Origin of the sequence: Streptomyces sp. NPDC051243 (assembly GCF_044455405.1) — a bacterium.
Lineage (GTDB): Bacteria > Actinomycetota > Actinomycetes > Streptomycetales > Streptomycetaceae > Streptomyces.
The window spans coordinates 113,239-169,681 of sequence record NZ_JBITES010000012.1; the positions used below are offsets into that span (position 1 = coordinate 113,239).

At 70.4% G+C, this 56,443-nt stretch carries 51 protein-coding genes, 5 tRNA genes and 1 pseudogene (2 of these 57 running past the window's edge); 36 read left to right on the forward strand and 21 right to left on the reverse strand.

Translation table 11 applies throughout. The features are described 5' to 3' along the window. The 3 genes from ACIBAG_RS29525 to ACIBAG_RS29535 form a co-directional block, all read left to right on the forward strand. On the forward strand, positions 1-1,668 hold the 3' portion of the coding sequence (locus ACIBAG_RS29525; protein ID WP_399109114.1) for a polysaccharide lyase 8 family protein. The gene continues 576 nt to the left of window position 1, outside the view; 1,668 of the gene's 2,244 nt are visible here — the last part of the coding sequence; its start codon lies off the left edge, out of view; the stop codon is at positions 1,666-1,668. A 157-nt stretch (positions 1,669-1,825) separates the two neighbouring features. Continuing rightward, positions 1,826-3,409 (forward strand): acyl-CoA carboxylase subunit beta, encoded by a 1,584-nt coding sequence (locus ACIBAG_RS29530; protein ID WP_399109115.1) that lies wholly within the window; start codon positions 1,826-1,828, stop codon positions 3,407-3,409. Positions 3,410-3,455: 46 nt separating this feature from the next. After that, positions 3,456-3,647: an acyl-CoA carboxylase subunit epsilon gene (locus ACIBAG_RS29535; RefSeq protein ID WP_399109117.1), complete on the forward strand. Its 192-nt coding sequence runs from the start codon at positions 3,456-3,458 to the stop codon at positions 3,645-3,647. 257 nt (positions 3,648-3,904) lie between these two features. Here ACIBAG_RS29535 and ACIBAG_RS29540 read toward each other — a convergent pair whose 3' ends face one another. The 8 genes from ACIBAG_RS29540 to ACIBAG_RS29575 form a co-directional block, all read right to left on the reverse strand. Continuing rightward, complete coding sequence (locus ACIBAG_RS29540) at positions 3,905-4,486, reverse strand: ATP/GTP-binding protein (protein WP_026248371.1); 582 nt, start codon at positions 4,484-4,486, stop codon at positions 3,905-3,907. Continuing rightward, on the reverse strand, positions 4,467-5,039 hold the full coding sequence (locus ACIBAG_RS29545) for a DUF742 domain-containing protein (protein ID WP_399109119.1): 573 nt from the start codon (positions 5,037-5,039) through the stop codon (positions 4,467-4,469). Before ACIBAG_RS29545 ends, ACIBAG_RS29540 begins: the two co-directional genes overlap by 20 nt. 95 nt (positions 5,040-5,134) lie before the next feature. Next, positions 5,135-5,548 carry a roadblock/LC7 domain-containing protein gene (locus ACIBAG_RS29550; protein WP_004983065.1) on the reverse strand — a complete coding sequence of 138 codons (414 nt, stop codon included), beginning with the start codon at positions 5,546-5,548 and terminating at the stop codon, positions 5,135-5,137. 10 nt (positions 5,549-5,558) lie between these two features. Then, positions 5,559-8,825 (reverse strand): nitrate- and nitrite sensing domain-containing protein, encoded by a 3,267-nt coding sequence (locus ACIBAG_RS29555; RefSeq protein ID WP_399109121.1) that lies wholly within the window; start codon positions 8,823-8,825, stop codon positions 5,559-5,561. 387 nt (positions 8,826-9,212) lie between these two features. Next, entirely contained in the window at positions 9,213-9,788 is a 576-nt protein-coding gene (locus tag ACIBAG_RS29560) for an ATP/GTP-binding protein (protein ID WP_388801008.1), read from the reverse strand. Continuing rightward, positions 9,769-10,167 (reverse strand): DUF742 domain-containing protein, encoded by a 399-nt coding sequence (locus ACIBAG_RS29565; RefSeq protein WP_003997626.1) that lies wholly within the window; start codon positions 10,165-10,167, stop codon positions 9,769-9,771. Before ACIBAG_RS29565 ends, ACIBAG_RS29560 begins: the two co-directional genes overlap by 20 nt. Before the next feature lie 114 nt (positions 10,168-10,281). Beyond that, positions 10,282-10,695 (reverse strand): roadblock/LC7 domain-containing protein, encoded by a 414-nt coding sequence (locus tag ACIBAG_RS29570; RefSeq protein WP_003973453.1) that lies wholly within the window; start codon positions 10,693-10,695, stop codon positions 10,282-10,284. A 9-nt stretch (positions 10,696-10,704) separates the two neighbouring features. Continuing rightward, positions 10,705-14,469, reverse strand: a complete 3,765-nt coding sequence (locus ACIBAG_RS29575) for a nitrate- and nitrite sensing domain-containing protein (protein WP_399109123.1) — start codon at positions 14,467-14,469, stop codon at positions 10,705-10,707. A 605-nt stretch (positions 14,470-15,074) separates the two neighbouring features. Here ACIBAG_RS29575 and ACIBAG_RS29580 point away from each other — a divergent pair. The 3 genes from ACIBAG_RS29580 (at position 15,075) to gltX (ending at position 17,731) form a co-directional block, all read left to right on the forward strand. Continuing rightward, entirely contained in the window at positions 15,075-15,260 is a 186-nt protein-coding gene (locus ACIBAG_RS29580; protein ID WP_399109125.1) for a hypothetical protein, read from the forward strand. Positions 15,261-15,468: 208 nt separating this feature from the next. Next, positions 15,469-16,254, forward strand: a complete 786-nt coding sequence (locus ACIBAG_RS29585) for a fumarylacetoacetate hydrolase family protein (protein ID WP_399109126.1) — start codon at positions 15,469-15,471, stop codon at positions 16,252-16,254. Beyond that, entirely contained in the window at positions 16,247-17,731 is a 1,485-nt protein-coding gene (gene gltX / locus ACIBAG_RS29590) for a glutamate--tRNA ligase (RefSeq protein ID WP_399109128.1), read from the forward strand. Before ACIBAG_RS29585 ends, gltX begins: the two co-directional genes overlap by 8 nt. Positions 17,732-17,791: 60 nt before the next feature. Here the strand turns inward: gltX and ACIBAG_RS29595 are convergent, their stop codons facing one another. Then, entirely contained in the window at positions 17,792-18,076 is a 285-nt protein-coding gene (locus ACIBAG_RS29595; protein WP_399109129.1) for a type II toxin-antitoxin system RelE/ParE family toxin, read from the reverse strand. A gap of 131 nt (positions 18,077-18,207) precedes the next feature. On the opposite strand from ACIBAG_RS29595, the gene ACIBAG_RS29600 reads away from it, so the two are divergent. From ACIBAG_RS29600 to ACIBAG_RS29630, 7 genes are all read left to right on the forward strand, one after another. Beyond that, complete coding sequence (locus ACIBAG_RS29600; protein WP_399109131.1) at positions 18,208-18,900, forward strand: DUF4241 domain-containing protein; 693 nt, start codon at positions 18,208-18,210, stop codon at positions 18,898-18,900. A gap of 50 nt (positions 18,901-18,950) precedes the next feature. Then, positions 18,951-19,682: an HAD family hydrolase gene (locus ACIBAG_RS29605; RefSeq protein WP_399109133.1), complete on the forward strand. Its 732-nt coding sequence runs from the start codon at positions 18,951-18,953 to the stop codon at positions 19,680-19,682. A 93-nt stretch (positions 19,683-19,775) separates the two neighbouring features. Then, a tRNA-Gln gene (locus tag ACIBAG_RS29610) sits at positions 19,776-19,847 on the forward strand. A 21-nt stretch (positions 19,848-19,868) separates the two neighbouring features. Then, positions 19,869-19,941: transfer RNA gene (locus tag ACIBAG_RS29615), tRNA-Glu, on the forward strand. A 19-nt stretch (positions 19,942-19,960) separates the two neighbouring features. Further along, a tRNA-Glu gene (locus ACIBAG_RS29620) sits at positions 19,961-20,033 on the forward strand. Between the two features lie 20 nt (positions 20,034-20,053). After that, positions 20,054-20,125 (forward strand) — tRNA-Gln (locus tag ACIBAG_RS29625). Positions 20,126-20,153: 28 nt separating this feature from the next. Further along, positions 20,154-20,226, forward strand: a tRNA-Glu gene (locus ACIBAG_RS29630). A 53-nt stretch (positions 20,227-20,279) separates the two neighbouring features. Here ACIBAG_RS29630 and ACIBAG_RS29635 read toward each other — a convergent pair. Further along, a complete protein-coding gene (locus ACIBAG_RS29635; RefSeq protein ID WP_399109134.1) occupies positions 20,280-20,924 on the reverse strand; it encodes a MerR family transcriptional regulator in 645 nt (214 codons plus the stop codon). 414 nt (positions 20,925-21,338) lie between these two features. Beyond that, positions 21,339-22,055: an IclR family transcriptional regulator NdgR gene (gene ndgR / locus ACIBAG_RS29640; RefSeq protein WP_031485194.1), complete on the reverse strand. Its 717-nt coding sequence runs from the start codon at positions 22,053-22,055 to the stop codon at positions 21,339-21,341. A gap of 203 nt (positions 22,056-22,258) precedes the next feature. On the opposite strand from ndgR, the gene leuC reads away from it, so the two are divergent. The 4 genes from leuC to ACIBAG_RS29660 all read left to right on the forward strand — a co-directional run bounded on the left by leuC (position 22,259) and on the right by ACIBAG_RS29660 (position 25,569). Next, on the forward strand, positions 22,259-23,689 hold the full coding sequence (leuC, locus tag ACIBAG_RS29645) for a 3-isopropylmalate dehydratase large subunit (RefSeq protein ID WP_399109136.1): 1,431 nt from the start codon (positions 22,259-22,261) through the stop codon (positions 23,687-23,689). A 6-nt stretch (positions 23,690-23,695) separates the two neighbouring features. Beyond that, complete coding sequence (gene leuD, locus ACIBAG_RS29650; protein WP_399109138.1) at positions 23,696-24,289, forward strand: 3-isopropylmalate dehydratase small subunit; 594 nt, start codon at positions 23,696-23,698, stop codon at positions 24,287-24,289. A gap of 265 nt (positions 24,290-24,554) precedes the next feature. Then, the gene (locus ACIBAG_RS29655; RefSeq protein WP_003997611.1) at positions 24,555-24,785 is read left to right on the forward strand and encodes a hypothetical protein; all 231 of its coding nucleotides are present in this window, start codon (positions 24,555-24,557) and stop codon (positions 24,783-24,785) included. 139 nt (positions 24,786-24,924) lie between these two features. After that, on the forward strand, positions 24,925-25,569 hold the full coding sequence (locus ACIBAG_RS29660; RefSeq protein WP_399109140.1) for an HU family DNA-binding protein: 645 nt from the start codon (positions 24,925-24,927) through the stop codon (positions 25,567-25,569). Positions 25,570-25,646: 77 nt separating this feature from the next. Here the strand turns inward: ACIBAG_RS29660 and ACIBAG_RS29665 are convergent, their stop codons facing one another. Together ACIBAG_RS29665 and cofC are read right to left on the reverse strand one after the other, a co-directional pair. Further along, positions 25,647-25,850, reverse strand: a complete 204-nt coding sequence (locus ACIBAG_RS29665) for a hypothetical protein (protein WP_369172600.1) — start codon at positions 25,848-25,850, stop codon at positions 25,647-25,649. Positions 25,851-25,860: 10 nt separating this feature from the next. Continuing rightward, positions 25,861-26,532 carry a 2-phospho-L-lactate guanylyltransferase gene (gene cofC, locus ACIBAG_RS29670; RefSeq protein WP_399109142.1) on the reverse strand — a complete coding sequence of 224 codons (672 nt, stop codon included), beginning with the start codon at positions 26,530-26,532 and terminating at the stop codon, positions 25,861-25,863. A 222-nt stretch (positions 26,533-26,754) separates the two neighbouring features. Between cofC and ACIBAG_RS29675 the strand changes: the two genes are divergently transcribed. From ACIBAG_RS29675 to ACIBAG_RS29690, 4 genes and pseudogenes are all read left to right on the forward strand, one after another. Then, complete coding sequence (locus ACIBAG_RS29675) at positions 26,755-27,543, forward strand: lysophospholipid acyltransferase family protein (RefSeq protein ID WP_399109143.1); 789 nt, start codon at positions 26,755-26,757, stop codon at positions 27,541-27,543. Beyond that, positions 27,540-28,550 (forward strand): NAD(P)H-dependent glycerol-3-phosphate dehydrogenase, encoded by a 1,011-nt coding sequence (locus ACIBAG_RS29680; protein ID WP_399109145.1) that lies wholly within the window; start codon positions 27,540-27,542, stop codon positions 28,548-28,550. Before ACIBAG_RS29675 ends, ACIBAG_RS29680 begins: the two co-directional genes overlap by 4 nt. A gap of 27 nt (positions 28,551-28,577) precedes the next feature. Next, positions 28,578-28,885 (forward strand): annotated as a pseudogene (locus ACIBAG_RS29685) (hypothetical protein); the annotation flags it as partial. Between the two features lie 94 nt (positions 28,886-28,979). After that, the gene (locus ACIBAG_RS29690) at positions 28,980-30,137 is read left to right on the forward strand and encodes a D-alanine--D-alanine ligase family protein (RefSeq protein ID WP_399109147.1); all 1,158 of its coding nucleotides are present in this window, start codon (positions 28,980-28,982) and stop codon (positions 30,135-30,137) included. A gap of 12 nt (positions 30,138-30,149) precedes the next feature. Here the strand turns inward: ACIBAG_RS29690 and ACIBAG_RS29695 are convergent, their stop codons facing one another. Then, positions 30,150-30,659, reverse strand: a complete 510-nt coding sequence (locus tag ACIBAG_RS29695) for a DUF3515 domain-containing protein (protein ID WP_399109149.1) — start codon at positions 30,657-30,659, stop codon at positions 30,150-30,152. 20 nt (positions 30,660-30,679) lie between these two features. Beyond that, complete coding sequence (locus ACIBAG_RS29700) at positions 30,680-30,913, reverse strand: Lrp/AsnC family transcriptional regulator (RefSeq protein WP_003997603.1); 234 nt, start codon at positions 30,911-30,913, stop codon at positions 30,680-30,682. Positions 30,914-31,119: 206 nt separating this feature from the next. On the opposite strand from ACIBAG_RS29700, the gene ACIBAG_RS29705 reads away from it, so the two are divergent. Together ACIBAG_RS29705 and thiD are read left to right on the forward strand one after the other, a co-directional pair. After that, positions 31,120-32,088: a thiamine-phosphate kinase gene (locus tag ACIBAG_RS29705; RefSeq protein ID WP_093910064.1), complete on the forward strand. Its 969-nt coding sequence runs from the start codon at positions 31,120-31,122 to the stop codon at positions 32,086-32,088. Continuing rightward, positions 32,085-32,873, forward strand: coding sequence for a bifunctional hydroxymethylpyrimidine kinase/phosphomethylpyrimidine kinase (gene thiD, locus ACIBAG_RS29710; RefSeq protein WP_399109151.1), 789 nt, complete (start codon positions 32,085-32,087; stop codon positions 32,871-32,873). The genes ACIBAG_RS29705 and thiD overlap by 4 nt, the downstream gene beginning before the upstream one ends. 135 nt (positions 32,874-33,008) lie before the next feature. On the opposite strand, the gene rpmB is transcribed toward thiD, so the two are convergent. After that, positions 33,009-33,194, reverse strand: a complete 186-nt coding sequence (gene rpmB / locus ACIBAG_RS29715) for a 50S ribosomal protein L28 (protein ID WP_003993230.1) — start codon at positions 33,192-33,194, stop codon at positions 33,009-33,011. A gap of 256 nt (positions 33,195-33,450) precedes the next feature. Between rpmB and ACIBAG_RS29720 the strand changes: the two genes are divergently transcribed. Beyond that, positions 33,451-35,136 (forward strand): DAK2 domain-containing protein, encoded by a 1,686-nt coding sequence (locus ACIBAG_RS29720; protein WP_399109152.1) that lies wholly within the window; start codon positions 33,451-33,453, stop codon positions 35,134-35,136. 100 nt (positions 35,137-35,236) lie between these two features. Here ACIBAG_RS29720 and ACIBAG_RS29725 read toward each other — a convergent pair whose 3' ends face one another. Further along, positions 35,237-38,179 carry a tetratricopeptide repeat protein gene (locus tag ACIBAG_RS29725; protein WP_399109153.1) on the reverse strand — a complete coding sequence of 981 codons (2,943 nt, stop codon included), beginning with the start codon at positions 38,177-38,179 and terminating at the stop codon, positions 35,237-35,239. Further along, complete coding sequence (locus ACIBAG_RS29730; protein WP_399109155.1) at positions 38,179-40,014, reverse strand: HSP90 family protein; 1,836 nt, start codon at positions 40,012-40,014, stop codon at positions 38,179-38,181. The genes ACIBAG_RS29725 and ACIBAG_RS29730 overlap by 1 nt, the downstream gene beginning before the upstream one ends. A 190-nt stretch (positions 40,015-40,204) precedes the next feature. Between ACIBAG_RS29730 and recG the strand changes: the two genes are divergently transcribed. The 8 genes from recG (at position 40,205) to mutM (ending at position 47,553) form a co-directional block, all read left to right on the forward strand. Then, the gene (gene recG / locus ACIBAG_RS29735; RefSeq protein WP_399109156.1) at positions 40,205-42,412 is read left to right on the forward strand and encodes an ATP-dependent DNA helicase RecG; all 2,208 of its coding nucleotides are present in this window, start codon (positions 40,205-40,207) and stop codon (positions 42,410-42,412) included. Positions 42,413-42,534: 122 nt separating this feature from the next. After that, a complete protein-coding gene (gene rsmD / locus ACIBAG_RS29740; RefSeq protein ID WP_399109157.1) occupies positions 42,535-43,122 on the forward strand; it encodes a 16S rRNA (guanine(966)-N(2))-methyltransferase RsmD in 588 nt (195 codons plus the stop codon). A gap of 26 nt (positions 43,123-43,148) precedes the next feature. Beyond that, positions 43,149-43,628, forward strand: a complete 480-nt coding sequence (gene coaD / locus ACIBAG_RS29745; RefSeq protein WP_217215171.1) for a pantetheine-phosphate adenylyltransferase — start codon at positions 43,149-43,151, stop codon at positions 43,626-43,628. Positions 43,629-43,685: 57 nt separating this feature from the next. Continuing rightward, positions 43,686-44,768: an ATP synthase F0 subunit B gene (locus ACIBAG_RS29750; protein WP_399109159.1), complete on the forward strand. Its 1,083-nt coding sequence runs from the start codon at positions 43,686-43,688 to the stop codon at positions 44,766-44,768. Positions 44,769-44,930: 162 nt separating this feature from the next. Continuing rightward, positions 44,931-45,575 carry a YceD family protein gene (locus ACIBAG_RS29755; protein ID WP_399109161.1) on the forward strand — a complete coding sequence of 215 codons (645 nt, stop codon included), beginning with the start codon at positions 44,931-44,933 and terminating at the stop codon, positions 45,573-45,575. 2 nt (positions 45,576-45,577) lie between these two features. After that, complete coding sequence (gene rpmF / locus ACIBAG_RS29760) at positions 45,578-45,751, forward strand: 50S ribosomal protein L32 (RefSeq protein ID WP_003951102.1); 174 nt, start codon at positions 45,578-45,580, stop codon at positions 45,749-45,751. 7 nt (positions 45,752-45,758) lie between these two features. Next, the gene (gene rnc, locus ACIBAG_RS29765; RefSeq protein ID WP_399109163.1) at positions 45,759-46,565 is read left to right on the forward strand and encodes a ribonuclease III; all 807 of its coding nucleotides are present in this window, start codon (positions 45,759-45,761) and stop codon (positions 46,563-46,565) included. Positions 46,566-46,692: 127 nt separating this feature from the next. Then, positions 46,693-47,553, forward strand: coding sequence for a bifunctional DNA-formamidopyrimidine glycosylase/DNA-(apurinic or apyrimidinic site) lyase (gene mutM / locus ACIBAG_RS29770; protein WP_399109165.1), 861 nt, complete (start codon positions 46,693-46,695; stop codon positions 47,551-47,553). Here the strand turns inward: mutM and ACIBAG_RS29775 are convergent. Continuing rightward, entirely contained in the window at positions 47,526-47,927 is a 402-nt protein-coding gene (locus tag ACIBAG_RS29775) for a winged helix-turn-helix transcriptional regulator (RefSeq protein WP_399109167.1), read from the reverse strand. The two genes, mutM and ACIBAG_RS29775, sit on opposite strands and share 28 nt — an antisense overlap. Positions 47,928-48,020: 93 nt before the next feature. Continuing rightward, positions 48,021-49,172, reverse strand: coding sequence for a CAP domain-containing protein (locus ACIBAG_RS29780; protein WP_399109169.1), 1,152 nt, complete (start codon positions 49,170-49,172; stop codon positions 48,021-48,023). 152 nt (positions 49,173-49,324) lie between these two features. On the opposite strand from ACIBAG_RS29780, the gene ACIBAG_RS29785 reads away from it, so the two are divergent. The 4 genes from ACIBAG_RS29785 (at position 49,325) to ACIBAG_RS29800 (ending at position 55,612) form a co-directional block, all read left to right on the forward strand. Continuing rightward, positions 49,325-49,606, forward strand: coding sequence for an acylphosphatase (locus tag ACIBAG_RS29785; RefSeq protein ID WP_399109171.1), 282 nt, complete (start codon positions 49,325-49,327; stop codon positions 49,604-49,606). A gap of 383 nt (positions 49,607-49,989) precedes the next feature. Continuing rightward, positions 49,990-50,193 (forward strand): hypothetical protein, encoded by a 204-nt coding sequence (locus tag ACIBAG_RS29790; RefSeq protein WP_058922942.1) that lies wholly within the window; start codon positions 49,990-49,992, stop codon positions 50,191-50,193. Positions 50,194-50,455: 262 nt separating this feature from the next. Continuing rightward, positions 50,456-54,046: a chromosome segregation protein SMC gene (smc, locus tag ACIBAG_RS29795; protein ID WP_399109174.1), complete on the forward strand. Its 3,591-nt coding sequence runs from the start codon at positions 50,456-50,458 to the stop codon at positions 54,044-54,046. 153 nt (positions 54,047-54,199) lie between these two features. Next, positions 54,200-55,612, forward strand: coding sequence for a sugar porter family MFS transporter (locus ACIBAG_RS29800; protein ID WP_399109177.1), 1,413 nt, complete (start codon positions 54,200-54,202; stop codon positions 55,610-55,612). Between the two features lie 180 nt (positions 55,613-55,792). Here ACIBAG_RS29800 and ACIBAG_RS29805 read toward each other — a convergent pair whose 3' ends face one another. Beyond that, on the reverse strand, positions 55,793-56,443 hold the 3' portion of the coding sequence (locus tag ACIBAG_RS29805) for an LLM class flavin-dependent oxidoreductase (RefSeq protein WP_399109179.1). It continues 321 nt past the right edge of the window; 651 of the gene's 972 nt are visible here — the last part of the coding sequence; the start codon falls outside the window, past its right edge — the gene reads right to left on this strand; it ends in the stop codon at positions 55,793-55,795.

Genomic DNA, 56,443 nt, shown 5'->3' on the forward strand with positions numbered 1-56,443 from the left:
GGCACCTCCACCGGCGCCAACCGCGTCGACCTCTGCCGAAGCGTCGCCCTGCGCGGCATCCTCGGCCGGTCCCCGGCGAAGATCGCCCTCGCCCGTGACGCGCTCTCCCCGGTCTTCCCGTACGTCACGAAGGGCGACGGCCTCCACGCCGACGGCTCCTTCGTCCAGCACACCTGGGTCGCCTACTCCGGCACCTACGGCCAGGTCCTCCTCGACGGCCTCGGCCGGCTCTTCGCCCTGCTCGCCGGATCCGAGTGGGAGGTGACCGACCCGAACAAGCGGATCGTCCTCGACAGCGTCGAGCGTGCCTACGCGCCCCTCATCCACGACGGATTGGTGATGGACAGCGTCAACGGCCGTGCCATCAGCAGGGGTTACCTCAAGAGCGACGACCGGCAGGTCATGCGTGGCGACCACTACCACGGGCAGGCGATCATCGCCGCGATCGCCCTCCTCGCGGTCGGCGCGGGCGCGGCGGAACGCGAGCGCTGGTACGGCCGTATCAAGGGATGGATCGAACGGGACACGGTCACCCCGATCCTGACCTCCCGCCAGTTCGACGTCGCCGACCTCGCCCGCCTGCACGCCGTCGCCGCATCACCGGCCACCGCCGCTCCCGAACCCACCGGCCACCACCTCTTCGCCGCCATGGACCGCGCCGTCCACCGCCGCCCGCGATTCGTCGCGAACATCGCCATGGCCAGTGACCGCATCGCCCACTACGAGTGCGGCAACGGCGAGAACCCGCGCGGCTGGCACACCGGCGCCGGGATGGTCTCGTGGTGGGCGGAGGGGCTCGGCGACCAGTACACCGACTGGTACTGGCCGACCGTGGACTGGTACCGGCTCCCGGGCACGACGGTCTCGTCCCTCCGGCTCCCCGACCGGGCCGGGGGCGAGTGGGGCGCCCCCAAGCCGGACGTGCGGTGGGTCGGCGGTGCGACCGACGGCGAGTACGCGGCTGTCGGGCAGCACCTGAAGGGGCTGGGATCGACGCTCGAAGCGCGTAAGTCGTGGTTCTGTGTCGCGGACGCCGTGATCTGCCTCGGGGCCGGGATCAGCTGCGCCGACGGGGTCCCCGTCGAGACCGTCGTCGACAACCGCAACCTCGGGGAGGGCGGCGACCAGGCCTTCGCACGCGGCCGGGGCTGGGCGCACCTGGAGGGCCACGGCGGCTGGGTGGTGCCGTACGGCGATCTGCGCACCCTGCGCGAGGACCGCACCGGCGCCTGGTCCGACATCAACACGGGCGGTACGACGACCTACGTCTACCTGCTCCTGCCCGGCGCCCGCCGCGACGAGGTGGCCGCCCGTGCCGCCGACCCGGGGTGGCTGTCGGTCCTCGCCAACGACACCGCATGCCAGGCCGTCCGCGTGCCCTGCCTGGGCACGACCGCGGCCAACTTCTGGCAGCCGGCCACGGCGGGTCCGCTCACCGCCTCCGCCGCGGCGAGTGTGCTGCTCCGGCGAGTGGGCCGTACCGCTACCCTCTGTGTGAGCGAGCCGCCGCGCACGGGCGAGCCGCTGGAGATCATCTGGGACCGCCCCGTACGAGGCGTCGTACGCGCCGACGACTCGGTCGAGGTTCTGTCCACGGACCGCCGACTGCACCTCCGTGTCACTCCGGGGGTGGTATGCGAAAGCCACCGTTGTGAGGTGGCTCTCTGAGGACGACTTTGTGCGACCCCCACAACGCGCAGGCCCTCTGAGCAGTCGGAAGGGCTGCACGCCGCCATGGTTCTGTTCAGGGGTACCAGGAAATCGGTCGGAGGACTGTACGGAGTCAACGGCTCGCTTTCCGCGGTGTCCTTCGTAAGGTCGCTACATGACCGTTTTGGATGAGGCACCGGGTGAGCCGATCGACGCCCGCGGGCGGACCGCCGAGCTGCACGAGATCCGTGCGCAGGCGCTGGCCGGCCCGAGCGAGAAGGCGACCGCGGCGCAGCACGCCAAGGGCAAGCTGACCGCCCGGGAGCGGATCGAGCTGCTGCTGGACCCGGGTTCCTTCCGGGAGGTCGAGCAGCTGCGCCGGCACCGCGCGGTCGGGTTCGGCCTGGAGGCCAAGAAGCCGTACACCGACGGTGTCATCACCGGCTGGGGCACGGTGGAGGGCCGTACGGTCTTCGTGTACGCCCATGACTTCCGTATCTTCGGCGGCGCGCTGGGCGAGGCCCACGCCACCAAGATCCACAAGATCATGGACATGGCCATCGCGGCGGGCGCGCCGCTGGTCTCCCTGAACGACGGCGCGGGCGCCCGTATCCAGGAGGGCGTCTCCGCCCTCGCCGGCTACGGCGGCATCTTCCAGCGCAACACCAAGGCGTCGGGCGTCATCCCGCAGATCAGCGTCATGCTGGGCCCGTGCGCGGGCGGCGCGGCGTACAGCCCCGCCCTGACGGACTTCGTCTTCATGGTCCGTGAGACCTCGCAGATGTTCATCACCGGCCCGGACGTGGTCAAGGCGGTGACCGGCGAGGAGATCACCCAGAACGGACTCGGCGGCGCGGACGTGCACGCGGAGACCTCCGGCGTGTGCCACTTCGCGTACGACGACGAGGAGACCTGCATCGCCGAGGTGCGCTACCTCCTGTCCCTGCTCCCGCAGAACAACCGCGAGAACCCGCCCCGCGTGGAGTCCACGGACGCGCCGGACCGCCGCAGCGAGGTGCTGCTGGACCTGGTACCGGCGGACGGCAACCGGCCGTACGACATGGCGAAGGTCATCGAGGAGATCGTCGACGACGGCGAGTACCTCGAGGTCCACGAGCGCTGGGCGCGGAACATCATCTGCGCGCTGGCCCGCCTGGACGGCCAGGTGGTCGGCATCATCGCCAACCAACCGCAGGTGCTGGCCGGTGTGCTGGACATCGAGGCGTCGGAAAAAGCTGCGCGCTTTGTCCAGATGTGTGACGCTTTTAACATCCCGATCGTCACCTTCCTGGACGTCCCCGGCTTCCTCCCGGGTGTCGACCAGGAGCACGGCGGAATCATCCGGCACGGCGCGAAGCTCCTCTACGCCTACTGCAACGCGACCGTGCCGAGGATCTCGCTGATCCTGCGCAAGGCGTACGGAGGTGCCTACATCGTGATGGACAGCCAGTCCATCGGCGCGGACCTCACCTATGCCTGGCCGACGAACGAGATCGCCGTGATGGGCGCGGAGGGTGCGGCCAACGTCATCTTCCGCCGGCAGATCGCCGAGGCCGAGGACCCCGAGGCCATGCGGGCCCGCATGGTCAAGGAGTACAAGTCCGAGCTCATGCACCCCTACTACGCGGCCGAGCGTGGCCTGGTCGACGACGTCATCGACCCCGCGGAGACCCGCGAGGTCCTCGTCCGCTCCCTGGCGATGCTCCAGACCAAGCACGCCGACCTGCCGTCCCGCAAGCACGGCAACCCCCCGCAGTAACCCACCGGTACCGCTGCGGAAACCTCTCTCACGGAGACTGACACCCATGAACCTCCCTGATATTCGCGTCGAGAAGGGCCACGCCGAGCCCGAGGAAGTCGCGGCCATCACCGCGATCCTCCTGGCCCGTGCCGCCGCCCAGCCCGCCACGACCCCGACCCACCGCGGCCGCGCGAAGGCGGGCTGGCGCCGCCTGGAGCGCGAGCCGGGCTTCCGGGCCCCGCACAGCTGGCGCTGATGCCCGCGGCGCTCGTACGGCCCCGTTCTCCCCGTGGGAGGGCGGGGCCGTCGGTTTTTGCGCCCGAGAGCTCGGGGGGGGGCGGTCTCGGGGGCGGCTGCGGGTAGTCGGGGGCCGTTCGCACAGTTCCCCGCGCCCCTGAGGTGGGACCAGTGGTCCGGCCTTCAGGGGCGCGGGGAACTGCGCGAACGGCCACTGGGCTGCCGCGGACGGCAGACAACCGTCCGTGGCAGCCCAGTGGCCGCACCAGCGACTACCTACCGCAGTCGGGCCATCAGCGCGTGCTCGACCAGCGTGATCAGCGCCGACTTCGCGTCCGCGCGGTGGCGGGCGTCGGTCGTGATGATCGGGGTGTCGGGGCCGATCTGGAGGGCCTCACGGACCTCGTCCGGGTTGTACGGCTGGTTGCCGTCGAAGCCGTTGAGGGCGATGACGAAGGGCAGGCCGCTGTTCTCGAAGTAGTCGACCGCGGGGAAGCAGTCGGCGAGGCGGCGGGTGTCCACCAGGACGATCGCGCCGATGGCGCCGCGCACCAGGTCGTCCCACATGAACCAGAAGCGGTCCTGGCCCGGCGTACCGAAGAGGTACAGGATCAGGTCCTGGTCCAGGGTGATACGGCCGAAGTCCATGGCCACCGTGGTGGTGGTCTTGTCCCCGGTGTGGGTGAGGTCGTCGATGCCCGCCGAAGCAGACGTCATGACGGCCTCTGTGCGCAGCGGGTTGATCTCCGAGACGGCGCCGACGAACGTGGTCTTGCCCACGCCGAAGCCGCCCGCCACCACGATCTTCGCGGAGGTGGTGGAGCGGGAAGGACCGCCGCTAGAGCTTGCGAAGTCCACTGAGCACCCTTTCGAGCAGTGTCACGTCTGGCTGGCCGCCGGCGTTCTCGTCGCCGCCGGGCTGATGGATGGCGACCAGTCCCGCCTCCGCCAAGTCGGCGACGAGGATCCTGGCCACGCCGAGAGGGATCGTGAGGAGAGCGGAGACTTCCGCCACCGACTTGATCTCCCGGCAGAGGTTGCAGATCCGCTGATGCTCGGGCAACTGGCCCTGCATCTGGTGCGGCTGCGCGGTGGTGTGCACCAGCGCCTCGATGGCGAGCTGGTAGCGCGGGCGCGTCCGGCCGCCGGTCATGGCGTACGGGCGCACCAGGGGGTTGTTCGACGCCCCGGCGGGCGCCGGCTCAGGGGCGCGTCGCTGCGGCTGCACCGGCTGGATGCGCGGCGCCGACGGCTGGTCGTACGGGGAGGGCCCGGGGCCCTGAGGGGCGTACGGCTGCCGCTGGCTGGGCTGGGAGGGGAAGTTGTACCGGTTCTGGGAACCGTCGCCGTGCCCCTGGGCAGGGCCGTACGACCAGTTGCCCGATGACGAACCGTCTGGGGGTGTTGCCACTTTCTCTCCTCCTCCGACTGTGCCTGGCACCCATCATGTGGAGCCGCGTCCCGAAACCTTACGGCCCCGGGACGCCAAAACGCACCGACTGTCTGTTAGTTGAGCAGGCTGCCTTGGAGCTCCGCACGAAGATCCGGCGTCAGGACCGTACCGGCACGGTCGACGAGAAGCGCCATCTCGTACCCGATGAGGCCGATGTCCGCCTCCGGGTGAGCGAGGACCGCGAGTGACGAACCGTCGGAGATGGACATGATGAAGAGGAATCCCCGCTCCATCTCCACAACCGTCTGGTTCACGCTGCCGCCCTCGAAGATGCGGGAGGCGCCTGCCGTCAGAGACGTCAGACCGGAGGCGACGGCCGCGAGCTGGTCGGCGCGGTCGCGGGGAAAGCCTTCGGACATCGCCAGAAGGAGTCCGTCGGCGGAGACCACCACCGTGTGCGACACCCCGGGGGTGTTGTCCACGAAATTGGTGATCAACCAGTTCAGGTTCTGTGCCGCCTGGCTCATCGGGCTCACACTAACGCTCCTGGTTGTAGGTGCTGTCAGGACCGAAGCCCTGGCCGTTCGTTTCACTTCCCGCACTGCGACCCCGCTGGACACCCCGGCGCAGGTTGCTCAGCCTGCCCCTGACGTCCTCGGGAGCGCGGGAGACCTGTGGGCCGCCCTGTGGGGTGGCTGCGGCGGCTCCCTCGACCAGGTTGGCCTTGGGTACCCGCCGCGGCAGACCGGAGGAGGTGACCCCGCCTGCCTTGGGCTTCCGGAGCTGCGCGGCCTGCTGCCAGCGGTCGTCGTTCTGCGAACGCCAGCTGCTGTCGCCGTTGCTCTCCGGGGTGGGGGCCGGCGCTTCCTGCCGCGCGGGCCGCGCGCCGTTGGTGCCGTTCGCGACGGACCCGCGGCGCGGAAGCCCGGCGTCGGTCAGCGCGTGGCCGGCGGCGGGAGCCGGTCCCGGACGGTCGAAGCCTACGCGGTCACGCTCGTTCGCGTCATCGGCCTGAGCGGATTCCGTTTCCGGAGCGTAACTGTCCGGATAACCGTTGCGGTAGCCGTTCGACTGCGGCCAGTCGTCCTGCTGACGCCGCTGTTCGAAGGCCGGGAAGCTCTCCGGCGCGGAGGCACTCGCGGCCGCCGGCTCCTCGCGGGCAGGCTCCGGATACGCGGGCTCGGGGTAGCCACCGCCGGACGAGAAGGTGTCGTTCCGCGGCAGGCCGCCGTTCGGCGCGAAGTACTGGTCGTCGTACGACTGCTGCTGCGGCTCGTCGTATGCGGCCCGCTGAGGCTCCTCGTACGCCGCCTGCTGCTCCTCGTACGACGTCTGCCGCTGCTCCTCGTACGCCGGCTGCTGGGCGTACCCGCCGGGCTGCTCGGGGAAGCCGTTCTGGCCGTCGTAGCCGGGCTGACCGGTGAACTCGTCGTACCCGGGCCTCTCCGGGGCCTCCTGGCCGGGCTGCTGGCCGTGCGCCTGGGCCTCCAGGGCCGCACGGCGCTCCTCGCGCATCAGGGAGCGGCCGACGGGGTCCAGCTCGCGGATGTCGTCCGGGACCTCGGTGTAGCGGCTGTCGTCGAAGCCGAGCTCCGCGGCCGTACGCATCGGCTGCTGGTTGAAGTTCTCACCCTGGAAGTTCTGCTCCGGGATGATCTGGGAGACGGTGAACTCGTCCTGGGCCGGCTGCTGCTCGCCGCCACCGCCGTGCGTGATCGCGTCCGGCAGCATGACCAGCGAGGTGGTGCCGGCCTGCTCGCCGGAGGGGCGGAGCTGGACGCGGATGCCGTGCCGGTCGGACAGCCGGCCGACCACGAACAGGCCCATGCGCTGCGAGATCGCGGCGTCCACCGTCGGCGGGTTGGCCAGCTTGTGGTTGATGTCGGCGAAGTCCTCGGCGGTGAGGCCGATGCCCTTGTCGTGGATCTCGATCATGACCCGACCGTCGGGGAGACGGGTGGCGGTCACACGAACCTTGGTCTGCGGGGAGGAGAACGTCGTCGCGTTCTCAAGGAGCTCGGCGAGCAGGTGCACGAGGTCGGTCACGGCGCGGCCGTGGATCTCGGCCTCCGGGACGCCGGAGAGCTCGATGCGCTCGTACTGCTCCACCTCGGAGGAGGCGGCGCGCAGGACGTCGACCAGCGGGACCGGCTGGTCCCAGCGACGGCCGGGCTCCTCGCCGGCGAGGACCAGGAGGTTCTCGCCGTTGCGGCGCATACGAGTCGCGAGGTGGTCCAGCCGGAAGAGGTTCTCCAGCTGGTCCGGGTCGGCCTCGTTGTTCTCCAGGTCGGTGATCAGGGTCAGCTGGCCCTCGATCAGCGACTGGTTGCGGCGCGACAGGTTGGTGAAGATCGCGTTGATGTTGCCCCGCAGCAGGGCCTGCTCGGCGGCGAGCCGGACGGCCTCGCGGTGGACCTGGTCGAAGGCGCGGGCGACCTCGCCGATCTCGTCCCGGGTGTTGATCGGGATGGGCGCGACCCGGGTGTCCACGCGGCCGGGGTCGGTGCGCGAGAGCTGGTCGACCAGCATCGGCAGGCGCTGCTCGGCGATGCCGAAGGCGGCGTTGCGCAGCTGGCGCATCGAGCGGGACATCTGGCGGGCCACCATGCCGGCCAGGATGAACGCGGCGAGCAGGGCGACCACGACGGCGGCACCGGTGATGAGGGCGTCGCGCTTGGCGTCGTCGGCGATGTCGGAGGCCTCGTTCACCGCCGTGTCGGCCAGGTCGGACTCGATCTGGCGGTAGGCGTTGAACTTGAGGGTGTTGACCGCCCACCAGTTCTCGGCGGTGACGCCCTTCTGGGCGAGCGCGGCACGCTCGGCGGCGTCCGTGGACTGCAGGCCCGCGATGAGCTTGATCATGTCGGCCGTCTTGGCCGGCGGCGGCACATAGTCCGGGTTCTTGGCCTTGGCCTCCTTGGCCAGGGCCGCGCCCTCGGTCCTGATCTGGGCCTCGGCGTCCTTGAGCTTCTGCTCGTCGGCCTCGGTGCCACCGCCGATGTACTCCTGGACGGCGATGCCTTCCAGATACGCGTACGAGGTGAGGGCGACCCGCTGGCTGGCGAAACTCTCCGCGGTCGGGCCGGGCTTGACCAGCAGGTGCATGCCGATGGAGCGCTGCAGCGACAGGGCCGCCTTGGTGAGCTCGATGGCGTAGACCGTGCGGCCGTAGGAGGTGATGTTGCCGGTGCCCAGACCGAGCTCGTTGGCGAACTCCGTCAGGGGGTGCGCGACCTTGACGTAGCCCTCTTCGGTCTGCACGCCGGTCAGCTGTTTGCCGTACGCCTGGGAGCGCAGGCCGGTGAGCTCGGGCTCGACTTCCCGGAACTCGCTCAGGCGGCGTTCCAGACCAGCCTTCTGCGGCATGTTCTGCGTGGCCGCGTCGAACTCGTCGGCGGCCTTGTCCGTGAGGTCACGGGCTTCCTTGACCGTCGTGTCGTCCTCGCCCTTGCCCTGCAGCAGCGGGGCGGCGGTGATGTCACGCTCGTTGTAGAGGGCGTCGGCGTAGTTCAGGGAGGCCCGCACCAGACGCGCGGTGTTCTCCGCGTCCTCGGCCTCCTGCCAGGTGTCGATCGAGCTCTTCACCTGGAAGCCGCCCATGACGAGGCCGACGATCACGGGTATGAGCAGGATCGCGTTCAGCCGGGTCGGCACGCGCCAGTTGCGCGGGGAGAGGCGGCCGCCGCTGGGCGCCGGTGTGGCCGCTGGTTCCGATCCGGGCACAGGGACAGGCGCCGCTCCGCGCGGCGGCGGGGTGAAGTTGCCCCGGGCCGACGGCTCGGGACTGTTCTTGCTTCGCCTCACTCGACCAACAACCTTCCGGCGGGGTCGGCACCTACGTTGTGCCGCAGTGTCTCAGAGCCCGGTTCGCCTAGGAGTACGCAGTACTGCTGAGTACGTCTTTGACTATTGGGCAGTTCAGGCATTCCAGCACGTCGGCCTGCGCTCTTCCAAACAGTGGAAGCGGCGGATTCGGAGTGATGTAAGCCCCAGATAAAACGGTCATAAAGAGCGAGCCCCGTCAAAAGACGGGGCATTTGTGCGCGTAGCGAGACCGCTTGACCGCGACGAGTGGCCGTACCACCCGATTCCTCTGCCGAAACGTTATGAACAAGGGAGCCGGCCGTGTCAAAGGCCACAGCCGGCTCCGCCACATCTACGACAACTGCCGTACGACGCTGCTTACTTGATCTACCGCAGTCGGGCCATCAGCGCGTGCTCGACCAGCGTGATCAGCGCACTCTTGGCATCGGAGCGGTGCCGGGCGTCCGTCGTGATGATCGGGGTGTCCGGACCGATCTGCAGCGCTTCCCGCACTTCCTCGGGCTGGTAGGGCTGATGCCCGTCGAAGCCGTTGAGGGCCACGACGAACGGCAGCCCGCTGTTCTCGAAGTAGTCGACCGCCGGGAAGCAATCCGCCAGGCGCCGGGTGTCCACGAGCACCACCGCGCCGATGGCGCCGCGTACGAGGTCGTCCCACATGAACCAGAAGCGGTCCTGGCCAGGCGTACCGAAGAGGTACAGGATCAGGTCCTGGTCCAGGGTGATACGGCCGAAGTCCATGGCCACCGTGGTGGTGGTCTTGTCCCCGGTGTGCGTGAGGTCGTCGATGCCCGCGCTCGCGGACGTCATGACGGCCTCGGTGCGCAGCGGGTTGATCTCCGAGACGGCGCCGACGAACGTGGTCTTGCCCACGCCGAAGCCACCCGCCACCACGATCTTGGCGGAGGTGGTCGCCCGGCCCGGTTCAGAGCTTGCGAAGTCCACTGAGCACCCTTTCGAGCAGCGTCACGTCCGGAGCGCCGCCGTTGTTCTCGTCGCCACCCGGCTGGTGGATGGCGACCAGGCCGGCCTCAGCGAGGTCGGCGACGAGGATCCTGGCCACGCCCAGCGGCATGGACAGCAGCGCGGAGACCTCGGCGACCGACTTCACCTCACGGCACAGGTGGCAGATGCGCTGGTGCTCGGGCAGGAGCCCCATGAGCGCTGCCGGGTCGGCCGTCGTGCTGATCAGGGCCTCGATGGCCAGCTGGTAGCGCGGCCGGGTCCGGCCGCCGGTCATCGCGTAAGGACGTACCAGCGGCTGGTCGCCCTCATCCTCGTACGGCTCCGCGTACGGATCATGAGAGGCGGTGGGCGGGGTCATGAATCCTCCGGGCGGGGACAGCAAGTCGGTCAGTCAAGCCGTCCTGGTGGTGGCCGGTGGGGGGATTGTGGCGGCCGGACGGTGATTTGGTGAGACGGGTGGATCCGCGGGTGATCAGTGGAGCAGACTGCCTTGGAGCTCGGCGCGCAGGTCCGGCGTGAGCACCGCGCCCGCGCGGTCGACCAGCAGCGCCATCTCGTAGCCGACGAGGCCGATGTCGCATTCGGGGTGTGCCAGGACGGCGAGTGACGACCCGTCCGAGACGGACATCAGGAAGAGGAATCCCCGCTCCATCTCAACGACCGTCTGTGCCACGTTGCCGCCCTCGAAGATCCGGGACGCTCCTGCCGTGAGCGAGGTAAGACCCGACGCGACGGCCGCCAACTGGTCGGCACGGTCGCGCGGGAAGCCCTCGGACATCGCCAACAGGAGGCCGTCGGCGGACACGACGACGGTGTGGGACACCCCGGGGGTGTTGTCCACGAAGTTGGTGATCAACCAGTTGAGGTTCTGTGCCGCCTGGCTCATCTGGCTCAACTAACGCTCCTGCTGGTGAGTGGGGCTCGGGAAACTGCCCGTCTGGCCGGTGCCGGCCTGACGACCCTGCGCGATGCCCCGACGGAGATTGGTCAGCCGGCCACGTACGTCGTCAGGCGAACGCGAGACCTGCGGACCGGGTTGGTGCTGTTGCTGCTGAGCCGTACCCGGGACGAGGTTCGCCCTGGGCACCCGGCGCGGCAGGCCGGAGGTGGTGACACCGCCCGCGGCCGGCTGCCGGACGCGCTCCGCCTGCCGGACGAGGTCGTCGTTCGGCGAGCTTCGCCACGCGGCGGTGGACGCGGGAGGCTGGGAAGGCGCCGCAGGGGCCTGCGGCTGCTGCGGAGCGGAGGCAGGAGCGGAGCCGTTGGCGCCGGGGTGGCGTCCCTGACCCTGCTGGCTGCCGTGGAACCAGTTGGTCTCGAGCGTGTCGTACAGCGGGGTACGACCGTCGCCGGGACCGCTCGCGGGAGGCAGCGCCTCGGGCTCCTGGCGGGCGGGCCGCTGCTGCGGGCGCGCCGGGGCCGGGGGCTGCGGGGCGCCGTAGCCGGAGCCGCCGCCGTACGTGCCATTGGCCTGGGGCCGCTCGAACTGTCCGGTGGACTCGGGGTTCTGGCGGCCGGGCAGGGCGTGCTGGCCCGTCGAGCTGCCGTCGTACGCCTGCGGTGCGGCGAACTGGCCGGTCTGCGACGAGGTGTTCTGCCCGCCCGGGGCGCCGAAGACGTCGGGGCGGACGAACTGACCCGTGTTCTGCTGACCGGTCCCACCGGACTGGGGGAACTCGGGGGCCGAGCCCGGGCCCTGGTGGCTGTCGAAGCGCGGGATCGCCGGTATCTCCGCCGTCGCGCCAGGGCCCTGACGGTCGTCGATCCGCGGCATCCGGGACGTCTGCGCGGGGTCCTCGTCGTGCCCGCGCGGGGCGTCGAGCGAGGCGCGCGGCACCGGCGGCTGGGCGTTCTCGTCGCTCCAGCTGGGCGTGCGCGGCTGGTTGCCGCCCGGCAGCTCGGCCCGCGCACCACCGCGCGGCGGAAGCTGCGGCCGACGGCCACGACGACCCTTCTCGCTACCGGCGGACGGGGAAGCGGACGGCGGCGACGCGGGACCCTGCGGCCGGGACTGGTCGCGTCCGGCGGAGCCGCCGAAGGCGTCCTGACGCGCACCGAAGGCGTCCTGACGGGAACCGAACGTGTCCTGGCCGGCCCCGAAGGCGTCCTGGCCGAACGGGTCCTGACCGGCGCCCGCCGCCTGGAGCCCCTGCGGAGCACCCGGGGCCTGGCCGCCGAACCCGGCGCCCGCACCGGCCGGAGGCCGGCCCTGCGAGGGAGCGCCCGGACCCTGGGGCCCGCGCGGCGCGCCCGGTCCACCCGGGACCCCGCCACCGTCACGCCCGGGGAGCGCGGCCCGCGGTCCCTGACCGGCGCCGAGCCGGCCCCCGCCGGACGCACCGGCCCCGCCGCCGAGCGCACCGCCCGGCGCGCCCGCGCCGAGGGAGCCGCCACCGGCCTGGGCCTGGCGACGGGCGGCTGCCGCACCGGCGGCGGCCTGCGCGGCGGCCGGACCACCGGAGCCACCGGGACCGCCCTGGCCGGGCTTGCCCGGAGCGGGCTTCTTGCCGCCCTGGGCGACGTCGACGGGCAGCATGACCAGCGCGGTCGTACCACCGGAGTCGGACGGACGCAGCTGGATGCGGATGCCGTGGCGCTGCGACAGACGACCGACCACGAACAGACCCATGCGGCGGGACACCGAGACGTCCACGGTGGGCGGCGAGGCGAGCCGCTCGTTGATCGCCGCGAGGTCCTCGGGGGAGAGGCCGATACCGGTGTCGTGGATCTCGATCAGGACACGGCCGTCGGGCAGCGCGTGACCGGTGACCTTGACCTTGGTCTGCGGGGAGGAGAACGAGGTCGCGTTCTCGAGGAGCTCGGCGAGCAGGTGCACGAGGTCGTTGACCACGCGGCCGGCCACTTCGGTGGTCGGCACGGAGGCCAGCTCGATGCGCTCGTACTGCTCCACCTCGGACGCGGCGGCACGGAGCACGTCGACCAGCGGGACCGGGCGGGTCCAGCGTCGGCCGGGCTCCTCACCGGCGAGGACGAGGAGGTTCTCACCGTTACGGCGCATACGCGTCGCGAGGTGGTCGAGCTTGAACAGCGAGGACAGCTGGTCCGGGTCGGCCTCGCGGGACTCCAGTTCGGAGATGAGCGACAGCTGACGCTGGATGAGGCCCTGGGAGCGGCGCGAGAGGTTGGTGAACATCGCGTTGACGTTGCCCCGCAGCAGGGCCTGCTCGGCGGCGAGGCGGACCGCCTCGCGGTGCACGTCGTCGAAGGCCGCGGCCACCTGGCCGATCTCGTCCCGGGAGTGCACACCGACCGACTCGACGGAGGTGTCGACGTCCTGCGGGTCGGACTCGGACAGCTGCTTGACCAGCTCGGGCAGGCGGTCCTGGGCGACCTTGGTGGCGGTCTCCTCCAGGCGGCGCAGCGAGCGGATCATGGACCGGGCCACGACGAAGGCGCCGACCAGCGAGACACCGAGCACGAGCAGGATCAGCGCACCGGAGATGATCGCCTCGCGCTCCGACTCGTTGCGCAGCTCGCGGGCCTTCTGCTCCATGTCCTCCAGCAGCGTCGTCTCGATGGCGCGCATCTGCTGGAGCTTGGTGGTGCTGTCGTCGACCCAGTCGCGGTAGGACCGCTTGTCCAGCGACGCCAGACCGTTCGCGGAGGTCAGGGCCCGGCTGGCGTAGGTGTCGCTGGCCTTGATCGTCGGGTTGTTCTCGCCGATCGGCTTCAGGAGCTCCTCGGCGGCCTCCGTGCCGTAGATGCTCTTGAAGCTGCGGAGCTCGGAGTTCTGGCTCTCCAGCGCCGAGTCGGCGTACAGCCGGTCGTTCTCCGACAGGTCGCCCTCGGAGGTGCTGTTCGCCGGCAGCGCCGCCGCGAGGACGGCGCGCTGGATGGACGCGTACTCCTTGGCCGAGGAGAAGGCGGCCAGGGCACGCGTGCTCTGGATCATCTCCGGGTTGCTCGTCGCCTCGGCCATGTCCTGCGAGAGCTCGAGCAGGTGCGTGATGACCCGGTGGTAGGCCTCCACGGTCTGCGTGGAGTTGCCCTCGGCGTCGTAGGCGACGTTGCGGATCTCGGAGAGCGTGCCCAGTTCGCGGACGAGCTGGACGATGTTGTCGCGGACGCCGCGGAGGTTGCCGTCCTTGCTGTTGTTGTCGATCTCCTCCGAGGCGTCCCGGAAGCTCTGCGCGGCCCGGTCCGTCTTGTCCCGGAAGCCCTTGACCGTGTAGTCGGTCGCCTTGCCGCCGTGCGCGAGCGGACCCGCGGACTGGTCGCGCTCCTCCTGGAGCGCGGTGGCGAGCTCGGTGGCGCGCTTGGTCATGTCCGTCAGCAGCTTCATGTTCTCGAGCTGCTGGATGTCGTCCATGTTGTCGCTGATGCGCAGCGCGCCCAGCGAGGTGGCCGCGACCACGGGGAGTGTCAGCAGCGCCACGAGGCGCGTGGAGATACGCCAGTTGCGCAGGGCTATTCGTGAGCCGGGGCCGACGGGGCCCTTCGGCGGCTTCTTCGTCGGTGGCGTGGGGGGAGTCGCCGAGCCCGAGGACGCCGACACGGCCGGACGCCCGGAGCGGTCACCGCCGTCGACCGACGGCGCCGGGCCCGGGTTCTGGGCGTGCTGGGGCGAGGGACCTCGGTCGGTCCCGCCGTGCTCCGGCTCCGCCGAAGCGCTGCCATCCCTCTTGAAACGTCCCTGCACTAGCGTCGCAACCTCTGGACCAGGCGCCCTTCCGCGTGAGCGGACGGACACGGTGTCGGCGTAGTAGGGAGCGTCCTGAACACGCTCCCTGATGGTCGTGATGGACCGGCGCTGGCTCCCCCTTCTCGCCGCCACTCGGCGCTCGAGGCGCCCCCTGTGCGCCGGCTCGATCCTGCGGCGGTCCGTGGAATTCCAGCACAGTGCAGGATCTCCAACAAGGCCCGTAGGTCGAGCCGTGACATACGTGACACCACGTGAGGGCGAGATTACCTGCCGTAGAAACTTATCCCACCCAAAACGGACCTATGCCCGCGATCCTCTCACGCGCGGGAGGTGTCCCAGTCGCCATGATCAGGAGCGGAATGATGGGTTCAGGTGCCCAATGTCCGTTTCGTTGGGGTGAATTGCAGGCCCGGATTGACCGTTTTGTCCGCCGATCCGTGAGGAAACTCACACGCGGATCAAGGGGTCTCGATGAGTTCCCCGGGGAATTGGATGTTTAGCCTGACGCTTTACAAGAGGGAAGCTTCTGCCAACCCGCGCCCGGTCACAGGCCGCTCTGCGGCCGCCCCCGGCGCTCCGTCACGACAGGACTCAGAACAACCGTGAAGACGACGACGATGTTCCGCACCATAGCCAACCCGCGGCGCACGACGCTGGCGCACCTCGACGACGCCGACGAACTGCAGACCCCGCAGCAGCCGGAGCACTCCGTCGATCTTCCCACGCAGACCGCCAACCCCAAGCGCACCATCCTCCAGGAGATCCCCGTCACCGCCGCCGCCCAGTAGTACGCGCGCGGGCCGCCGATTGTTCAAACGCGTACGAACGTTTGGCGGTGGGTCACGTACCCGCGAAGGTCTCGACGGTGCCGGAGGATTCCGGACGGCTCCGTACGACGGTCAGGGCGCCCGCGGTAATACGCGAGGCGCCCACCCCTCCCCGCGTTAGCCTGGAGCGTCAGACTCCAGCCAGCTCAGTGAGGGGCGCAAGGATCCCGTGCGCATCGCCAGATTCTCCATCGACGGGAACGTCGCCTTCGGCGCGGTCGAGGGCGACAAGCCGGACGAGCTCGTCCTCGACATCATCAAGGGCATCCCGTTCGCGGACTTCGAGCTCTCCGGCACGAAGGTGCCACTGAGCAAGGTCAGGCTGCTGCCGCCGGTGCTCCCCAACAAGGTCGTGGCCTTCGGCCGCAACTACGCCGAGCACGCCCGCGAACTCGGCAACGAGGTGCCCGACGCCCCGTTCGCCTTCTTCAAGCCGTCCACCGCGGTCATCGGACCCGGCGACGAGATCCAGTACCCGTCCTTCACCGAGGACCTCCATCACGAGGCCGAACTGGCCGTCGTCATCGGCCGCATGTGCCGCGAGGTCCCGCGCGAGCGCGTCAAGGACGTGATCTTCGGCTTCACCTGCGCCAACGACATCACCGCGCGGGACGTCCAGAAGCGCGAGAAGCAGTGGGCGCGGGCCAAGGGCTTCGACACCTCCTGCCCGCTCGGCCCCTGGGTGGAGACGGACCTGGACCTCGAAACGGCGTCCGACCTGACGATCCAGCTCACGGTCAACGGCGAACAGCGCCAGCTCGGCCGGACCAGCGAGATGATCCACTCCATCGAGGACCTGATCGTCAACATCTCCGAGGCCATGACGCTGCTCCCCGGCGACGTGATCCTCACGGGCACCCCCGCAGGGGTCGGCCCCCTCAACGTCGGCGACGAGGTCGCCGTCACCATCGAAGGCATCGGCACTCTCACCAACAAGGTTGTCAAGCGTGGCTAGCGCACCCGGCTCCCCCGTTCGCGTCCGTTTCTGCCCCTCGCCCACCGGTAACCCCCACGTGGGCCTGGTCCGCACCGCCCTGTTCAACTGGGCGTTCGCCCGGCACCACCAGGGCACCCTGGTCTTCCGCATCGAGGACACCGACGCGGCCCGCGACTCGGAGGAGTCGTACAACCAGCTGCTCGACTCGATGCGCTGGCTCGGCTTCGACTGGGACGAGGGCCCCGAGATCGGCGGCCCGCACGCGCCGTACCGCCAGTCGCAGCGCATGGACCTCTACAAGGAGGTCGCGCAGAAGCTGCTCGACGGCGGCTACGCCTACCGCTGCTACTGCTCGCAGGAGGAGCTGGACACCCGCCGGGAGGCGGCCCGCGCCGCCGGCAAGCCGTCCGGCTACGACGGCCACTGCCGCGAGCTGACCGAGGCGCAGGTCGAGGAGTACCGGGCCCAGGGCCGCGCGCCGATCGTCCGCTTCCGCATGCCCGACGAGACGATCACCTTCACGGACCTGGTCCGCGGCGAGCTGACCTTCACCCCGGAGAACGTCCCGGACTACGGGATCGTACGAGCCAACGGGGCGCCCCTGTACACGCTCGTGAACCCCGTCGACGACGCCCTGATGGAGATCACCCACGTCCTGCGCGGCGAGGATCTGCTCTCCTCGACGCCCCGTCAGATCGCCCTCTACAAGGCGCTGATGGAGCTGGGCATCGCCAAGCGGATCCCGGCCTTCGGGCACCTGCCGTACGTGATGGGCGAGGGCAACAAGAAGCTCTCCAAGCGCGACCCGCAGTCCTCGCTCAACCTCTACCGCGAGCGCGGCTTCCTGCCCGAGGGCCTGCTCAACTACCTCTCCCTCCTCGGCTGGTCGCTCTCCGCCGACCAGGACATCTTCACGACGGACGAGATGGTCGCGGCCTTCGACATCGCGGACGTGAACCCCAACCCGGCCCGCTTCGACCTGAAGAAGTGCGAGTCGATCAACGGCGACCACATCCGCCTGCTGGATGTGAAGGACTTCACCGAGCGCTGCCGCCCGTGGCTCCAGGCCCCGTTCGCCCCCTGGGCCCCCGAGGCCTTCGACGAGGTGAAGTGGCAGGCGATCGCCCCGCACGCCCAGACCCGGCTGAAGGTCCTGTCGGAGATCACGGACAACGTCGACTTCCTCTTCCTCGCCGAGCCGGTCTTCGACGAGCCGTCCTGGACGAAGGCGATGAAGGAGGGCTCGGACGCCCTCCTGCGCACGGCCCGCGAGAAGCTGGACGCGGCCGACTGGACCTCCCCGGAGTCCCTGAAGGAGGCCGTCCTGGCGGCCGGCGAGGCCCACGGCCTCAAGCTCGGCAAGGCCCAGGCCCCGGTCCGTGTCGCCGTCACCGGCCGCACCGTCGGCCTGCCGCTCTTCGAGTCCCTGGAGGTCCTGGGCAAGGAGAAGACCCTGGCCCGGATCGACGCGGCGCTGGCGAAGCTGGCGGCGTGACGCACGCACGCATGAGGGGCGGCACCCGGTTGTCCGGGTGCCGCCCCTCGGGCGTTCCTGTCAGACGGCGTCGCTCTCGTCGATCAGGTACGCGAACTCGTCGAAGATCTCCAGTACGACGATGACCATGATGGCCCCCGCGACCATGTACTCCAGCAATACGCCGGGAGCCACGTACGCCTTCCGAAGGTGTTCGTCAGGGCCGAGCGGCGCGGTCGCGTTCTTGCGGAAGGGGTCACGCGCCAGTATCCGCACAGCCGTGTCCAGCTGGGCTCGACGCTCGCCGGGCAGACCGTCGTAGGCCTCGCGTGCCTCGACGGTGAACTGGACTCGATACTCGCTCATGCCCCCAGTGTGCCAGTTCAGGGCGTTGTCAGTGCCGGGCTCTACTGTTCCGACATCGCGCCCTGCCGCCCCGCGCAGCGGCGCCGAAGTCCCCTGCCGCTCAAGGCAATCCACCCCGGAAAGGCGCCGTCATGCCGATGTCCGCTCGCGACTACACCTGGATGTTCACACCCGGAGCCACGTTCACGGAGGAGTCCGGCACCATCGGTGTGATCCACGTCCGGGACGGCGGCGAACTGTCCCTGCCGACCGGCCGCGTCGTCGCCTGCGACCCCTTCGTCTACCTGGGCGAGGGCGACATCGAGCCCTTCACGGCCACCGTCGAGCCCGGCCGCTACCGCGTCGAGGCGGCCGTCGTCACCCTCACCCGCCCTGATCAGCCCGCGTCCGACCGGCCCCACCACCGCGTGGCCGCCGCCCGCCTCGTCATACGTGACGAACCGACCGCCATCTGGGAACTCGCCCTCCTGCCCGGCCAGGACCCCGACCAGCTCGGCGAGGACGAGTTCTACGGCTACGGCGTCGACGCGGGCACCGGCTGCTTCTACGACGCCTCGGCCGACGGCTCCTTCCCCGAGTGCGTGGAGGACGAGGGCCCGCTCTGGGACTCCTTCGACGACGAGGACTGGGCCCCCGGCCCCCACCTGGTCACCTCTCCGAGCAGTGGCGCCACCCTGGCCGCCTTCACCTCCGGCTGGGGCGACGGCTGCTACCCCACATGGATCGGCCGTACCTCCGCCGGCGACGTCACCTGCTTCGTCACGGACTTCTTCGTCGCGCCGGATCCCGCCGACGTAGCCGAGGGAGCCGAGGCAGCCGGGTGACAAGCACCGTTCCACGGACGCGGCGCCCATGACCGCGTTACCGTCGGATCATGAGCATTCGGGCCGTGGTCTGGGACGTCGACGACACCCTGTTCGACTACACCGGTGCCGACCGTGCCGGAATGCGCCTGCATCTCGCGGCCGAGGGCCTGCTCGACGGGTACGACGGCGTCGAGCAGGCCCTCGTGCGCTGGCGGGAGATCACCGACCGGCAGTGGGCGCGGTTCTCAGCCGGTGAGGTGTCCTTCGAGGCGCAGCGCCGGGACCGGGTGCGGGTCTTCCTGGGCGAGGAGCTGAGCGACGCCGAAGCCGACGCGTGGTTCCAGCGGTACATCGCGCACTACGAGACCGTCTGGGCCCTCTTCCCGGACGTCCTGCCCGTCCTGGACGCCCTCGCCGCCAGCCACCGGCACGCGGTGCTGTCCAACTCCAGCATCCACGTCCAGGACCGCAAGCTGCGCGTGCTCGGCGTGCACGACCGTTTCGAGGCGATCCTGTGCGCGGCCGAGCTCGGTGTCTCCAAGCCGGAGGCCGGCGCCTTCCACGCCGCCTGCGCCGCGCTGGAGCTCGCCCCGCACCAGGTCGCCTATGTCGGCGATCACCCCGAGATCGACGGGCGGGGTGCCGCGGAGGCCGGGCTGCTGTCGGTGTGGATCGACCGTGACGGCGTGTACACCAGCGATGACGCCCTCGGAGGACGGCACCGGATCGCCTCTCTCGCCGAACTCCCCGCGCTGCTCGGCGCGGATACTCGTTTTGGAGCCCCGTCCACCTTCAGGTAATGTTCTTCCTGCGCCGCCGGGGAGCGGGCCGAAAGGCCGGAAACCCGGAGGAGCAAACTAGAACAAGATCCCCCTCAGGGGCTTGCGTTCCAGTGGCCTATGGTGTAATTGGCAGCACGACTGATTCTGGTTCAGTTAGTCTTGGTTCGAGTCCAGGTAGGCCAGCTCGCAGAGCTCATCTGCAAAGCCCCCGTTGTGTAGCGGCCTAGCACGCTGCCCTCTCAAGGCAGTAGCGCCGGTTCGAATCCGGTCGGGGGTACGGATCCTTCGGGATCAAGGCCCCCGTTGTGTAGCGGCCTAGCACGCCGCCCTCTCAAGGCGGTAGCGCCGGTTCGAATCCGGTCGGGGGTACTGACTGGTCTAAACCACATTGGTCTATGGTGTAATTGGCAGCACGACTGATTCTGGTTCAGTTAGTCTTGGTTCGAGTCCAGGTAGACCAGCTCGGGCCTGCGGAAACGCAGAGTCCACGCCCCCGTTGTGTAGCGGCCTAGCACGCCGCCCTCTCAAGGCGGTAGCGCCGGTTCGAATCCGGTCGGGGGTACAGAATGAAGGCCCTCCGCTTCGGCGGAGGGCCTTCGCCATGTCCGGTGCCGGCTACTCGAAGCCGTACCGCCGCGCCGACTCCTCCTCCTGAGCCAGCCGGTGCAGCGCCTGGAGCATCGGCTCGACGAGGACGGTGCCCAGGACCGCCGTCTCGACCCTCTCCGCCTCCGACCCGTGGCTCTCCACGAAGTTCAGGTCGAGGACGGCCGCGCCGTGCATCAACCGCGCGTACGCCAGCAGTAGTTGAGGGTCCCAGTCGTAACCGGTCCGGCGCAGCGCGGCCATCGCCACCACCAGCGAGCGGTAGGACGGCGAGATCGTGACCAGAGCCTGGGCGTTCGACCAGCCCAGGGACTCCAGCAGTTCGTCGGCCGCCTCGTGCGCGGCACGGACGTGCTCGTCCTCCTCGTCCGGCTCGGGGGCCTGTGGCAGGGCCCACAGTGCCGCACCCATCCGGATGGTGCGGGGCAGCGAGTCGTCGTCGACGTGCCCGAGCACCTCACGGACGGTCGCCACCGGGATCCGGCCGACCTGGATCATCGCGCGCACCAGGCGCAGCCGGCGCAGATGGTCCTCGTCGTACTCGGCGGTGCGGGCGTTGATCTGGCGACCGGGCGCCAACAGGCCTTCGCGCAGGTAGTACTTGATCGTCGCGATGGGCACCCCGCTGTGCTCACTGAGTTCGGCCAGCCGCATGTCTTGCGCCTCTCGTTGGGGAGTGCCACTATCCAAGCTTCCACCAGGAGGATAGTGCTGCTATCCGACGAGGGAGTATGCGCGGGACGGCGACCGGGGGCTGCGAGGGGCAGCGAGGAGCGGGCGGGGAAGGTGCGGGGGCATGTAGGGCTGTGGCATGAGTGCAACTCCCTGGCGGCGCGGGGAACTGCGCACCGGCCACGACGGCGCGGCGGACGGCCGGTGGTTGCAGGTTCTGCACCGTTGGGGCTCCGCATGCGGAATGGTGCAGGCCGTATGTGACTGGTCGCGCCCACGCGGCGGAGCCGCAAATCGATACAGCCCCGCGCCCCTGGGGCGCGCGTCACCTGACCGTCGGGAAAGGGCCGCCGCGGCGTTGAGGCTGCCCCTTCCCGGTACGGCGATGTCGCGCCCTCAGCCCGTACGGCGCAGCGCCTCCGAGAGGCGAGCCGCGGCGTCGATGACCGCCTGGGCGTGCATACGGCCCGGGTGGCGCGTGAGGCGCTCGATCGGGCCGGAGACCGACACGGCGGCCACCACGCGGTTCGACGGGCCTCGTACGGGCGCGGAGACGGACGCGACGCCAGGCTCGCGCTCGCCGATCGACTGGGCCCAGCCACGGCGTCGTACGCCCGACAGGGCCGTGGCCGTGAAGCGGGCGCCCTGCAGACCGCGGTGCAGGCGCTCCGGCTCCTCCCAGGCCATGAGGATCTGCGCCGAGGAGCCCGCCTTCATCGTGAGCGTCGAGCCGACCGGGACCGTGTCCCGGAGGCCGGACAGGCGTTCCGCCGCGGCGACGCAGATGCGCATGTCGCCCTGGCGGCGGTAGAGCTGCGCACTCTCGCCGGTGACGTCACGGAGGTGGGTGAGGACCGGGCCCGCCGTGGCGAGGAGACGGTCCTCACCGGCCGCCGCGGCCAGTTCCGCCAGGCGAGGGCCGAGAATGAAACGGCCCTGCATGTCACGCGCCACCATGCGGTGGTGTTCCAGAGCCACGGCCAGCCGATGGGCCGTGGGTCGTGCCAGTCCGGTGGCCGAGACGAGCCCCGCGAGGGTGGCCGGACCGGACTCCAGGGCGCTCAGGACAAGGGCTGCCTTGTCCAGAACGCCGACGCCGCTACTGTTGTCCATGAAACGATACTCGCGTCTCACTCTGTGAAACGCAAGTTCAATTTTCGGTGGAACACGCCACTCTGGAAGACACGAAGGCAGAGCGGCCCGCGAAACGAAACGGGCCTGGCGGCGGGCGCCCGTACACAGGGGCGTGGGCGGTGGCCGCCTTCTCAAGATCTCTAGTTGGGCCGGTGGACCGTATGCCGGCCGGAGGGAAAGCGATGGGTAGGACACTCGCGGAGAAGGTCTGGGACGACCATGTCGTCCGGCGCGCCGAGGGCGAGCCCGACCTCCTCTTCATCGATCTGCACCTGCTGCACGAGGTGACCAGCCCGCAGGCCTTCGACGGCCTCCGCAAGAGCGGTCGCAAGGTGCGCCGGCTCGACCTGACCATCGCCACCGAGGACCACAACACCCCCACCCTCGACATCGACAAGCCCATCGCCGACCCGGTCTCCCGGGTCCAGCTGGAGACGCTGCGCAAGAACGCCGCCGAGTTCGGTGTGCGCCTGCACCCGCTGGGCGACGTCGAGCAGGGCGTCGTGCACGTCGTCGGCCCGCAGCTGGGCCTGACCCAGCCGGGCATGACCGTCGTCTGCGGTGACTCGCACACCTCCACGCACGGCGCCTTCGGCGGTCTGGCGTTCGGCATCGGCACCTCCCAGGTCGAGCACGTGCTGGCCACCCAGACGCTGCCCATGGCCCGCCCGAAGACCATGGCCATCACGGTCAACGGCGAGCTGCCCGAGGGCGTCACCGCCAAGGACCTGATCCTGGCGATCATCGCCAAGATCGGTACGGGCGGCGGCCAGGGCTATGTCCTGGAATACCGCGGCTCCGCCATCGAGAAGCTCTCGATGGAGGCCCGGATGACCATCTGCAACATGTCGATCGAGGCCGGCGCCCGCGCGGGCATGATCGCCCCCGACCAGACCACCTTCGACTACCTCGAGGGCCGTCCGCACGCCCCCAAGGGCGAGGACTGGGACGCCGCGGTCGCGTACTGGAAGACGCTGAAGACCGACGACGACGCCGAGTTCGACGCCGAGGTCGTCATCGAGGCCGCCGAGCTGTCGCCGTTCGTCACCTGGGGCACCAACCCGGGCCAGGGCGCCCCGCTTTCGGCGTCCGTCCCCGACCCGGCTTCGTACGAAGACGCTTCGGAGCGCCTCGCCGCCGAAAAGGCCCTGGAATACATGGGGTTGGAGGCCGGACAGCCGCTGCGCTCCATCAAGGTGGACACCGTCTTCGTAGGCTCCTGCACCAACGGCCGCATCGAGGACCTGCGCGCCGCCGCCGAGCTGCTGAAGGGCCGCAAAGTCGCCGACGGCGTACGCATGCTGGTCGTCCCCGGCTCCGCGCGGGTCGGTCTGCAGGCCGTCTCCGAGGGCCTGGACGTCGTCTTCAAGGAGGCCGGCGCCGAGTGGCGGCACGCGGGCTGCTCGATGTGCCTGGGCATGAACCCCGACCAGCTGGCCCCGGGTGAGCGCTCCGCGTCCACCTCCAACCGCAACTTCGAGGGTCGGCAGGGCAAGGGCGGTCGTACGCACCTGGTGTCGCCGCAGGTCGCGGCTGCCACCGCCGTGCTGGGCCACCTGGCCTCCCCGGCCGACCTGTCCGACGCCGAGACCCGTACGCCCGCTGGAGTCTGATCAGTCATGGAAGCATTCACCAAGCACACCGGCCGGGCCGTCCCGCTGCGCCGCTCCAACGTCGACACCGACCAGATCATCCCTGCTCACTGGCTCAAGAAGGTGACCCGGGACGGGTTCGAGGACGGGTTGTTCGAGGCCTGGCGCAAGGACGAGAGCTTCATCCTCAACCAGCCCGAGCGGCAGGGCGCCACGGTCCTGGTCGCCGGTCCCGACTTCGGCACCGGTTCCTCCCGTGAGCACGCCGTGTGGGCGCTGCAGAACTACGGCTTCAAGGCCGTCATCTCCTCGCGCTTCGCGGACATCTTCCGCGGCAACTCGCTCAAGAACGGCCTGCTCACGGTGGTTCTGGAGCAGAAGATCGTGGATGCGCTGTGGGAGCTCACCGAGAAGGACGCGACTGCCGAGGTCACTGTGGACCTTGAGGCTCGTGAGGTGCGGGCCGAGGGCATCACCGCCTCCTTCGAGCTGGACGAGAACTCCCGCTGGCGGCTGCTGAACGGCCTCGACGACATCTCGATCACCCTGCAGAACGAGGCCGACATCGCCGCCTACGAGGCGAAGCGGCCGTCGTTCAAGCCGCGCACGCTCCAGGCCTGATCCCAGGCCGCCGCGCAAGGCGACTTTCGGACACCGCAACACCCCCTCGGTACCCCCGATCGGCCCCGATCGGGGGTACCGCCATGTCTGCACCCGAACGGCCCTGCGCCGTTCGGCGGCGAACTCAACTTCCCACGTTACGAGGGGTGTTGCCGGGGTACGCGAATCCTATGAACGCGGCTTCCGCAAGTGCCCGGAAGGCCATTTGAGGCCGGAGTTGCACCCCTGGCAGGCGACAACTCGCCCCAGATGGCACAATCTGTGCATGGAACACGACGGCCAACTCGAGCTCTATGCGGCAGTCGCGGACCAACTCAAGGAAGCGCACGCAAGGGTGCGCGCACTGCAAGTCCCGGAGGGCGTACGGATGGCGCTGACCCGGAAGCTGCTGGTCATTACGGCCGCGGCCAAGCACGACGTCGCCGAAGCGACAAGGCGTCTGGAGCGGTTCATCGCGGACCTCGACGCGGGGCGATTCCCCGAAGAGGAACGCTGAGAACACCTTCGGGACCGCCGAGTCTGTTGCGGCACAAGGGTGATTAGCCCGTTTCGTGTTTGATTTGCGGTATATATCTGCCTAACGTGCGAAAAAGCTTGAACACTTTCGTTCTGGCGATGTCTCCGAAGGGGAAGACGTGAACAAGGCGCAGCTCGTAGAAGCGATTGCCGACAAGATGGGCGGCCGCCAGCAGGCCGCCGATGCTGTCGACCACGTACTGGACGCCATCGTCCGCGCGGTCGTCGCTGGTGAGCGGGTCTCCGTCACCGGCTTCGGTTCGTTCGAGAAGGTCGACCGTCCGGCCCGTTACGCCCGCAACCCTCAGACCGGCGAGCGGGTTCGGGTCAAGAAGACCTCCGTTCCGCGCTTCCGCGCGGGTCAGGGCTTCAAGGACCTGGTGAGCGGCTCGAAGAAGCTCCCGCGGGGCGGCGAGGTCGCCGTCAAGAAGGCGCCCAAGGGCAGCCTGACCGGTGGTGCCGCGGCGACGGTCAAGAAGGCCGCCGCGAAGAAGACCACCAAGGCGGCCGCGGCGAAGAAGACGACCGCGAAGAAGGCGCCGGCCAAGAAGACGACGGCCGCCGCCAAGAAGACCACCGCGAAGAAGGCGCCGGCCAAGAAGACCACGGCCGCCGCCAAGAAGACCACCGCGGCGAAGAAGACCACCGCCAAGAAGGCGACGGCCAAGAAGGCCCCGGCCAAGAAGGCGACCGCCAAGAAGGCCCCGGCCAAGAAGTCGACGGCGCGGAAGGCCACCGCCAAGAGGACCACGCGCAGCAGGTAGAACCGCCGAGGGCACTCACGCGCCGGGCCGGACTCCGTTGGGAGCCCGGCCCGCGGCGTCTTCGGGTTTCGTCGGTCTCAGAGGGTCTGCAGCGTCACCAGCGTGATCCGCAGGGACTCGCCCTCGCCTTCCGTTTCGATACGAACCCGCTGTCCGGGGCGGAGCAGTCGCAGGCCGCCCGCGTCGAAGGCCGGTGCGTCGAAGGGGACTGGGGTGCCGTCGTCCAGGAGGACGCTGCCGGAGCGGGTTTCGGCGTCGTATGTGTAAGCGGTGGCCTGCATGAACGTCAGCCTACGACGGGTTGTGGTCCGGGTGCGGCGCCGTGGGCGGTTCCTTGATCGGTAGACGTGCGGCCGCCGCCGTCGTTCGCGGGCCCACTCCCAGGGCCAGTGCGGCTCGGAGATCATCGCCGGTGTCCACGTCCTGGCGTACGGAGTCCACGTCGTCGAGGCGGAGTTCCATCGCGCCCGACGCGCGGTGGCGGGCCCGGGAATGCTCGCCGAATGCGGGCAGCAATTCATTGCCAGGGGTCGCGGTCAGCAGAGTCGTTCCTATTGCCGCCGCGTCCGGGAGAAATGCGCGGGGGAATTCCGCCGCCGAGTCCAGGACGCGGGCCAGTTCCAGGGGGCGCAGCGCCGGCAGATCGGCGTTGAGGGCCGCCACGGCGGTTTCGGGGCGGGAGGAGCGTACGACCGCCGCCGCGTGCGCCAGCGCCGCGTTCAGGCCGCCGCCCGGCTCGTCCGGGACGATGTGCGCGCCAAGTGCGCCCAGCTCGCGGCCCGCCACGGCGTCGTTCGTGACGACTGCCACATCCTTCACTGCCGGGCAGGCCAGCGCCGCGGCCACGGTGTCCTGGGCGAAGGCGAGGGCCAGGCCCGGGCGCAGACCGTCCGCCGCGGTGTCCGCGAGCCTGCTCTTCGCCCGCGCCAAGGGCTTCAGGGGTACCACCAAGGTCCACTGCACCAGCGTTCCGTCCCTCTCTAGTCGCGGCCATTGTCACTCAGCCGCCACGAGGGGCAGCCGGCGGTGGGGGCATGGGGAGAGGTGCGAAGCTCCTTGCGAGGGTGGGGGTGGGAGACGGGCGGGCGTACGGTGTTCTCGACAGACCGGCGGCCTGGGGCGACACTTGTGCGGCCCCCGGCCACCCCGGCCCCATGTCCTTGATCCCTAGAGGAAGGTGCGCGCGTGCCCCGCCGCAGAATCGGCTTCTGGTACCGCTTCGCCGCGGTGCTCTGCAAACCGCCGCTGGTCGTTCTGATCAAGCGGGACTGGCGTGGAATGGAGCACATTCCGGCCGAGGGTGGATTTATCACCGCGGTGAACCACAATTCGCACATCGACCCCTTCGCGTACGCGCACTTTCAGTACAACACCGGCAGGGTTCCGCGATTCCTGGCGAAGAGCGGGCTTTTCAAGAAGGGATTCATCGGAGCCGCGATGCGCGGCACCGGGCAGATCCCCGTCTACCGGGAGACCACGGACGCGCTGAGCGCCTTCCGGGCCGCGATCGACGCGGTGGAGCGCGGCGAGTGCGTCGCCTTCTACCCGGAGGGCACCATCACCCGGGACCCGAACCAGTGGCCCATGACCGGCAAGACCGGCGCCGCGCGCGTAGCCCTGCAGACCAAGTGCCCGGTGATCCCGGTCGCGCAGTGGGGGGCCAACGAACTGCTGCCGCCGTATGCCAAGAAGGCCAACGTCCTTCCGCGCAAGACCCACCGCGTGCTCGCGGGCCCGCCCGTGGACCTCTCCCGCTTCTACGACAAGGAGATGACCCCGGAGCTGCTCAAGGAGGCGACCGAGGTCATCATGGCCGCCATCACCCGCCAGCTGGAGGAGATCCGCGGCGAGAAGGCGCCCGACAGGCCGTACGACCCGCGCCAGGAGCGCATCGAGCAGCGGCGCAGGACGGCCGCGCAGACCCAGCAGGTGCAGCAGGCGAAGGCCGAGCAGGAAGAGGGGCAGGGCACGTGAGCAAGCCCGTCAAGGCGGCTGTCATGGGCACGGGATCGTGGGGCACCGCCTTCGGCATGGTTCTCGCCGACGCCGGTTGCGACGTGACCCTCTGGGCCCGTCGCGCCGAACTCGCGGAAGCGGTCAACTCCGGCCGTACGAACCCCGACTACCTCCCCGGAGTCGAACTCCCGGAGAACCTGCGGGCGACGCCGGACGCCGCCGAGGCCACGCACGGCGCCGACTTCACCGTCCTCGCCATCCCCTCCCAGACGCTGCGCGGCAACCTCGCCGAGTGGGCCCCGCTGCTCGCGCCCGGCACGGTCCTCGTCTCGCTGATGAAGGGCGTCGAACTCGGCTCCGCGATGCGGATGAGCGAGGTCATCGAGGACGTCGCCAAGGTCGGTTCGGACCGCATCGCCGTGGTCACCGGCCCCAACCTCGCCCGCGAGATCGCCGCGCGCATGCCCGCCGCCGCCGTGGTCGCCTGCACCGACGAGTCCGTCGCCCAGCGACTCCAGGCCGCCTGCCACACGCCGTACTTCCGCCCGTACACCAATACGGACGTGGTGGGTTGCGAACTGGGCGGTGCCGTGAAGAACGTGATCGGCCTCGCCGTCGGCATCGCGGACGGCATGGGCCTCGGCGACAACGCCAAGGGCTCGCTGATCACGCGCGGCCTCGCCGAGACGACCCGCCTGGGCCTGGTGATGGGTGCCGACCCGCTGACGTTCTCCGGACTCGCGGGCCTCGGCGACCTGGTGGCGACCTGCTCCTCGCCGCTGTCCCGCAACCACACCTTCGGCACCAACCTCGGCAAGGGCATGACCCTCCAGGAGACCATCGCGGTCACCAAGCAGACCGCCGAGGGCGTCAAGTCCTGTGAGTCCGTGCTGGATCTGGCCCGCAGGCACGGCGTCGACATGCCGATCACGGAGACGGTCGTCGGCATCGTGCACGAGGGCAAGCCGCCGGTGGTCGCGCTCAAGGAGCTGATGTCGCGCAGCGCGAAGCCGGAGCGACGCTAGGCGCTCCGCTGGGTGCCGGGGGTGCAGGCCCGCCCGGCCGCCGACGCCGATGAGATACGCCGCCGCGGTCGCCGAGGCCCTCGCCGAGGAACGCGAGCGGGAACTCGCCGAGGCGCGAGCCTTCCGGGCCGCCCAGGAGGCGCGTGACACCTCCGACGCGCTCACCCTGCTGGGTCTGTCCGACAGCGGGCTGTTCCTGCCCCGCCGGGCCGATTTCGGGGGAACTGGAGCACCTGGAGCCGGTGACCGAGCCGACCGCCGACGCCAAGGAGTGTCGTCGGGCGGCTGCTGGGTCGTGGTGGTTGCTCGCGCCCGCGCGGCGGAGCCGCACATCGGTACAGCCCCGCGCCCCTTTGGGGGCGCTGCGCGGACCGCCACCGTCAACGGACGCTGACTCCGGGCTCTACCACCGGGTACTCTCAACGCGATATGAGCACCGAGAACCTCCCCCAGAGCCCTGACCAGCCGCCCCGCAAGCCGCGGGTGGCCGTCGTGTTCGGCGGTCGCAGCTCCGAGCACGGGATCTCCGCGGTCACCGCCGGCGCCGTACTGCGCGCGATCGACCGGACGAAGTACGACGTCCTGCCGATCGGCATCACGCGGGAAGGCCGCTGGGTGCTCACCGCGGACGAACCGGAACGGATGGCGATCACCGATCGCCGTACACCCGAAGTCGAGGACCTCACCGACTCCGGCGAGGGCGGCGTGGTGCTCCCCGTCGACCCGGCGAACCGCGAAGTCGTCTACACCGAGCCCGGATCCATGCCCAAGGCGCTCGGCGAGATCGACGTCGTCTTCCCGGTGCTGCACGGCCCCTACGGCGAGGACGGCACCCTCCAGGGCCTGCTGGAGCTCTCCGGGGTGCCGTACGTGGGTTCGGGCGTGCTCGCCTCGGCCGTCGGCCAGGACAAGGAGTACATGAAGCGGGTGTTCACGTCGTTCGGGCTCAAGGTGGGCCCGTACGTGGTGATCCGGCCGCGCGAGTGGGAGCGGGACGAGTCCGCGGCCCGCAAGAAGATCATCGACCTCGCCGGCGACCACGGCTGGCCGCTCTTCGTGAAGCCCGCGCGCGCGGGTTCGTCGATCGGCATCACCAAGGTCGACGACCTGTCGGGGCTGGACGAGGCGATCGCCGAGGCCCGGCGGCACGACCCGAAGATCCTCGTCGAGGCGGCGCTGCGCGGCCGTGAGATCGAGTGCGGGGTGCTGGAGTTCGAGGACGGCCCGCGCGCCTCCGTACCGGCCGAGATCCCGCCGCCGGACGCGCACGCGTACTACGACTTCGAGGCCAAGTACATCGACTCGACGCCCGGCATCGTGCCGGCACCGCTCACGGCGGAGGAGACGGCCGAGGTGCAGCGCCTGGCCGTGGACGCCTTCGAGGCGGCCTCGTGCGAGGGCCTGGTGCGGGCGGACTTCTTCCTCACGGAGGACGGGGAGTTCGTGATCAACGAGATCAACACGATGCCCGGCTTCACGCCGATCTCGATGTACCCGCAGATGTGGCAGGCGAGCGGGATCAGCTACCCGGATCTGGTGGACCAGCTGATCCAGGCGGCGCTGCGCAGGTCGACGGGCCTGCGCTGAACCCCACGGTGGTCAGAGGGTCTTCCGCTCCGGAATCGTCTTCCTGATCGCCGACGCCAGGTCGATCAGCACACCCGAGCTGTCGTGCCCGGCAGGTACCGTCACCTCGACATACGCCTTGCGATTGGCGGTGGTGAAGCGGAACGCCCCGCCGTCCTGCTTCTCCATCAGCCAGTCGACGCCCTCGACGCCACCGGGGACCGCGTCGGTGTCGTGACCGTTGGCCACGTCCGGGTCGACCATCTTCGGCGGTTGTGCGACACCGCACCGCAGTATGATCGCCGGGTCCCCCCAGCCCGCGGTCAGCGCGGATGCGGGCGAGGGGTCCTCACGGCGCACTCCGTCCACCTTGGCCGGCAGCACTTCGTCCAGCTTCCGGCACAGTCCGGCCACCGTCGCGTCGGGGCTGGGAACCGCGGATGCCGGGCTGTCGTCTGCTGATGAGCAGCCCGCGGCGGTGATCAGCAGGACGAGCGCGGGCAGCCCGAGGACAGAAAAGTGCCGGTGACGGAAAAGGTTCACCGGCCAAGGGTAGACGGGGGCTACAGATGGACGACCGGGCAGGTCAGGGTGCGGGTGATGCCGTCCACTTGCTGGACCTTCGCGACCACCATCCGACCCAGGTCGTCGACTGTGTCGGCCTGGGCGCGCACGATGACGTCGTACGGTCCCGTCACGTCCTCGGCCTGGATGACTCCAGGGATCTTGCTGATCGTCTCTGCGACGGTCGACGCCTTGCCGACCTCCGTCTGGATCAGGATGTACGCCTGTACCACGGAACCTCCAGGGCGGCCACGAGGATCATGTGGGGAAAAGGAACGCCACGGTATCGCGTCGCCGCTCGCCGCGGGGAGACCTGCGGGGACCGGGGCTTGCGCGCCGGGGTGCGGGCACGACAGAAGTTGACGTACACGTCGACCGTAGCGAGGACAGCAGTGACGCGCGACCGGGTGCGGACAGGGACAGAAGGGGCGTAAGGGCAATGAAGGGCACTGTTGGTGAGCTCGGTGAGTTCGGGCTCATCAGGGAGCTCACCTCCCGTCTCACCACCACCCCGGCGGTCCGGGTCGGCCCCGGCGACGACGCCGCGGTGGTGGCCGCGCCCGACCGCAGGGTGGTCGCCAGCACCGACATCCTGCTGGAGGGACGGCACTTCCGCCGCGACTGGTCCACGGCCTACGACGTCGGCCGCAAGGCCGCCGCGCAGAACCTCGCGGACATCGCCGCCATGGGCGCCGTACCGACCGCGCTGCTGCTCGGCCTGGTCGTTCCGGCCGAACTCCCGGTGACCTGGCCGAGTGAGCTGATGGACGGCCTGCGCGACGAGTGCCAGGTCGCGGGCGCGTCGGTGGTCGGCGGGGACGTCGTACGCGGCGACACGATCATGGTGTCGATCACCGCGCTCGGCGATCTGCGCAACCAGGAGCCCGTCACGCGCGCGGGCGCCCAGCCCGGCGACCTCGTCGCGGTGACCGGCTGGCTGGGCTGGTCCGCCGCCGGATACGCCGTGCTCGCCCGGGGTTTCCGCTCACCGCGCGCCTTCGTGGAGGCGCACCGGCGCCCCGAACCGCCGTATCACGCGGGTCCGGCGGCCGCCGGGCTCGGCGCGACGGCGATGTGCGATGTCAGCGACGGGCTGATCGCCGACCTCGGGCACATCGCCGAGGCCAGCAAGGTCCGTATCGACATCCGCTCGGGGGCGATCGACATCCCGACCCAGATGAACGACATCGGGCAGGCCGTCGGCGTCGACCCCATGCAGTGGGTGCTGACCGGGGGAGAGGACCACGCGATCGTGGCGACCTTCCCGCCGGACGTGAAGCTGCCGGCCCGCTGGAAGGTCATCGGCGAGGTCCTCAACCCCTCGGCGCTGCCCCAGGTGACGGTGGACGGGGCGCCGTGGACCAAGAAGGGCGGCTGGGACCACTTCGGCGGGGACATCGAGTCATGATCCCTAACGTCCTTACGGTGGCGGGCTCCGACTCCGGCGGGGGCGCCGGCATTCAGGCCGACCTGAAGACGATGCTCGCGCTGGGCGTGCACGGCATGAGCGTGATCACCGCGGTCACGGCCCAGAACTCGCTCGGTGTGCAGGGGGCTTGGGAGCTTCCGGTGGAGGCGGTGCGGGCGCAGTTCCGCAGTGTCGTCGACGACATCGGCGTACAGGCGATCAAGACGGGCATGCTGGCGTCTGCCGAACTCGTCGAGACGGTGGCCGAGTTGATCGGCGGTACGGACGCGCCCGCCGTGGTGGACCCGGTGGGAGTCTCCAAGCACGGCGACCCGCTGCTGGCCGCCTCCGCGCTCGACTCGGTGCGTACGAAGCTGCTGCCGGCCGCGACCGTGGCGACGCCGAATCTCGACGAGGTGGCGCAACTGACGGGCGTGCGCGTCGAAGCCGAGGAGCAACTGCGGGAGGCCGCTGCGGCCGTTCTGGCGTACGGGCCGCGGTGGGTGCTGATCAAGGGCGGTCATCTGTCCGGGGACGCCGTGGATCTGCTGACGGACGGCTCGCGGGAGCACTGGCTGCGGGCGCCGAGGTACGACAACCGGCACACGCACGGCACGGGCTGCACCCTCGCCTCCGCGATCGCCTCGGGGCTCGCGAAGGGGCTGCCTGTACCGGAGGCGGTGGCGGCGGCCAAGGAGTACGTCACCGGGGCGATCAAGGCCGGGTTCGCGCTCGGTGGGGGCATCGGGCCGGTGGATCACGGGTGGCGGTTCAGAGCGTTCTGACCTTGGCTTTCGTGGATCCGTGGATCCGTGGATCCGTTGAGCCGTTGCTCCTGGAGGCACAGCAAAGAGCCGGCCCACCCTTGGTGGACCGGCTCAGTGCAGCGAACCAGCGGTGGCCGCGCGCTTAGCGGTGCGTCAGCGCGAGACCTTGCCGGCCTTGATGCACGAGGTGCAGGCGTTCACGCGCTTCGGCGTCCCGCCGACCACGGTACGCACACGCTGGATGTTCGGGTTCCAGCGACGGGACGTACGGCGGTGCGAGTGCGAGATGTTGTTGCCGAAGCCCGGCCCCTTGCCGCAGACGTCGCAGTTGGCAGCCACGGGTCACTCCAAAGACTTCAGATGCACTTACGGTTAATCCCGGCTTGCCGGGATCGAGATCTAGGATCAGAGATCTGAGTGGCATTGCCAGGGGAATGGCCCGATGTGGATCGGGCAACCGGAGCAGCATACAACGACTGCGCCAGCAGAACGAAACTACCATGGCTGCTCAGGAGCCCGCTCCCAGCCCTCTTCCGGTCGGTACCGGCCCTGGGTCTACGCTGCGTGCCACGTCCGGCAGCTCAGGGAGGCGCAGGTGGCGCAGGTGCCGCAGACATTCTTCGATGCTCTCGCGGTGCGCACCTGGTGCGGCCTCGCGTTGGAGTCACTCGGTCGCGCGCGTGAGGAGATCGACGCGATCAACGTCTATCCGGTGGCGGACGGGGACACCGGGACGAATCTGTACCTGACCGTGGAGTCGGCGGTCGCGGCGGTGGAGGCCGTGTTCACCGCGTACGACGTCGGCAGGCCCACTCTGGCGGACGCCGCCCGCGCGATGGCCCACGGGGCCCTCATAGGCGCCCGCGGGAACTCCGGAACGATTCTCGCCCAGCTGCTGCGGGGCATGGCCCAGGTACTCGCCACCGACGGTGAGACGCCTCACACCGACGGCTCCGGTCTGCGTCTCGCCCTGCGGCACGCAGCCGACTCCGCCCGCCAGGCCGTGGCCCACCCCGTCGAGGGCACGGTCCTCACGGTCGCCTCCGCCGCCGCCGACGCCGCCGGTGGGGCCGAGGGCGACGACTGCGGGGCGGTGGCCCGGGCGGCCTACGAGGGAGCGCGTACGGCACTGGCCGCGACGCCGGGGCAGCTTGCGGTCCTGGAGCGGGCCGGAGTGGTCGACGCCGGGGGACGGGGGCTGGTGGCGGTGCTGGGGGCGCTGGTGGAGACGTTCACGGGGGAGGCGGTCGCCGGGGTCCGCGCGCGCGTGGAGGGCGGTTCACCTCTCGCCCCGGCCGGCGACGGCAGCGCCCGCGTCGCCGGTGTCGAGGAGTGCGCCGACGGGGCGGCGGCGGGCGGCCCCGCCTTCGAGGTGATCTACCTGCTGGAGGCCGAGGACACGGCCGTGGCGCGGCTGCGGGAACGGCTCGACGGCCTCGGCGACTCGCTCGTGATCGTGGGCGGTGACGGGCTGTGGAACGTTCATGTGCACGTCGACGACGCCGGGGCCGCCGTGGAGGCGGGTGTCGAGGCGGGGCGGCCGTACCGGATCAGGATCACCCACTTCGGGGCCGGGGACGCGCACACCACCGGTGGCGAGCGCCTGCCGCGGGAGCGGGTGCAGCGGGCCGTCGTCGCCGTCGTGCCGGGTGAGGGACTGGCCGGGCTCTACACCGAGGCCGGGGCGACCACCGTCCTCGCGCGCCCCGGGGAGCCGCCCGCGAGCGGGGAGCTGGTGCAGGCCGTACGGCGCGCCCACGCGCGCGAGGTCGTACTGCTGCCCAACGACGCCGAACTGCGTCACACCGCCGCCGCGGCGGCCGAGCAGGCCCGCGCGGAGGGCATCCGCGTGGCGCTGATCCCGACCCGCTCGGCGGTCCAGGGCATCGCGGCGCTCGCCGTGCACGAGCCCGAGCGCCGCTTCGACGAGGACGTCGTGTCGATGACCTCGGCGGCCGGTGCGACCCGCTACGCCGAGGTCGCCGTCGCCGAGCGCCAGTCCTGGACCATGGCCGGCATCTGCCAGGCCGGCGACGTCCTCGGCCTGGTCGACGGCGACGTGGCCGTCATCGGCTCCGACGTCACGGCCACCGCCGAGGCCGTGCTCGACCGCATGCTCTCGGCCGGCGGCGAACTCGTCACGCTGGTCCTCGGTGACGACGCGCCGGAGACGATCGCCGAGCACCTCGAGGCACGCGTGCGTGAGTCGTACCTCGCCGTCGACACGGTCGTGTACCGGGGAGGTCGGCAAGGGGCGTTGCTGCTCATCGGCGTGGAGTGAGCGGAACGCCGGACGGGGTGAGCGGCCGCTCCACAGCGAGACACCGCGGCGAGACACCACAGCGGGACAACAGCGGCGCCGGATCAACCCCGAGCGGGCCCTACTCCCCGCCGCCCTGCTCCTCCACCACCTGAAGCATCTGTTCCGCCTCCGCGCGCCGCTCCCGCGCCGCCTCGTCGCCCGCCTCGGCGCCGTCGTACGCCGCCAGCACCGCACGCGCGCGTGCCGCCGCCTCGGCCGGGCGGCTCAGGTCGGCCTCCAGCCAGCCCGCGGCGAGTTCGGCGCCCGTACGGCTGTGCAGGGCGTCGTCGCCGAGAGCGGCGAACACCGCGGCGGCCCGTGTCACCTGGGACAGGGCCTCCTCCAGGGAGGCCCGGATCGACTCGTCCTCGGCGTCCTCCGCGGCGGACCGGGCGAGGAGATCGCCGAACTGACGGTGGGTGTGGCCGAGTTCGGCGGTGAGCCGCCCGCGCGCCTCCTCGTCCGCGGCCGCGTCCAGCGCCGCCGCGCACTCCTCGACGGCGCTCGCCATCAGCTCGCAGGCCGTGTCGGCTCCGCCCTCCACGTCGTCCACGCGCAGCGCCAGCCACGCGCGTGCGCGCAGCGAGCGGACGAGGCCGTGCACGTTGCCGAGGTCGCGCCACAGCGCGCCCGCGCGCGCGTAGGCCCGGTCCGCCTCGGCGAGCCGCCCCGCGTGGCCGAGCGACTCGGCGGCGAGGTGCGCGAGCGTGGCATGGTCGTGCTGCTCGGGCCAGTGCCGGGCGATCTCGGCGGCCTGCAACCGGCGTTCGGCCGCGGCGTGGTGCTCGCCGAGCTCGCTCAGGCAGTCGCCGAGCCACCACTGGGTCTGGACGACCGCCCCGTCGCCGTGCGTCTCGGCGCTCAGGTCGGGCAGCGCGGACTCCAGCACCTCGGCGGCCTCCGCGAACCGCCCCTGCCGCAGCAGGAACCCGCCGAGCTGCTGCCGCGCCCAGGCGCCCAGCGTGCGGCTCTCGCCCGCCTCGTCGGCCCAGTGCGCCGCCTCCAGGGCGTGCTCGGCGGCCTCCTCGGACAGCCCCCGGCCGCCCAGCACCTCGGCCAGCTGAAGGTGCAGCTGCGCCCGCCCCGGAGCCTCGAGCTGCGGCCCGCCGTGTTCCAGGGCCGCCCGCAGCGCCCGCTCCGCCTCCGCGGTGTCGCCGAGATGGTGCGCGAGCCCGGCCAGCCGCGCCTCGTACTCCACCGCGAACCACGGCAGCCCGGCGCCCACGAATGCCTCCGAGGCCCGCGCGAACAGCTCCGCGGCCCGCTCCACCTCCCCGGAGAGCGCGGCGAGCTCCGCGAGCATCGCCTGCGCCTCGGCGGCCCGCGAGGCCAGCCGTACGTCGTCCCCGGCCCGCCCGTCGACGAGCGCGAGCACCTCACGGGCGGCGGTCTCTGCGTCGGCCGCGACGGCCTGCGACACCGCCTCCTCCGCCTCGTGCACGGCCCGCATCAGGATCCGCGCCCGGCTCATCAGGACGGCCGCCGTCTGACGTACGCCCGTGCCGTCCTCGGCGTACAGCGCGAGCACCTGCTCGTACAGGTCGGCGACCGAGGTGAGGGCCTGCGTCACGTCGCCCGTGAGAGCGCGTACATACGCTCCACGCGCGCGTGCCGCCAGGGCCTCCCCGGGGTCGCCCGCCTCCGCGTACAGCTCGGCCGCCTCCTCGAAGACGCCGATGCCCTCGGGGCCCAGGTCCATCGCCCGGTGGTCGGCGATCTCTGCGCGGTCGAGGGCGTCCAGTTCGACGCCCTCGGCGGCCCGGGAGACGGCCGCCCAGGCCTCGATGGCGTTCGGCTGCAGGGTGTCCGACAGCCGCCGTGCCTCGGCGATCAGCGCGGGCAGGTCGGGCTCGGTGTCCCGCGGCACATCAGCGACGGCCACGGGCACGGACACCGAAGCCGCTCGGGTCGCCGTACGCACGCCCAACGGCAGCCGGTCCACCAGGGGCCCCTGGTCCATGCGCGCGCGTGCCCGCTCGCTGATGTGCCCCGTGCCGTTGCGCTCGTCGAAGCGCGCGGCCAGCGCGAGGGCCTCCTCGCGCGCGTGGGCGGCGAGTTCGCGGGCCGTCCAGGCGCGGCCCGCCGGACCGGACACCCGCCGGTCGCCCAGCCCCAGCGCGGTCAGCCGGTCCATGAGGAGGGCCACCACGCTCATGAACTCCAGCTTGCTGCGCGGATGCCCGTCGTCCGTGAAGTACGCCGGCCGCTGCGCGAGCAGCTCCAGGCCACGTGCCTCGTTGCCGGTCAGCGCACAGAACTCCACGTGGTCCGCGTACGCCCCGCGCATGCTCTCCATGGCCCGTACGAGCCGGAAACCCCGCAGATGGTTGGCGCGGGCCTCGTCCAGGCGGCCCAGACGCAGCAGCGGCACCAGGGAGGACGCGAGGACGGTGTGCGGCTCGTGGGCGCAGGTGAACTCGCCCTCCAGGACCGGCCGCCACAGCCGCAGCGCCTCGGCGTCCCGGTCCCGCGCCACCTGCCACCACCCCTGCCCGTGCAGCTCGCACGCGTGGCAGTCGGCCATGGCATCCCGGTCGGCGGCCAGCCAGGCCGCGTAGGCACGCTCCGCTCGCGGGACGTCACCGACGTGCGCGGCCACGCTGAACTCGGCGCTGCGCACGGCCCGTTCGGAGTGCCCGGCGAGCCGGTAGCGGTGCTCCATCTCGCCGAGCCACTTCTCGATCGAGGCGAGCGGGACGTGCGGCTGGTCGAGCATGCCGGACGACATCCACTTGAAGACCCAGTGCAGGGAGTGGGTCTCGTACTCGTCGAAGTCCTCGGGCCGCTCGTCCCACATGCGCAGCAGACGCGCGAAGGGGACGAACATCTTGTCCTTCTCGGAGCTGTAGTTGTAGACCTTCAGCTGGTGTCCGAGCGCCTCGATCACGGCGAGCGGGATGTTCAGCTGCTCGGCCTCCGCGAGCAGCTGCTCCGCGCGCGCGTTGCGGGCCGGGCCCTCCGGCTCCTCGGAGTTCTCGGCCATGGCCCGGCGCAGCGAGTCGAAGTCGGTGATCCCACTCATCAGCGGCCTCCCTCGCCGTTCGTGGCCCACTCCAGCAGACCGATGAAGGCCCGGTTCAGCAGCGCCGAGTCGGCGGGCCTGAGCGGGCGCTGCGCCATCAGCAGGGCCTGCCCGTAGAGGGACTCGGTGGCGGTGCCGATCAGCTCCGGATCGCCGAGTGAACTGATCCGCCGGACCAGCGGGTTGAGGTTGTTCAGCACGAGACGCGCGCGTGGGGCGCTGCCGCGCAGCGAGCCGAGGATGCCCGCCCACAGGTCGTCGGCCTGCTCCTCGGCCTCCGCGCGGGCCTGCTCGTGCCGGGCTGCCCGGTCGTCGAGGTGCAGCGCGGGCACGGAGAGCGGATGGAAGGCGCGCAGGACGACGTCGCAGCCCAGGGGGTCGAGCTTGGCCCGCGCGGCCGCCAGGAAGCCCGACAGGGCCAGTTCCTCGGCAGGGTCGATCGCGTCCAGATGGGCGGTCACCGTGTCCGCGTCCAGCTCGGCCACGACCGTCCCCGGCCGCACCGACGGCAGCGACTCGACCAGCTCGCTGTCGTACGTGTAGCCGCCGTTGATCACCCCGACGCCCTGTGCGGACGCGATGGGCGCGACCTGGCGGTACTCCTCGACGGTCCGGGTGAAGTGCACCACCGGGTGGCGCTGCGCGAACTCCTCCAGGGACAGTCGTCCGTCGGTCGTCTCGAAGGGCAGCCACGGCAGCATCGTGCGCAGCATCTCCTTGTCGTGCCGCGCGAGCGACTTCACGCCCAGGTGGTGCACGGACAGGAAGGCCGCCAGCCGCTCCGGATCACCGGCCGCCAGGCCCGTCAGCCAGGACCGAATCCTTTCGCCCAGCGCCTCCCGTACGGCCGCCAGCGTCTCGTCCTCGTACAGCGACTCGCGCGAGGCCGTGGGCCGCAGGCTGTCCGTGTCGAGCACGCACCGCACGAAGAACGCCCACTCCGGCAGCAGCTGTTCGGCCCGCTCGGTCAGCAGCATGCCCTTGAGGTGGACGCGGTGACCGGCCCGCTGGGCCGGGCTGACGGCCGAGGGAAGGACGTAGGCCACGCCACGGATCCCCGCGAGCGGCACGCTCAGCTCGATGGAGTCCAGCGGCGTGAACCCGAACAGGTCGTGACAGTGCCGGGCCAGCGCCACCCGCCGGTTGGCGGGGGAGGGGTACGGCCGGTCCCAGGGCGCGGGCAGGTCGGTGACCGCCTCGCTGCCGACCCGGACGTCGTACGGCAGCAGCGAGCCGAAGTCCCGCGCCAGCGCCAGCACCCGGTCCTCGGCCAGCCACTCGGCCGCCCCGGCCCGCGCCACCAGGTGCACGGTGGTGCCCGGTTCGGCGCGGGCGTCGTCCGGCAGCGTCCGCACGGTGTACGAACCGTCGTCCGTGGCCGTCCACTCCACGGGCGGCGCGTCCGGCGTACGGGCGCTGCGGCTGACCACCCGGATGCGCTCGGCGACCACGAAACAGGCCAGCAGACCGATGCCGAACTGCCCCAGGAAGTCGGACCGGGCCTCCTGCAGCCCCTCGGCACGCTTGGAGCTGCGGCCGATCGTCGCGAGGAGGTCGTGCACATCCGCCTCGGTGAGCCCGACCCCGGAGTCCTCGACCCGCAGGGCCCCGCCGTCGGCGTACAGCCGCACCCTGGCCGGCGCGTCCGGCTCCTCGGCGCGTCTGGCCGTGATGGCGTCGACCGCGTTCTGCAGCAGCTCGCGCAGGTAGACCTTGGGACTGGAGTAGAGATGGTGGGAGAGCAGGTCCACCAGACCGCGCAGGTCGACCTGGAACGTATGAGGTGGCTGGGGCGGTTGAGGTGCCTGGGATGCCTGTGAGGTCTGGGAGTCCATCGTCGCTGCGCCGTTGGGGGGACTTGGCGACGGCGCGGGGTCGGGCGGCCCCGTGAGGCGGTGACCGCGGAAAGGATGGCCGGAGCGCGCCATCCTAGAGCCGGAACCAGCCGTCTGACCAGGGGTTTCCGGGACGTTTACCTTGACGGTCGCCGTGACCTCTGCGGCATTGTCAGTGGTGTGGTGTGGAATGGATCTCGTGCCCGCACTGGAAGAACCACTGAAGAACGTGCTCGGCCCTCCCACCGCGAAGGTGATGGCCGAGCACCTCGGCCTGCACACCGTCGGCGACCTGCTGCACCACTACCCGCGCAGATACGAGGAGCGGGGCCAGCTCACCCACCTCGCCGACCTCCCCATGGACGAGCACGTGACGGTGGTCGCCATGGTCGCCGACGCCCGCCTGCACACCTTCGCCTCCACCAAGGCCCCGCGCGGCAAGGGCCAGCGCCTCGAAGTCACGATCACCGACGGCAGCGGCCGCCTCCAACTGGTCTTCTTCGGCAACGGCGTTCACAAGCCCCACAAGGAGCTCCTGCCGGGCACACGCGCGTTGTTCGCGGGCAAGGTCTCCGTCTTCAACCGCCGCCTGCAACTGGCGCATCCGGCGTACGAGTTGCTGCGCGGAGACGGCGAGGAGGCCGTGGAAGCCTGGGCGGGCGCCCTCATCCCCATCTACCCCGCCACCGCCAAACTGGAGTCCTGGAAGATCGGCAAGGCCGTCCAGACGGTCCTGCCCAGCGCCCAGGAGGCGGTCGACCCGCTCCCCGACACGCTTCGGGAGGGCCGGGGCATGGTCTCCCTCCCCGAGGCGCTCCTCAAGATCCACCGCCCGCACACCAAGGCCGACATCGAGGACGCCCGCTCCCGCCTGAAGTGGGACGAGGCCTTCGTCCTCCAGGTGGCTCTCGCCCGCCGCCGCCACGCCGACGCCCAACTCCCGGCGGTCGCCCGCAGACCCAGCCCGGACGGCCTCCTCACGGCCTTCGACGACCGCCTGCCCTTCACCCTCACCGAGGGCCAGCGGAAGGTCTCGCAGGAGATCTTCGACGACCTGGCGACCGAGCATCCGATGCACCGGCTGCTGCAGGGGGAGGTCGGAAGCGGAAAGACCATGGTGGCGCTGCGCGCGATGCTCGCCGTCGTCGACGCGGGCGGCCAGGCCGCCATGCTCGCGCCCACCGAGGTGCTCGCCCAGCAGCACCACCGCTCCATCGTCGAGATGATGGGCGAACTGGCCGAGGGCGGAATGCTGGGCGGGGCCGAGCAGGCCACGAAGGTCGTGCTGCTGACCGGCTCCATGGGAGCGGCCGCCCGCCGCCAGGCCCTGCTCGACCTGGTCACCGGCGAGGCCGGCATCGTGATCGGCACGCACGCGTTGATCGAGGACAAGGTCCAGTTCCACGACCTCGGCCTGGTCGTGGTCGACGAACAGCACCGCTTCGGCGTAGAGCAGCGCGACGCCCTGCGAGGCAAGGGCAAACAGCCGCCCCACCTCCTCGTCATGACGGCCACGCCCATCCCCCGCACGGTCGCCATGACCGTCTTCGGCGACCTGGAGACGTCGGTCCTGGACCAGCTCCCGGCCGGCCGCTCACCCATCGCCTCCCACGTCGTCCCGGCCGCCGACAAGCCCCACTTCCTGGCCCGCGCCTGGGAGCGGGTGCGCGAGGAGGTCGGCAACGGCCATCAGGCGTACGTCGTCTGCCCGCGCATCGGGGACGAGGAGGACGACCCGAAGAAGGCCGGCAAGAAGAAGTCCCCGGAGGACGAGGCCGAGAAGCGCCCGCCGCTTGCCGTCCTCGACGTGGCCGACCAGCTCTCCAAGGGCCCGCTGAGTGGCCTCAAGGTCGAGGTCCTGCACGGCCGGATGCACCCCGACGACAAGGACGCGGTGATGCGCCGGTTCGCTGCCGGCGAGGCCGACGTCCTCGTCGCCACGACGGTCATCGAAGTCGGCGTCAACGTCCCGAACGCCACCGCCATGGTGATCATGGACGCCGACCGCTTCGGGGTCTCCCAGCTCCACCAGCTGCGCGGCCGAGTGGGCCGTGGCTCGGCACCGGGCCTCTGCCTCCTGGTCACCGAGATGCCGGAGGCCAGCGCCGCCCGCCAGCGCCTGAACGCGGTCGCGTCCACCCTCGACGGCTTCGAGCTGTCCCGTATCGATCTGGAACAGCGCCGGGAGGGCGACGTCCTGGGGCAGGCCCAGTCGGGGGCCCGCTCCAGCCTGCGAGTCCTCGCCGTCATCGAAGACGAGGAGATCATCGCCGACGCGCGGGACGAGGCAGCGGCCCTGGTGGCGGCGGACCCGGAGCTGACGGGACTTCCCGGCCTGCGGACGGCCCTGGACGCCCTCTTGGACGAGGAAAGGGAGCAGTACTTGGAAAAGGGGTGAGGATGCCGACCTTCAGGACGCCGACCTTCAGGGGCGCGGGCGGTAATCCATATGCGGCTACCGCCGCGCGGGCGCGACCAGCCACACTGATACCTGAAGCCGCCCACGACCAAGGACCGAAGATGACCCGCGTGATCGCCGGCGCAGCCGGCGGACGCCGCCTGGCCGTTCCGCCGGGAACCGGCACCCGCCCGACCTCTGACCGCGCACGCGAGGGACTCTTCTCCACTTGGCAGTCCCTCCTTGGCGGCCCTCTGCGCGGCGAACGAGTCCTCGACCTGTACGCAGGCTCAGGCGCCGTAGGCCTCGAAGCACTCTCGCGTGGCGCGAGTCACACCCTGCTCGTCGAGGCCGATGCCCGTGCCGCCCGCACCGTCCGGGAGAACGTCAAGAATCTCGGCCTCCCCGGCGCCCAGGTCATCGCCGGCAAGGCCGAACAGATCATCAAGTCACCGGCGCCGACCGAGCCGTACGACATCGTCTTCCTCGACCCGCCGTACCGAGTCACAGATCACGATCTTCGCGAGATCCTGCTCACACTCCGCTCAGAGGGCTGGCTAGCGCCGGAAGCGCTCGTCACCGTTGAGCGCAGCACCAGAGGCGGCGAATTCAGGTGGCCGGACGGCTTCGAGGCGATCCGGGCCCGTCGCTACGGCGAGGGAACGTTTTGGTACGGTCGCGCCGCCTCTACGTGCGAAGACGCACGATGACCGGACCGGAGAGCGAGGGATCACAAGTGCGCCGCGCCGTCTGTCCCGGGTCGTTCGACCCGATCACCAACGGACACCTCGACATCATTTCCCGCGCCTCCAGGCTGTACGACGAGGTCTACGTCGCCGTCATGATCAACAAGGCCAAGAAGGGCCTGTTCGAGGTGGACGAGCGGCTCGATCTGATCCGCCAGGTCACCGCCGAGTACGGCAACGTCCGGGTCGAGGCATTCCACGGCCTCCTCGTCGACTTCTGCAAGCAGCGCGACATCCCGGCCATCGTCAAGGGCCTGCGCGCGGTCAGCGACTTCGACTACGAGCTGCAGATGGCCCAGATGAACAACGGCCTGTCGGGCGTCGAGACGCTCTTCGTGCCGACCAACCCCACTTACAGCTTCCTGTCCTCCTCCCTGGTCAAGGAAGTCGCGACCTGGGGCGGCGACGTCTCCCACCTGGTACCCCCCGTGGTGCTGGAGGCCCTGAACAAGCGCCTGCGCAAGGACTGATGGGGCTACAGTCGTCCCGTCCGTCTCCAACACAGCTGTAGAGAGTGGCGAGCACAGGTGGACGTGCAGAAGAAGCTCGACGAGATCGTGGCCGCGATCTCCGGCGCCCGGTCGATGCCCATGTCGGCCTCGTGCGTGGTCAACCGCGCCGAACTGCTCTCGATGCTCGAAGAGGTCCGCGAGGCCCTGCCCGGCTCCCTCGCCCAGGCCCAGGAGCTGATCGGCGGCCGCGAGCAGATGGTCGAGCAGGCCCGCCAGGAGGCGGAGCGGATCATCCAGGGCGCGCACGCCGAGCGGGGCTCCCTGATCTCCGACACCGAGGTCGCCCGGCGCTCCCAGGCCGAGGCGGACCGTATCCTCGCCGAGGCCCGCAAGGAGGCCGAGGAGATCCGCGCGGAGGCGGACGACTACGTCGACTCCAAGCTCGCCAACTTCGAGGTCGTCCTCACCAAGACCCTCGGCTCCGTCGGCCGCGGCCGCGAGAAGCTCCTCGGCACCGGGCCCGGCACCGACGAGAACGGCTACGAGGACGAGGACGCCCCCGAGCGCAGCCACGACCCGCAGACCCTGCGCCACAACGCCGACCAGTACGTCGACGCCAAGCTCGGCGCCTTCGAGGCGGTCCTGGCCAAGACCCTGGAGGCGGTCGGCCGCGGCCGGCAGAAGCTGCACGGCCGTATCGCCACCGACGACCTCGGCGCCCTCGCCGACGACACCGGCACCGTCCAGCACTCCAGCGACGCCGACTACCTCGCCGACCTGGCGGCCCTCGCGGAGCGTGACACCCCGGCGGCGGCCCCTGCCGAGCCGGCGGCGGCAGCCGTACCCGCACAGCCCCAGTACGACCCGCAGCCCGTGCAGCCGGCGTACGGCTACCAGCAGTCGGACACCTACGGCGGCTACCCACAGCAGGCCTACGCCCAGCAGCAGGACCCCTACGGCTACCAGCAGGCCGATCCCTACGCCTACCAGGGCTACGACGGTCAGCAGGCGGCGTACGACCCGCAACAGGCCCAGCAGGCGGCCCACCAGCCCCAGCAGGCGCACCAGTCGTACGCCCTCGACGAGACCAGCCTCTTCGACACCAGCATGATCACTCCGGAGCAGTTGAGGGCCTACGAGCAGGGGCGTGGCCAGTAGGCCGCCACCGGATCCAGCACCGGATCCACCACCGGATTGGGCCGTGAGCGAAAGGTCCAGTATCCTGGCTCTTCGGTCGCGCGTACGTCCGCGATCAACGCTGCCCGGGAACACCGCAGGGCAGTGACCCTCTGAGCTCAGCAGATCGAAAGCAGGAATGGCGTGACAGCCCGCCTCGACCACCGCAACCCTCTCGTGTTCGACACGCACGAGCTGGGTCGGCGGCCTGGTGCGCTGCAGCGCCTGACCCGCGAGGTCGACGCTCCCAAGGACCTCGGTATCCAGGGAGTCGTCGGAGTGCCGGAAGGCGCCCCGGTGGAGCTCGAACTCCGGCTCGAGTCGGTCATGGAAGGGGTGCTCGTCACGGGCACCGCCCGTGCACAGGCCGAGGGGGAGTGCGTAAGGTGTCTGGAGCCGCTTCAGCTCGACGTCGAAGCGGACTTCCAGGAGATGTTCTCGTACCCTGACGCCGACGATCGGGGCCGTCACCACCACGGTGCGGAACCCGGCGACGACGCCGAGGACGACGAGGACAGGCTCTTTCTCGAGGACGGCCTGTTCGACCTCGAACCCGTGCTGCGCGATGCGGTGGTGCTCGCACTGCCGATGCAGCCGGTGTGCCAGGAAGACTGCCCAGGACTGTGCGCCGAGTGCGGCGCGCGCCTCGCGGACGACCCGGACCACCACCATGACGCCGTCGACATCCGTTGGGCGGCACTGCAGGGACTCGCCGGTTCACTCGGAGACGGCGAGAAGGACGAGATGAGCGGCGCCGAAGCGGGCGTCGACGAGAAGCAGGAGAAGTAGCCGTGGCTGTTCCGAAGCGGAAGATGTCGCGCAGCAACACGCGCCACCGCCGGTCGCAGTGGAAGGCTGCGGTCCCCACTCTGGTTGCGTGCGAGCGCTGCCACGAGCCCAAGCAGCAGCACATCGCGTGCCCGTCGTGCGGCACCTACAACAAGCGCCAGGTCCTCGAGGTCTGAGCGGCTGGTGAGAGGCACTGTGTCCACGCCCAAGAAGAACGCTGCGGACAACACAGCCTCGTCCCACACGCTGTTGGAAGGGCGGCTCGGGTACAAGCTCGAGTCCGCCCTTCTGGTGCGTGCACTGACCCACCGGTCGTACGCATACGAGAACGGCGGTCTGCCGACCAACGAGCGCCTGGAGTTCCTCGGGGACTCCGTCCTCGGCCTCGTGGTCACGGACACGCTGTACCGCGCCCACCCCGATCTGCCCGAGGGCCAGCTGGCCAAGCTGCGGGCCGCGGTGGTCAACTCGCGTGCGCTGGCGGAGGTCGGCCGCGGGCTCGACCTGGGCTCCTTCATCCGGCTCGGCCGCGGTGAAGAGGGCACGGGCGGCCGGGACAAGGCGTCCATCCTCGCCGACACCCTGGAAGCGGTGATCGGCGCGGTCTATCTCGACCAGGGCCTGGACTCGGCGGCGGAGCTGGTGCACCGCCTGTTCGACCCCCTGATCGAGAAGTCCTCGAACCTCGGAGCCGGCCTGGACTGGAAGACCAGTCTCCAGGAGCTCACCGCGACCGAGGGGCTCGGTGTGCCCGAGTACCTGGTCACGGAGACCGGCCCCGACCACGAGAAGACCTTCACTGCTGCCGCCCGCGTCGGAGGCGTCTCGTACGGCACCGGCACCGGCCGCAGCAAGAAGGAGGCGGAGCAGCAGGCCGCGGAATCCGCGTGGCGGTCCATCCGGGCCGCCGCGGACGAGCGCGCCAAGAAGGCGAAGGCGGCAGCGGATGCCGCCGAGCCCGACGCCGACGCGTCGTCGGCCTCCGCCTGACCGAACAGCGCGACCCGAGCGCCCGCACCCCGCCGCGGGGCGGGCGCTCGGCCCATTGAGCAGGCACTACGGGCCACCGAGGGGCGCCAGCCCCACCGGCGGCCCACGCAGGTCCACGGGGGATCCCATGCCCGAGTTGCCCGAGGTCGAGGTCGTACGACGTGGCCTGGAGCGGTGGGTCGCCCACCGCACGGTCGCCGACGCCGAGGTGCTGCACCCGCGTGCCGTACGCCGTCACCTCGGCGGCGCGGACGACTTCGCGCACCGCCTCAAGGGCCACCGCGTCGGTGTCCCCAGCCGTCGCGGAAAGTACCTGTGGCTGCCCCTGGAGGACACGGACCAGTCGGTCCTGGCCCACCTCGGCATGAGCGGCCAGCTGCTGGTCCAGCCGCACACCGCGCCCGACGAGAAGCACCTCAGGATCCGGGTGCGGTTCGCCGACGCCCTCGACACCGAGCTGCGCTTCGTCGACCAACGCACCTTCGGCGGCCTGTCGTTGCACGACAACACCCCCGACGGCCTGCCCGACGTCATCGCGCACATCGCCCGCGACCCGCTCGACCCGCTCTTCGACGACGAGGCCTTCCGCCAGGCCCTGCGCCGCAAGCGCACCACCATCAAACGGGCCCTGCTCGACCAGTCGTTGATCAGCGGCGTCGGCAACATCTACGCGGACGAGGCGCTTTGGCGCAGCCGCCTCCACTACGACCGCCCGACCGCGACCTTCACCCGCCCGCGCAGCCTCGAACTCCTGGGCCACGTAAGGGACGTGATGAACGCCGCGCTCGCCGTCGGCGGCACCAGCTTCGACAGCCTGTACGTCAACGTCAACGGCGAGTCGGGCTACTTCGACCGGTCCCTCGACGCGTACGGCCGTGAAGGGCTGCCCTGCAAACGGTGCGGTACGCCGATGCGCAGGCGGCCCTGGATGAACCGGTCCAGCTACTTCTGCCCGAAGTGTCAGCGGGCGCCGCGCGTCTCGTCGTAACGCCGACGTGCCGCGAGCACGTCGTCCATCCGGCCCTCCACGAAGTGGATGAGGCCCATCAGCCGCTCGGCGACTCCTCGTCCCAGCGGTGTCAGCTCGTAGTCGACCCGCGGCGGATTGGTCGGCTGGGCCTCGCGGTGCACCAGGCCGTCCCGCTCCAGCGCGTGCAGCGTCTGGGACAGCATCTTCTCGCTGACGCCGTCGACCCGGCGGCGCAGCTCGTTGAAACGCAGCGAGCCCTCGTACAGGGCGCTGAGCGTGAGCCCGCCCCAGCGACCCGTGACGTGCTCCAGCGTGCCGCGCGAGGGGCAGGCCTTGGCGAACACGTCGTACGGGAAGTCCTGCGCCTGCGCGCGCTCCTGCGTGGTGTCCATATCTGAAAGCGTACTCTCAGGCAGCGCTAACTTGCAGGGCGCGCTAACCGGAAGTTAGCGCCCCGGGCTGTAGGGACCGGTTGACTTCGGGACCTAGTAGCCGAAGTCCTGCGTCCACCAAGGCCCGCCGGAGCCGAAGTGCACCCCGACCCCCAGCGTCTTGAAGTCGCAGTTCAGGATGTTGGCCTTGTGGCCCGGGCTGTTCATCCAGGCCTCCATCACGGCGGCGGCGTCGGACTGGCCGCGGGCTATGTTCTCGCCGCCCAGGTCGGTTATGCCGGCCTTGGCGGCCCGGTCCCACGGGGACGCCCCGTCCGGGTCGGTGTGGTCGAAGAAGCCCCGCTCGGCCATCGCCTCGCTGAAGTCCTGGGCCAGGTCCGTCAGCGCGCTGTTGGCGGAGAGGGCGCTGCAGCCCACCTGCGCGCGCTCCTCGTTGACGAGCTTCAGCACCTCGGCCGCGGCGACGGCCTCGGCGGACACCGCCACGGAGTCGCCGGGCTTTTGCGTCTCCTTCTCGGGCTTCCTCTCCGGCGCCTTCGTGGCCGTACGGGAGGGAGTTTCCTTCGGCTTCGCGCTGGGCGTCGCGGACGGCTTCTTCGACGGGGTCTTCGTCGGCGCGGACGACGTCTTCGACGGGGCCGGGGAGGCGGGCCGCTCGACGTCGCGGCTCGTCGAGCCGCCGTCCTCGTGACCCTCGGCGCTGCCGGAGGTGCCGCCCTGCTCGCTGGGGAGGTTGGTCGGGGTGTCCGCGGCCTGCACCTTGTCCGTGCCGCTGCCCCCGCCGAGCTGGTAGTTCTCGATGCCGGGCACGACGCCGGCGGCGACCGCGACCGTGCCGATGGCGACCGCAGCGGAGACGCCGAGCAGTCCGGTCTTCACCGGCGCGGCGGCCTTCTTCTTGCGGCGGCGGTGCGAGGCGTTCCCGGGGCGGCGGGAGCCGGCGTCGGGCGTGAAACCGTCGCTCCGGAAGGCGACCGTGGCTGTCGCGTCGTCGCTCGGGAACGTTGTCGGGTCGGTGAACCGGTCGTAGTCGTCGTCCGTAGCGAAGAGATAGGCGTCACTCTTCGCGTAGGCCTCGGCGTACGCCTCGGGGTTCAGATAGGGCGCGATGCCCATCGTGGGGCGGTCGCTCGCGTACGAGTCCCGGGAGTCATGGCTCTCCGTATAGGAGCCGTCCGTATGGGTGACCCCCGTGGCGCGGCCCCTGGCGGCGCGGCCGGCGGCGGAGCGTCGGTGGCGTCCCATGTTCTGGCCTTCCTCGTCCGTGCGGTCTCAAGATCCCCACAGAACTCACTCGATCGTGTGAGTTTCATATGGGATTCATTGGGTGGGGACGGTACCGCATGGCGCCCGGGGAGGAAGTGCCCGGAGAGACATTGGCCCGTTAGGTTGCACTCATGAGCGAGGATGTACGGCTGGTCGCCTGGGTGCGTGGACGCGTCCAAGGTGTGGGTTTTCGCTGGTTCACGCGGGCCAAGGCGCTCGAGATCGGCGGCCTGAGTGGTTTTGCTCTCAATTTGGGCGACGGCAGGGTCCAGGTGGTCGCGGAGGGCCCGCGGGAGGGCTGTGAGGGACTTCTGGACTGGCTTCAGGGCGCCGACACGCCCGGGCGGGTGGACGGTGTCACCGAGATCTGGGACACACCTCGCGGGGGTTACGACGGCTTCGCCATCCGCTGAGCCGGTTCTGTAAAGCGGGCCTGGCACAAGCGGAGGGATCTGCCACCGGCAACTGCCCCGAGCAGAAATGAGCAGGTGGTTGCCAAGAACCCCCTTGCAGTGGCAGGCTCCGCAGGCAAGGATGATCGGCACGCCCTGAGGGGCCCGCAGGAGTCGCAGCACCGCCGCTTTCCGGCCGTGCGCCCCCGGGTTTCCCACCGATACGGGGCGTGATCGTGTTGACCGTCAAACTTTTTGGTGAGACGCTGAAAGCCCCGCGCACCTTAGCTGTTTGGCATGGCTGAACGGCAGCACAACTCCAGGCCTGCCAAGCAACCGCGGGTGCGAATCCCTCACGACCCACACCGCTTCGGTCGGTCACTCAGTGTGGAGGACCATCCATCATGGCAAAGGCGCTTCTCGGTTACGTCGGCGGCTCCGACCCTCGACTCCTCGCCGAGATGCGACGGCTCCAGCAGCGTGTCCAGGACCTGGAATCCGAGCTCGTACGGATCCAGGCGGAGAACGACGCGCTGACGGCTGCCGCTTCTCACGACAGGATCATGGAGAGCATCGACGCACACCAGGCGGAGCCTGCGCTCACCTGATCACTGCATCGCTCCACGACAGCACCAGCAGTGGTTGGGCCGCCCGTATCAACCGCAAAGTTCAACCGCTAAGTTGTCAAACGGCTGGCCAGTCAGCCGAAAGAAGTTGCAAGGGACGCTTCGGCGTCCCTTCTTTCTTGCCCCCGTCTTAATGCCCCACGCATTCTTTCACTCTCTTTAACGTCTGGTGTGCCCTGCACGTTCACCGGTGAAACCGTGGGTTCATGGAGCGAGACATCCCCGGAAGGTAGAGTCCAGCGGCGTGCACCTCAAGGCCCTGACCCTCCGCGGGTTCAAGTCGTTCGCCTCGGCGACCACGCTCCGGTTCGAGCCGGGGATCACGTGTGTCGTCGGACCGAACGGCTCGGGCAAGTCCAATGTCGTGGACGCGCTCAGCTGGGTCATGGGTGAGCAGGGTGCCAAGTCGCTGCGCGGCGGCAAGATGGAGGACGTCATCTTCGCCGGCACCACCGGCCGCCCGCCGCTTGGCCGCGCCGAGGTGTCGCTGACCATCGACAACTCCGACGGGGCGCTGCCCATCGAGTACTCCGAGGTCACCATCACGCGGATCATGTTCCGCAATGGCGGCAGCGAGTACCAGATCAACGGCGACACCTGCCGCCTCCTGGACATCCAGGAACTCCTCTCCGACTCCGGCATCGGCCGCGAGATGCACGTCATCGTCGGCCAGGGCCAGCTCGACTCCGTCCTGCACGCCGACCCCATGGGTCGTCGCGCCTTCATCGAGGAGGCGGCCGGTGTCCTCAAGCACCGCAAGCGCAAGGAGAAGGCCCTTCGCAAGCTGGACGCGATGCAGGCCAACCTCGCGCGCGTGCAGGACCTGACGGACGAGCTCCGAAGGCAGCTCAAGCCGCTCGGCCGCCAGGCGGCGGTCGCCCGGCGGGCCGCCGTGATCCAGGCCGACCTGCGCGACGCCCGCCTCCGTCTCCTCGCCGACGATCTCGTACGGCTGCGCGAGGCGCTCCAGGCCGAGGTCGCCGACGAGGCCGCGCTGAAGGAGCGCAAGGAGGCCGCCGAGCAGGAGCTGAAGAAGGCGCTGCAGCGCGAGGCACTCCTGGAGGACGAGGTACGGCAGCTCACGCCGCGCCTCCAGCGGGCCCAGCAGACCTGGTACGAGCTGTCGCAGCTGGCCGAGCGGGTGCGCGGCACGATCTCGCTGGCCGACGCGCGCGTGAAGAGCGCGACGTCCGCGCCGCCGGAGGAACGCCGGGGCCGCGACCCCGAGGACATGGAGCGCGAGGCCGCCCGGATCCGGGAGCAGGAGGCCGAGCTCGAAGCGGCCCTGGAGGCGGCCGAGCGGGCCCTGGAGGACACGGTCGCCCACCGTGCCGAACTCGAACGCGAGCTCGCCCTCGAGGAGCGGCGCCTGAAGGACGTCGCCCGTGCCATCGCCGACCGCCGCGAGGGGCTCGCCCGGCTGAACGGGCAGGTCAACGCGGCGCGCTCACGGGCCGCCTCGGCACAGGCCGAGATCGACCGCCTGGCCGCCGCGCGCGACGAGGCCCAGGAGCGGGCCTTCGCCGCCCAGGAGGAGTACGAGGCGCTGAAGGCCGAGGTCGACGGCCTGGACGCCGGTGACGCGGAACTGGGCGAGCAGCACGAGGCGGCGAAGCGGCAGCTCGCGGAGGCGGAGGCCGCCCTGTCCGCAGCCCGCGAGGCGGCCACGGCCGCGGAACGGGGTCGCGCCGCGACCCAGGCCCGCCACGAGGCGCTGGCGCTGGGCCTGCGCCGCAAGGACGGGACCGGAGCGCTGCTCGGCGCGAAGGACCGCCTCACGGGACTACTGGGCCCGGCCGCGGAGCTGCTCACGGTGACGCCGGGCTACGAGGTACCGCTGGCGGCGGCTTTCGGGGCGGCGGCGGACGCGATCGCGGTGACGTCAGCTTCGGCGGCGGCCGATGCGATCAGGCTGCTGCGGAAGCAGGACGGGGGACGGGCGTCGCTGCTGCTGGCGGGAACGCCGGAGGATGCAGCGCCCCAAAGGGACGCGGGGAACTGCGCGACCAGCCACGACGAACCCGCGGACGCCCGACAAACCTACGCCGCTGATCTCGTTCGCGCCCCCGCCGACCTCATGCCCGCGATCCGCCGCCTCCTCCACGGCATCGTCGTCGTCCCCACCCTCGAAGAAGCCGAAGACCTCGTCTACGCCCACCCCGACCTCACCGCCGTCACCGCCGAAGGCGACCTCCTCGGCGCCCACTTCGCGCACGGCGGCTCCGCAGGCGCCCCCAGCCTCCTCGAAGTGCAGGCCTCCGTGGACGAGGCCGCCGCCGAGCTGGAAGAGCTGGCCGTCCGCTGCGAAGAGCTCACCGAGGCCCAGCACGCGGCGACCGAGCGCCGCAAGGCATCCGCCGCGCTCGTCGAGGAGCTCGGAGAGCGTCGCCGCGCGGCCGACCGAGAGAAGTCGGCCGTAGCCCAGCAGCTCGGCCGCCTCGCCGGCCAGGCACGAGGCGCTGCGGGTGAAGCGGAGCGCTCCGTCGCCGCCGCCGCACGCGCGCAGGAGGCGCTGGACAAGGCCCTCCAGGAGGTCGAGGAGCTGGCCGAGCGGCTCGCCGTGGCCGAGGAGATGCCGATCGAGGAGGAGCCGGACACATCGGTACGGGACCGTCTGGCGGCCGACGGGGCGAACGCCCGCCAGACCGAGATGGAGGCCCGCCTCCAGGTCCGTACGCACGAAGAACGCGTCAAGGGACTCGCCGGCCGCGCCGACTCCCTCGACCGCGCCGCTCGAGCGGAGCGCGACGCACGCGCGCGTGCCGAGCAGCGGCGGGCGCGGCTGCGCCACGAGGCGGCCGTCGCGGAGGCCGTCGCCTCCGGTGCCCGCCAACTCCTCGCGCACGTCGAGGTCTCGCTCGCCCGCGCCGACGAGGAGCGTGCCGCCGCCGAGGCCGCCAAGGCCCGCCGCGAGCAGGAACTCACCGCCGCCCGCAACCAGGGCCGCGACCTCAAGGCCGAACTCGACAAGCTGACCGACTCCGTCCACCGCGGCGAGGTCCTCGGCGCCGAGAAGCGGATGCGGATCGAGCAGCTGGAGACCAAGGCGCTGGAGGAGCTGGGCGTGGAGCCGGCGGGGCTCGTCTCCGAGTACGGCCCCCATCAGCTCGTGCCGCCCTCCCTGGCCGCCGAGGGCGAGCAGCTCCCCGAGGACCCCGAGCACCCGCGCAATCAGCCCAGGCCGTTCGTCCGGGCCGAGCAGGAGAAGCGGCTCAAGGCCGCCGAGCGGGCCTACCAGCAGCTCGGCAAGGTCAACCCGCTCGCGCTGGAGGAGTTCGCGGCACTGGAGGAACGGCACAAGTTCCTCAGCGAGCAGCTCGAGGACCTGAAGAAGACCCGCGCCGATCTGCTGCAGGTCGTCAAGGAGGTCGACGAGCGTGTCGAGCAGGTCTTCACCGAGGCGTACCGGGACACGGCCCGGGAGTTCGAGGGCGTGTTCAGCCGGCTGTTCCCCGGTGGTGAGGGCCGGCTGATCCTGACCGATCCCGACAACATGCTCACCACCGGTGTCGACGTCGAGGCGCGTCCGCCCGGCAAGAAGGTCAAGCGGCTGTCGCTGCTCTCGGGTGGTGAGCGCTCACTCACCGCGGTGGCGATGCTGGTGTCGATCTTCAAGGCCCGGCCGAGCCCGTTCTACGTCATGGACGAGGTCGAGGCCGCCCTCGACGACACGAACCTGCAGCGGCTGATCCGCATCATGCAGGAGCTGCAGGAGGCGTCGCAGCTGATCGTGATCACGCACCAGAAGCGCACGATGGAGGTCGCCGACGCGCTGTACGGCGTCTCCATGCAGGGTGACGGTGTGTCGAAGGTCATCAGCCAACGGCTTCGCTGAGGCGTCTCTTCATTCAAGAGTTGAACACATTCCCCTCACCTTGAGCCTTTAAGGTCACACTCCCATCTCTTGACTTCGAAACTTGAAGGCATAGGGTCATCGACGTTGCTTTTGCCTTCACCCGGCAGCGTTGCCGGTGCCCGAGGAGTACACGTGACCAGCACAGCGCAGGCACCCACAGGAGCCAGGACGGCTCACCCCGAACATCTCGGGCACGTCGTCTTCATCACCGCGGCGGCCGCCATGGGCGGCTTCCTGTTCGGTTATGACAGCTCTGTCATCAACGGAGCCAACGGCGGCATCCAGGGCCGGTTCGACCTCAGCTCCGGTGTCACCGGAACCGTCGCCGCCAGTGCCCTGCTCGGCAGCGCACTGGGCGCCGCGATCGCCGGCCGCATAGCCGACCGCATCGGCCGCATCCGTGTCATGCAGATCGCGGCGGTGCTGTTCGCCGTGAGCGCCGTCGGTTCCGGGCTCCCGTTCGCCGCGTGGGACCTCGCCGCCTGGCGTGTCCTCGGCGGCATCGCCATCGGCATGGCCTCCGTCATCGGCCCCGCCTACATCGCCGAGGTCGCCCCGCCCGCCTACCGCGGCCGGCTCGCCTCGTTCCAGCAGGCGGCCATCGTCATCGGCATCGCCGTGTCGCAGCTGGTCAACTGGGCCATCCTGAACATGGCCGACGGCGAGGAGCGCGGCGTCATCGCGGGCCTCGAGGCCTGGCAGTGGATGCTCGGCGTGATGGTCCTGCCCGCCATCGTCTACGGGCTGCTGTCCTTCGCCATCCCCGAGTCCCCGCGCTTCCTCATCAGCGTCGGCCGTATCGACGACGCGAAGAAGGTCCTCGCCGACGTCGAGGGCGACGTGGACCTGGACAGCCGGGTCGCCGAGATCGACCGGGCCATGCGCAGCGACCACAAGTCGACGTTCAAGGACCTGCTGGGCGGCCGGTTCGGTCTGCTGCCGATCGTGTGGATCGGCATCGGCCTCTCCGTCTTCCAGCAGCTGGTCGGCATCAACGTCATCTTCTACTACTCGAACCTGCTGTGGCAGTCGGTGGGCGTGGACCCGTCGAGCTCGTTCTTCTACTCGTTCGAGACCTCGATCATCAACATCATCGGCACCGTGATCGCGATGATCTTCGTCGACCGCATCGGACGCAAGCCGCTCGCCCTGATCGGCTCCGTCGGCATGGGCATCTCGCTGGCGGCGGCCGCCTGGTCCTTCTCCTTCCAGAACGGCAACGACCCGCTGCCGACCGCGCAGGGCTATGTGGCGCTGATCGCCGCCAACGCCTTCGTCCTCTTCTTCGCCCTGTCCTGGGGTGTGGTCGTCTGGGTCATGCTCGGCGAGGTCTTCCCGAACAAGATCCGCGCCGCCGCCCTGGGCGTGGCCGCCTCGGCCCAGTGGATCGCCAACTGGCTGATCACGATCACCTTCCCGGATCTCTCGGACTGGAACCTGTCGCTCACCTACGTCATGTATGCGGTGTTCGCCTTCCTCTCCATCCCCTTCATCCTCAAGTTCGTGCCCGAGACCAAGGGCAAGAAGCTGGAGGAGATGGGCTGAGCCTCAGAAAAGGGCTTCCCGAACTCGGGGAGAAGGGCCAAGTCCCCGCTGCCCCTCTCCCCGTAACCCGCCGCCGCCCCGGCTCGGCCACTGCCCGAGCCGGGGCGGCGGTTCTTCGAACGGCACGGAAGGAAACCCGGCGGACGGTGAGCGACCGCGCGCGTCCATCGGACCACCGGGTCAGTCCCCGAGCCGAGGCAGCACCGCCTCCCCGAACAACCGCAGACTCCGCCACCCCTCTTCCACCGGCATCCCGCCCGACAACGGATGCAGTACGTAGTTGTCGAACCCCAGCGCCACACACTCCTCAGGCGTCACGATCCGGTACACGCCCTCGGCGCGCAGCTCCTCCACCGTCGTGGCCCCCGACTTCACCGCCGAGCGGATGTCCCCGGACTGCCAGGACGCGTACGTCCGGGCCTCGTGCAGGAAGTGGCCGCCGTACTCGGCCCACACCCGGTCGGGGTCCTCGGCGATGTGCAGCAGCGGCGTCTCGGCGGCCGGCATCATCGTCCAGCCCTCGGTGCCGTACTCGACGAGCCGCTCCTTGTAGTACGCCTCCAGCTCCGGCAGATGCGCGCTGGGGAAGAACGGCAGGCCCAGCCGGGCGGCCCGGCGCGCGGCGGCCTTCGAGGACCCGCCGACCAGGAGCAGGGGGTGCGGGTCGGTGAACGGACGCGGGGTGATCCGTACCGTACGGCCGCGGTACTCGAACTCCTCACCGGTCCACGCCTTCAGCAGCGTGTCCAGCAACTCGTCCTGGAGCTCGCCGCGCCGCTTCCAGTCGATGTCGAAGAGGGCGTACTCCTCGGGCCGGTACCCGATCCCGGC

What these genes read in the sequence shown, in the direction of transcription:
- ACIBAG_RS29530 (WP_399109115.1), top strand. Translation starts at nt 1,826, where the DNA reads ATGACCGTTTTGGATGAGGCACCGGGTGAGCCGATCGACGCCCGCGGG.
- ACIBAG_RS29535 (WP_399109117.1), top strand. Translation starts at nt 3,456, where the DNA reads ATGAACCTCCCTGATATTCGCGTCGAGAAGGGCCACGCCGAGCCCGAG.
- ACIBAG_RS29550 (WP_004983065.1), bottom strand. Translation starts at nt 5,548, where the DNA reads ATGAGCCAGGCGGCACAGAACCTGAACTGGTTGATCACCAATTTCGTG.
- ACIBAG_RS29565 (WP_003997626.1), bottom strand. Translation starts at nt 10,167, where the DNA reads ATGACCCCGCCCACCGCCTCTCATGATCCGTACGCGGAGCCGTACGAG.
- ACIBAG_RS29570 (WP_003973453.1), bottom strand. Translation starts at nt 10,695, where the DNA reads ATGAGCCAGGCGGCACAGAACCTCAACTGGTTGATCACCAACTTCGTG.
- ACIBAG_RS29595 (WP_399109129.1), bottom strand. Translation starts at nt 18,076, where the DNA reads ATGAGCGAGTATCGAGTCCAGTTCACCGTCGAGGCACGCGAGGCCTAC.
- ACIBAG_RS29600 (WP_399109131.1), top strand. Translation starts at nt 18,208, where the DNA reads ATGCCGATGTCCGCTCGCGACTACACCTGGATGTTCACACCCGGAGCC.
- ACIBAG_RS29605 (WP_399109133.1), top strand. Translation starts at nt 18,951, where the DNA reads ATGAGCATTCGGGCCGTGGTCTGGGACGTCGACGACACCCTGTTCGAC.
- ACIBAG_RS29635 (WP_399109134.1), bottom strand. Translation starts at nt 20,924, where the DNA reads ATGCGGCTGGCCGAACTCAGTGAGCACAGCGGGGTGCCCATCGCGACG.
- ndgR (WP_031485194.1), bottom strand. Translation starts at nt 22,055, where the DNA reads ATGGACAACAGTAGCGGCGTCGGCGTTCTGGACAAGGCAGCCCTTGTC.
- leuC (WP_399109136.1), top strand. Translation starts at nt 22,259, where the DNA reads ATGGGTAGGACACTCGCGGAGAAGGTCTGGGACGACCATGTCGTCCGG.
- leuD (WP_399109138.1), top strand. Translation starts at nt 23,696, where the DNA reads ATGGAAGCATTCACCAAGCACACCGGCCGGGCCGTCCCGCTGCGCCGC.
- ACIBAG_RS29655 (WP_003997611.1), top strand. Translation starts at nt 24,555, where the DNA reads ATGGAACACGACGGCCAACTCGAGCTCTATGCGGCAGTCGCGGACCAA.
- ACIBAG_RS29665 (WP_369172600.1), bottom strand. Translation starts at nt 25,850, where the DNA reads ATGCAGGCCACCGCTTACACATACGACGCCGAAACCCGCTCCGGCAGC.
- ACIBAG_RS29690 (WP_399109147.1), top strand. Translation starts at nt 28,980, where the DNA reads ATGAGCACCGAGAACCTCCCCCAGAGCCCTGACCAGCCGCCCCGCAAG.
- ACIBAG_RS29705 (WP_093910064.1), top strand. Translation starts at nt 31,120, where the DNA reads ATGAAGGGCACTGTTGGTGAGCTCGGTGAGTTCGGGCTCATCAGGGAG.
- thiD (WP_399109151.1), top strand. Translation starts at nt 32,085, where the DNA reads ATGATCCCTAACGTCCTTACGGTGGCGGGCTCCGACTCCGGCGGGGGC.
- ACIBAG_RS29725 (WP_399109153.1), bottom strand. Translation starts at nt 38,179, where the DNA reads ATGAGTGGGATCACCGACTTCGACTCGCTGCGCCGGGCCATGGCCGAG.
- ACIBAG_RS29730 (WP_399109155.1), bottom strand. Translation starts at nt 40,014, where the DNA reads ATGGACTCCCAGACCTCACAGGCATCCCAGGCACCTCAACCGCCCCAG.
- recG (WP_399109156.1), top strand. Translation starts at nt 40,205, where the DNA reads ATGGATCTCGTGCCCGCACTGGAAGAACCACTGAAGAACGTGCTCGGC.
- rsmD (WP_399109157.1), top strand. Translation starts at nt 42,535, where the DNA reads ATGACCCGCGTGATCGCCGGCGCAGCCGGCGGACGCCGCCTGGCCGTT.
- mutM (WP_399109165.1), top strand. Translation starts at nt 46,693, where the DNA reads ATGCCCGAGTTGCCCGAGGTCGAGGTCGTACGACGTGGCCTGGAGCGG.
- ACIBAG_RS29775 (WP_399109167.1), bottom strand. Translation starts at nt 47,927, where the DNA reads ATGGACACCACGCAGGAGCGCGCGCAGGCGCAGGACTTCCCGTACGAC.
- ACIBAG_RS29780 (WP_399109169.1), bottom strand. Translation starts at nt 49,172, where the DNA reads ATGGGACGCCACCGACGCTCCGCCGCCGGCCGCGCCGCCAGGGGCCGC.
- ACIBAG_RS29785 (WP_399109171.1), top strand. Translation starts at nt 49,325, where the DNA reads ATGAGCGAGGATGTACGGCTGGTCGCCTGGGTGCGTGGACGCGTCCAA.
- ACIBAG_RS29790 (WP_058922942.1), top strand. Translation starts at nt 49,990, where the DNA reads ATGGCAAAGGCGCTTCTCGGTTACGTCGGCGGCTCCGACCCTCGACTC.